This window comes from Pararhodobacter aggregans, from assembly GCF_003075525.1.
GTDB lineage: Bacteria > Pseudomonadota > Alphaproteobacteria > Rhodobacterales > Rhodobacteraceae > Pararhodobacter > Pararhodobacter aggregans.
Genome location: NZ_QDDR01000004.1, coordinates 56,246 through 111,661 on the forward strand (window position 1 = coordinate 56,246; position 55,416 = coordinate 111,661).

A 55,416-nucleotide genomic window follows, 5' to 3' on the forward strand; every position below is an offset into this window, starting at 1 on the left:
ATAGGGGATCATCGCGCCGCCCGGCGCGCAATGGTAGGTGAAGCAGCCGGGTTTCGTGGCCTTCCAGCGCAGGACCGCTTCCTCGCCCGGGAAGACATGGGTCAACGCCCCGCCCCCCAGCGCCCCGGTCGAGGCGTGGAAGTCGATGTTGTGCTCCATCATGCTGCTGACGGGGTTGCGGATGGTCAGTTCGACCATATCGCCCTCATGGACGACGATCAGGGGGCCCGGCACCCAGCCGTTATAGGTCAGCGCCCAGATCTCGGCGCCGGTATCCTCGTCGATGGTGAGCAGGCGTTCCTCGGTCTCCAGCGTGATCTCGACAATCTTCGGCCCGCCGGTCGCGACCTGCTCATGTTCGGGCGCGAAGGGGGGCGCCACCAGTTCCTGGCGCACACGGGTATAGCCGCTCAGATCCACCGCGGGGCTCGCGGCCTCGGGCACGGCCTCGCCGCTTTTTTGCAGCGAGGGGACGCGGGGCAGGGCGCCGCGTTTGGCTTGCGCGGGTCCGGCAAGGGCGGCACCGCCGGCCCAGGCGGCGGCTCCGGCCAGCATCGAGCCGCGCAGGATGCCACGGCGGCTGGTGGGAAGAAGGCCCGGGTTGATCTGCTTGGACATCATGTCCTCCTGGTTTGTAAGTCTTGGCATCAACGGGAAGATCGGAGAGGTCAGAGGTTGCCCAGCTGCGCCTCGAAGCGTTCGCGCGCCCGGGGCGGGATGCGCCCGGCCAGAAAATCCTCGGGCGCGGTGCTGGCCTCGCCCACGACGATGGTCATCACCATCCCCATGGCGTAATGCGGCGTGCAGCGGACGCCATAGAGGCCCTCGGTGTCCAGCGTGACCTCCAGCTCCTGGCCGACGCGGCTGGTAAAGGCCTCGGCCCCCGCGGGGATCATGCCGTCGACCGACTCGGCATTATGGCCGCGGTCGGTGGCCACGAAATGCACGGTGTCGCCGGGGGCAACGCGCAGAAAGGCGGGTTCGAAGACCATCGGCCCGGCCTCGCCCCGGTTCAGCATCTGCACCTGATGGGTCTCGGCGTAACCCGCGCCGGCAAGGCCCAGCATCAGCACGAGGGCGGTCGCGGTGGCGGTCATGGCGGTCCGTTTCATCTGTAACATCCTTTGGTTCGCGGTGTCGTCATGGCGGCTTGGTACTGCCGGGCCGCGCCTCAATCTTTGAGCAAGCGCAAAGTCCGACTGTTATTGTGGGCGATGCGAAATTTGACTCGGCCCCGCCGAACAGGGACAAGGGAAGGCCAGCACCGGAGCGGAGAAGCCCTTGCCACGCCTTGACGAATCCCTGCTGACCCATCTGCCGCCTTTTGACGGCCTGTCGCGCACCGATATCCGCCGGATCCTGGACGGCGCGGTGTCACGGCGGTTCGAGATTGGCGCCGATATCTTTCGCGAAGGTGAACCGGCGGACAGATTCTTCCTGCTGCTCGACGGCTATATCCGCGTTGTCCGCTCCACCGAGGCGGGCGAGCAGATCACCGTCCTGCACATCCCCGCCGGCCAGTTGTTCGGCATCGCCCGCGCCATCGGGCGCGAGACCTATCCCGGCCGCGCCGTGGCGGCGGCGGAATGCATCGTGCTGTGCTGGCCGACGGGGCTGTGGGACGATTTCACCCGGCAATACCCGGGGTTCAGCCTGAGCACGGCGCGCACGGTCGGCGTGCGTCTGGGCGAGATCCAGAGCCGGATGCAGGAACTGGCGACGCTGCATGTCGAGGCGCGGATCGCCACCGCGCTGTTGCGGCTGATTACCCAGACCGGCCGCCCGACCGAAGCCGGGGTCGAGATCGACTTTCCCCTGACCCGTCAGGACCTGTCGGAAATGACCGGCACCACGCTGCACACCGTGAGCCGCCTGCTCAGCGCCTGGCAGCGCGAGGGGGTGGTCCAGTCGCAGCACCGGCGGATCACGGTGCTGGACCGCGCGCGGCTCGAGGCCTGCGCGCAGCACCGGGGCTGAGCGCCCATCCTTCGCGTCAAAGTCGCCTTTCGCGCCAAAGCCCGCCTTTCACGCCAAAGTTTGCGTTTGCGCAAAACCTGCCCTGCGGACGCAGGTTAACCCGGGGGTCCTGAGTGACCATCCTGGAGACCCGAGCATGGCAGAGATCCTGACCAAGACACGGGCACGGAACATCTTTTACGGGGGATCCATATTCTTCGTGGCGGTGTTCGGCGTGCTCGCTGTCCAGAGCCACCGATACATCGTCAACACCTCCACCGCCCAGATGCCGCTGACCCCCGAGGTCGCGCTCGGCAAGGAGGTGTGGGAGCGCCATTCCTGCATCAACTGCCATAGCCTGCACGGCGAAGGTGCCTATTTCGCGCCCGAGGTCGGCAATGTCATGACCCGCTGGGGCGTGCTGGATGACCCCGAGGCCGCCTATGAGGTGCTGGACGCCTGGATGCAGGCCCAGCCCTCGGGGATCGAGGGCCGCCGCCAGATGCCGCAATTCCACCTGACGCCCGAGGAGACCCGCGCCCTGTCGGAATTCCTGCGGTGGGCCGATCAGATGGACACCCAGGGCTGGCCGCCCAACGACGCGGGCTGAGGAGAAAACCCATGAAATACCAAACCCAGAAAGTGGCCTATGCGTACTTCCTCGTCGCGCTGGCCCTCTTCGCGATCCAGGTGATGGGCGGGCTGCTCGCCGGCTGGATCTATGTCTCGCCCAATTTCCTGTCCGAGATCCTGCCCTTCAACATCGTCCGCATGATCCACACCAACGCGCTGGTGGTCTGGCTGCTGCTGGGCTTCTTCGGCGCGGCCTATTTCCTGGTGCCCGAGGAAGCCGAGCGCGAACTCTATTCGGCGAAACTGGCCTATCTGCAGCTGGCCATCCTGGTGATCGGCACGCTGGGCGCGGTGGGCAGTTACCTAGTCGGCATCCACGGCGGGCGGGAGTTTCTGGAACAGCCGCTGTGGGTCAAGTTCGGCATCCTCATTGCCGCGCTGATCTTCCTGTTCAACATCACCATGACCGCGCTGGCGGGCCGCAAGACGGCGATCACCAACGTCCTGCTCATGGGCCTCTGGCTGCTGTCGCTGCTCTGGGTCTTTGCCATCATCAACCCCGAGAACCTCGGGCTGGACAAGATGTACTGGTGGTTCGTCGTTCACCTCTGGGTCGAGGCGACCTGGGAACTGGTGATGGCTGCGATCCTCGCCTTCCTGATGCTGAAGCTGACCGGCGTCGACCGCGAGGTGGTGGAGAAATGGCTCTATATCATCGTCGCCACGGCGCTGATCTCGGGCATCCTGGGCACCGGACACCATTATTACTGGATCGGCACGCCGGGCTATTGGCAGTGGATCGGCTCGATCTTCTCGACCTTCGAAGTCGTGCCGTTCTTCCTGATGATGTCCTTCGCCTTCGTCATGGTCTGGAAGGGCCGTCGCAATCACCCGAACAAGGCGGCGCTGCTATGGTCGCTGGGGTCCTCCACCGTGGCCTTCTTCGGCGCCGGGGTCTGGGGCTTCCTGCACACGCTGCACGGGGTCAACTTCTACACCCACGGCACGCAGATCACCGCCGCGCACGGGCACCTCGCCTTCTATGGCGCCTATGTCGCGCTGAACCTGGCGATGTTCACCTATGCGATGCCGATCCTGCGCAACCGCGATCCCTATAATCAGGTCATCAACATGGGCGCCTTCTGGCTGATGACCGGCGGCATGGCCTTCATGACCTTCACGCTCACCTTCGCGGGGACGATCCAGACCCATATGCAGCGCGTGCTGGGCGATGACTTCATGAGCGTGCAGGACGGGCTGTCGCTGTTCTACCTGATGCGCTTCGGTTCGGGTGTGGCGGTGGTCACGGGTGCGCTGGTGCTGATCTATGCGCTGCTGGTCGCCCGCCGTCACGAGATCATCGCGCCGGGCCGCGCCCAGCCTTTGGCGGGGGAATGACCATGGGTATCCAGGACACCCCCCGGCTGCCGTTCTATCAGGAGACAGGGCGCGAATGCGCCCTGTTCGAGACCGCCCATGCCAAGGGCCTGCCCCTGCTGCTGAAAGGCCCGACCGGCTGCGGCAAGACCCGGTTTGTCGAGCATATGGCGGCGCGGCTGGGCAAGACGCTGCACACCGTCGCCTGCCACGACGACCTGTCCGCCGCCGACCTGATCGGGCGCTATCTGCTCAAGGGCGGCGAGACAATCTGGGTCGACGGCCCCCTGACCCGCGCCGTGCGGGAGGGGGGGATCTGCTACCTCGATGAGGTGGTCGAGGCCCGCAAGGACGTGACCGTGGTCCTGCACCCGCTGACCGACACCCGCCGCACGCTGGTCATCGACCGCACCGGCGAGGAACTGGTGGCGCCGCGCGAGTTCATGCTCGTGGCCAGCTACAACCCGGGCTACCAGAATGTGCTGAAGCGGCTGAAACCCTCGACCCGCCAGCGCTTCCTGTCGATCGGCTTCGACTTCCCGCAGCCCGAGGCGGAAATCGCCATCGTCGCGCGCGAAAGCGGGCTGGAGGCCGGGCGTGTGGCGCCGCTGGTCCGGCTGGGCGGCGCGATCCGGCGGCTGTCGGGTATGGATCTGGAGGAGGGGGTTTCGACCCGCCTTCTGATCTATGCCGCCACGCTGATGGCCTCCGGAATGGGGGTGATGCAGGCCATCGAGGCCGCGATCATCGAGCCGATGACCGACGAGGCGGATGTGCAGCGCGCGCTGCGCGATGTCGTCGCCACCATCTACGGGTGACGGGAATGCGCATACTCGACCTGATGGCGCCGGAAGAGACGGTGGGCGAGATCTGGCACGGGCTCGCGCAGGGTCTGGGCGCCACGCCGCATTACCCCGAGGCCGGGGTGACACTGGCCTCGGTCCGCCCCTCGCTGGCGCTGCTGTTTCGCGCGCTTGGTGGCGCGGCCTCGGTCGACCTGGTCGAGGCGCCGGAAACCGCGATCACCCATCGCCCCAGCCTGACCCGCAAGCTGGCGGCCGGGCGCGACACCCAGACCCGCGCGCGGTTTGACGGAGAGCGGCTCTCGCTGCCGCCCACCATCGACGCCTTCCCCGAGGTTGGGCTCAACCGCGCCTGCTATCTCTGGCTTACGGCGATGGCCGCGCTGGGTCAGGCGCCCGAAACGCTGCCCGACAGTGGCCCCGAGGCCGATTTCGCCCAGATCGCCACCAATACCGCCGCCACCCGCGCCGTGCTTGCCGCCTGTCCCGGCCTGCGCGAGTCGCATCGCCGGATGCTGCCGCTGGCTTTGGCGCAGCGCCCTCTTCCCGGCCCCGGCTCCGAACGCGCGGTCGAGGCCCTGCTGCAAGCGGCACTGAAGAACGAAGTCCCGGTCGCAGCGCCGCCGCCCAGTCGCGGGCACCTTGCTTTCGCGCCGGTCCCCCTCTGGCTGCACTGGGCACGTCCCTGCTCGGGCGATGCCGCGCCGGAACCCGAGGCCGAACCCGGCCCCGCCCCCTCGGCCGCTGTCACCAAGCGCAAGTTCGGTCAGCGCCGCGATCTGGATCAGGCGAACCGGCGCGACAGTTTCATCGTCCACCGCTTCGAGGCGATCCTCAGCTGGGTCGAGGCGCTGAACGTCAACCGCTCCGTCGATGACGACGACGACGAGAACGCGGCCAAGGCCGCCGACGATCAGGACCGTCTGACCCTCAGCCGCAACGACCGCAAGGCGGCGACGCGGCTCAGGCTGCATCTGGACCTCTCGCCCGCCGATGCCGATCACGAACGGCTTTCCGGCACCCATACCTATCCCGAATGGAACCACCGCGCGCGGGCCTATATGCCCGATCATGCCCGCGTCCTCGACGCCCCGGCCGAGGAAAACGCCGCCTATCACGGCAATCCCCGCCGCATCCGCGAGGTCCGGCGCCAGTTCGAGGCCCTGCGCCCGCGCCGCCTGCTGCAACCGCGGCAGGTGGAGGGTGCTGAGCTGGACCTCGACGCGCTGCTGACCGCACAGACCGACCTGCGCGCTACCGGGCGGGGGTCGGACCGCATCTGGCAGGCCGCGCGGCAGGTGGAACGTGACCTGAGCGTCGCTTTCCTGATCGACACCTCGCGCTCGACCGAGTCGGCGATCGGCGACACGTCCGTGATCGAAGTCGCACGCGAAGCCATGGCAGCGATGGCCGAGGGCATCGAGGCCGCGGGCGACCGGCTGGGGATCTGGGGTTTCTCCTCCTTGCGCCGGGACCGGGTGTTCCTGAGCCGCGTCAAGGATTTCGCCGATCCGGTCAGCCCACAGACCCGGGCCCGTATCGGTGGTCTGAGGCCCGGGCATTACACCCGCCTCGGGGCCGCGATCCGCCACGTCTCGGCCCAGTTGCAGCAGGAGAGCGCCACCCGCCGCCTGCTCATCGTTCTGACCGACGGCAAGCCCAACGACCTTGACCATTACGAGGGCCAGCACGGGATCGAGGACAGCCGCATGGCGGTGCGCGAGGCGCGGCGCGCGGGGCTTGCCCTGCATGGCGTGGTCATCGACGAGGACGGGCAGGACTGGTTCCCCCGCATCTTCGGCCGCGGCGGTTTCACTCTGCTGCCCGATCCCGGCCGCCTGACCCGCGCCCTTCCCGACATCTATCGCCACCTCACGCAGGAGACCTGACATGCGCGTCCTTCCCTTCATCCTGTCCCTGATCGCCACCCCGGTGGTGGCCGAGGCCTTCGACCGGCCGATCCCGCAGGCCCAGACCGCCGAGGCGGAAGTCTGGTATCTGGTGGCCTCGCTGGCCTTTGTCGCGGCGCTGGTGGGTGTGCAATGGCTGGTCCGCCGGTCATGAGCGCGCCGGGCTGGAGCGTGCCGCGCCTGACGCTGGCCTTGTTTCCCTTCGGCTGGGGGGCGATGGCGGTGAACGTGTTCTTCGCCTCGTTGATCGGCTCCTGGGTCGGGTTGCCGGTGCTGGGCACAGGGCCCTCGGCCGCGCTCGGCGCCCTGATCGCGCTGCCCGCCACCTGGGCCTTTGCCCGCCACATCCGCCAGCTGATCGACCGGGCCGAGGAGGGCAGGGCATGAGGACGATGGACCGGCACAGGGCCTGGACCGGGCCCGCGCTCTTCAGCTTCGGTTTCCGGCCGTTCTTTCTGGGCGCCGGGATCTGGGCGGCGCTGACCATGGCGCTGTGGATCGCCATGCTGTCGGGTCTTCTGGACCTGCCGACGCGCTTTGACCCCGTTGCCTGGCACGCGCATGAGTTCCTGTTCGGCTATCTCGGCGCGGTGTTGGCGGGCTTCCTGATGACCGCCGTGCCCAACTGGACCGGCCGCATGCCGCTGGTCGGCTGGCCGCTGGTGGTCCTGTTCACGCTGTGGCTCACGGGCCGGGTCGCCGTCACCATCTCTGCCCTGCTGCCGCCCCTTGCCGCGCCGGTCGCCGATCTCGCCTTCCCGCTGGCCCTGCTGGCGGCGATGGGGCGAGAGGTGGTGGCCGGGCGCAACTGGCGCAACCTTGTCGTGCTGGGCATGCTGGCACTCTTCACGCTCGGGAACGCGGCCTTCCATCTCGACGCCATGCGCGGCGGAACCCCGGCTCAGGGTGCAGGTCTGCGGCTGGGGCTGGGCGCGGCGATCCTGCTGGTGGCGCTGATCGGCGGGCGGATCATCCCCTCCTTCACCCGCAACTGGCTGGCCAAACGCGGCCCCGGCCGCCTGCCGACCCCGCCCGACCGGCGCTTCGACAAGGTGGCGCTTCTGGCCCTGCTGGGCGCCGTCCTGCTCTGGATCACGCTGCCCGAGGCGCCGCTGACCGCCGTGGCGCTGATCCTCGCCGGGGGGCTGCACGCCGTGCGGCTTGGCCGCTGGGCCGGGGGCCGTTGCCGGGCCGAGCCGCTGGTCTGGGTCCTGCACCTGGCCTATGGCTTCGTGCCGCTGGGGGCGCTGGCCCTGGGCGGGGCGATCCTGTTTCCCGCCCTGCTGGCGCCCGCGGTCGCGCAGCATCTGTGGATGGCGGGCGGGATCGGGCTGATGACGCTGGCGGTGATGACCCGCGCCACACTGGGCCATACCGGACAGGCGCTGACCGCGAGCCGGGGAACGACCGCACTGTATCTGGCGGTGGTGCTGGCGGTTCTGGCGCGGCTTGCCGCGGGGCTGGCGCCGGGCAGCGCCGATCTGCTGCTGAGGCTCTCGGCCCTGGGCTGGATCGCCGGGTTCGGCGGCTTCACCCTGCTTTACGGCGGGCTCCTGCTGCGCCCGCGCGCGCTGCGCTAGAGCCGCGCCCGCCAGAGGCGGAAACGCCCCTGGCCGGTGATCTCCTCGATCAGGCCGCGCTCGGTCAGCCGGTCCAGATTGCGCTGGACCGCGGCGCGCGACGCGCGGGTCTCCGCCTCGGCCAAGGGAGCGGCGACCAGCGGCCAGCCTTCGATCACATCGAGCAACAGCGCCGGAACCCGCCCCGAGAGGTCGCCGGTCGCCTCCTCGGCCCGCTGCCGCCAGGCCGTCAGCCGTTCGAGGTGCAAGAGCGCCGCCAGAACCGATTGCTCTGCCCCGGCGATCCAGGCGGCGAGTTTGCGGCGGGGCTCGCCCTGTCCCTGCAACCCGCCCGGCCCGCCGGTCGCCAGCGGCAGGAAGGGCGCACCCTGCCCGGGCAGGCGGCTCATCGCCGCGCCATGACGGGCGGCAAGGACCGCGGCCTCCAGATCGCGGGCGGTCTCGGGGCCGATGAGGCGCCAGGCCTGAAACAGGACCGCCGCCTGCGTCACCGGATGCAGGCCCGCCATGCTGCGCAGCAGAACCGCCAGATCCTCGATCGTCTCGCCCGGGCGGTCGAGGAAACCGCCGATGTCCTGCGCGGGTGCCGGGCCATGCGTCAGCCGTCGCGTCGCCCAACCGGCGCGGGCCAGGGCGGCCTCGCTCTCGGCCGTGCTGCCGACGCGGAGCGCCAGCCACAGGCCCAGCCGCTCGACCGGGAAGCGGGTTCCGGCCCACCAGGAGAGCGTCGCCACCTCCTGCAACGCCAGCCGCAGCCTGAGGCCGGGCGGACCCTGCCGCAGCCGCAGGTCCAGCTCGCCGAAAGCCAGGCTCAGCCCGGCCAGCGGTCCCGCCAGCGCCTGCTCGGCCGCGCGCCATTCGTCCGGCTCGAACAGCGCGCGGCGGTCGGCCCGGGGCAGGGGCTGGTCAAGCGGGTCGTCATCCTCGAAGGGGCCGGGCAGGAACCAGAGGTCCTCCTCGGGGATGCCCTGGGGATCGTCCGGCAGATCACCGGGGAAGTCGTCGTCTACCGGGCGCGGCATGGCTCAGCCCCGCGCCACATAGCCGCGGCGGTGCTTGGCGGCTTCCAGCGCGCGGAACGCCTGCAGCGCGTCACGGGCCGAGGGGAAGGAATCGATCTTCTGCCTGCCATAGGTGCCGTTCCGGCCCCAGCCGCGCGTCACGCACCATTGCCCGAAAAGATCCCGCCCGAGGTCGATCCGGTAGAAGCGGTCGATGTTCTCAGGGGCGTCGCGCCGCTCCAGCGATCTGTGCATGCCCTGCCCCCGGCTGATCCCCCTGATTCTGGGCGCGCAGCGCGCAAAAGGCAAGGATTTTGCGCATTGGGGCGGCGGGAACCCGCCTCAGGCAGCCTCGAGGCAGATCGCTACCCCCATACCCCCGCCAATGCAGAGGGACGCCAGACCCTTCTGCGCCCCGCTGCGCCGCATCTCGTGCACCAGGGTGGTGACGATGCGGTTGCCGCTCGCTGCCAGCGGATGGCCCAGGGCGATGGCCCCGCCGTTCACGTTGATCCGCGCGGGGTCCCAGTCCATGTGCCGGTTGACCGCCAGCGACTGGGCGGCGAAGGCCTCGTTGATCTCCAGCCTGTCCAGATCGGCGGCGTTCCACCCCGCCCGGACCAGCGCCGCGCGCGAGGCTTCGACCGGCCCCAGCCCCATGTCCATCGGGTCGAGCGCGGCGGCGGCGTAGCTGGCGATCCGGGCGAGCGGGGTCAGGTTCAGTTCCCGCATCCGCTGCTCGGACACGACCAGCACCGCCGAGGCGCCGTCGTTCAGGCCCGAGGCATTGCCGGCGGTGATCGTCCCCTCGGGGTCGAAGGCCGGCGCCATGGCGGCCAGACGCTCCAGCGTGGTGGCGCGGGGCGATTCATCCTCGGTCACCACGCGCTCGCCGCCCCGGACCGGCAGGGTGATCGGCACGATCTCATCGGCGAAGAGCCCGGCCTTCTGCGCCGCCGCCGCCCGCTGCTGCGAGGTCAGCGCGAAGGTATCCTGCGCCTCTCGCGTGATCTGGAAGCGGCGGGCCAGTTGCTCGACCGTGGTGCCCATGTGGATGTCGTTGAACACATCCCAGAGGCCGTCGACGACCATCATGTCCTCAAGCGCGAGGTCCCCCATGCGCGCGGGCGCCCGGCTCTGCCGCAGCAGGCGCGGGGCCTCGGTCATGCTGTCCTGCCCGCTGGCCAGCACGATCCCGGCGTCACCCGCCCGGATCGCCTGCGCGGCAAGATGGATGGATTTTTGCCCGGCGCCGCAGACCTTGTTGATGGTCATGGCGGGCACCCGGTCGGGGATGCCCGCCCAGATCGCCGCCTGCCGCGCCGGGTTCTGCCCGGCGCCGCCCTGCAGGACCTGCCCGGCGATCACCTCGTCGATCAGGGCGGGGTCGATCCCGGCATCGGCGATCACGCCGCGCATCACCGCGGCCCCCAGCCGCGCCGCCGGAACCCCGGCATAGGCGCCGCCCAGCTTGCCGATCGGTGCGCGGCGCGCAGCGACGATGAAGACACCTGTGGACATGTGATCCTCCCTGACGAATCTGGACCGAACGGTACAGTTTCGCGGAGGGCAGGTAAAGCCCGCTCTCAGCCCTTGCGGCAGGCGCGCAGCACCAGGCCCGCGAATTTCTCGGCCAGGGCCTCGATATCGCCCGCGCGTTGCGGCCCGACCCAGAGGAAGGCGTAGAAATACATGCCCAGCAGGGCCTTCAGCTCGTCGGGATCGACGGCGCGCAGGCGGGCGGTGTCGCGCGCCTCGTTCATCACCCGCTCCCACAGGCGGAAGTAATCGCCGTGCAGCCTGAGGACCGCGCGGCGGTATTCGGGCGAGAGCGCGTGCACCTCGCGGAAGCAGACGGTCATCTCGGCGTTGTCCTGCACCACGGCCTGCATCAGGCCCAGGGACAGCGCGCGGATCCGCTGTTCGGGATCGTCGCTTTGCGCGAGGATCGTCTCGGCCCCGGCCAGAAGATCGTGCAGATAGACGGTCATGATGTCGAAGAGCAGATCCTCTTTCGACCGGATATGATGATAGAGCGCGCCCTTGCCGTGGTTGGTGGCGCTGCTCAGCTCGGCGGTGCCGACGCTGCCATAGCCCTTCTCGGCGAAAAGCTGGGCGGCAGTCTTCATGATCGCACGCTTGGTGTCGCTGATCGGGCGCTTCTCGGCCGGGGTCTGCATGGGGGCTCTCTCGATTCTCTGCGCCATCCATATCAGTGAGTGACCGGTCGGACCAGTCTGCTCCGATGCCCGGAGGGCCGGGCATCGGAGACTTTCTGTCGCAGGGCCTAGAGAATGAGCGGCAACAGCGTCACGCCCGCGCCGAAGATGACCAGACCGAAGATCATCATCACGGCGGTATAGCCCAGGATGTCGCCGGCGCGCAGCTTGGTCACGCCCAGCAGCGGCAGCATCCACATCGGCTGCAAGCCGTTGGTCAGCTGGTCGCCATAGCCGAAGGCGATGATGGTCTGGCCCATGTCGGCGCCGATGTTGCGCGCGGCCTCGATCAGGACCGGCCCCTGCACCGCCCATTGGCCGCCGGCCGAGGGCACGAAGAGGTTGACGATGGCCGAGCTGAGCATGGCGAAGAAGGGGAAGGTGAATTCGGTCGAGATCGACACCAGACCGGCGGCAAAGATGGTGATCAGGCCCGAGCCCGACATGATCCCCATGATCCCGGCGTAGAACGGGAATTGCAGCGCCACCTGACCGCAGGCGCCGATCGCCTTGTCCACCGCCTGCACATAGGCAATCGGCGTGCCATGCGCGGCCATCCCGGCCAGCAGCAGGATGAAGTTCACCATGTTGAGGTTGAGGTCGAAGCCGTTGGTCATGAAATGCCAGACGACATAGCCCAGGCCCACCACGACCACCGCCCAGCTCATCAGATAGGAGCGTTCCATCCGCGCGGCGACGGTGCGGTCGCGGGCGTCGGTCAGGCTGGCGTCCCCGGCCAGCGCGTTCTCGGCCGCCGGGGTCGGCGGTTCGGGATCGACGGTGAGGCGCTCATGCTCCGGCGGCTGCATCGCGGCATAGACGAAGGGGATCACCAGCAGGAAGATCAGCAGCGTCACCAGATTGTAGCCGGTGAGGATGGTGTTCTCGAGGCCGATCAGCCCGATCTCGCTGGACAGGAAATGCCCGGGCGTGTTGACCAGCAGCGGCGCCGAGGCCGAGAAGCCGCAGTTGAAGACGATCAGGCCCGAGAAACCGGCCGCGGCGGCCAGCGGGTAATGCACCCGGATGCCGCGCTCCAGACAGTTCTGGCTGACCCTGCGGGCCGAGATGGCGCCGATAATCAGCCCGAGCCCCCAGCTGATGGCGCCGAAGATCACCGCCAGCGCGGTGATCATGACGATGGCCTGCGTCGCGGTCTTGGGGATCCGGGCCACCCGGTCGATGGCGCGTTCGACCGGCGGCGAGGAGGCCAGCACATAGCCGAACAGCAGGATCACCGTCATCTGCATGGCGAAGGTCAACAGGTTCCAGAACCCGCCGTACCACAGGCCCACCACCTCGGCCGGGCCGGTCGGGGTGAGCGTCATGGCCAGCACGGCGGTGAGGCCGGTCAGCACGATGGCGAAGATGAATGGATTGGGGATGAAGGCGCGCGTGAATGTCGAGCACGCAAGCCCGAGTCGGTATAGCATGATGGTTCCTCCCTTGGACCCCACGGACCTTGTGGACCGAACGGTCTGATGCACGATACGCGCGGTTTTCCGCCTGCGTCAATTTAAACTGATCGGTCCGGCGCGGTTTCTGAGCGGGTTTCCTGAAGGTTTCGTGCTGATGGCAGCCGAAGCAAGGCTGTAGGGAAGGGAATGGCTTGCCTGCGCCTCTGATGAATAATGTGCGATAAATCAATGGATTGGCTCTGGCTCTGGATGTTCCGTCATGGTTCAAGTCCCGCGGAACAGGCGGTGGTCGAAATTTTTTGCTTGCAGAGACGAGTCTGGACCGAATAGTCCATAGTCATCAGGTTGGGAGCCTCGATAGTCTCGGGAGGGGGATGAAATGGACAGATCGGTACTCTGGCGGCCAGACGCTGCGGCCCTGCGGGAAACCGCCCTGGCGCGCTTCGCGCAGGAGAACGGATTCGGGGTCGCGGAATACGAATCGCTGCATGCCTGGAGCATCGCCGATCCCGCCGCCTTCTGGTCGCGCCTGTGGGATTTCGCGGGCATCAAGGGCGAAAAGGGCAGCGTCGCGCTGCACCGCGACCCCGCCGCCTGGATGACTGGCGCGCGATTCTTCCCCGAGGCGCGGCTCAACATGGCGGAGAACCTGCTGGCCCGCGCCGACGCCGCGCAGGCGGTGATCGAGCTGGACGAATCGGGCAACCGCCGGGCTCTTTCGGCCGATCAGCTGCGGGCCGAAGTGGCGCGGGTCGCCCGCGGCCTGCGCGCGGCGGGCGTGGTCAAGGGCGACCGGGTGGCGGCGATCCTGCCGAACCGGATCGACTGTCTGGTCACGCTGCTGGCCTCGCTCGCCATCGGCGCGGTCTGGACCTCGTGCTCGCCCGATTTCGGCGCGGCGGCAATCCTCGACCGGATCGGGCAGGTGCAGCCGAAGGTCCTGTTCGCCCAGACCCGCGTGACCTATGGCGGCAAGAGCGTCGACCTCACCTCCCGCATCGCCGAGATCGCGGGGCAGATCCCCGAGCTGGGCGCGCTGGTGCTGGTCGGTTCCGGGGCCGAGGCGATGGACCGCCCCTCGATCCTCTGGGAGGCGTTCGGCAGCCCGGGCGCCTTGGACTTCGCGCCGCTCGCCTTCGATGACCCCTGCTATATCCTCTATACCTCGGGCACGACCGGGGCGCCCAAGGCCATCGTTCACCGCACCGGCGGCGTGCTGCTGCAGAAGCTGAAAGAGCATCTGCTGCACGGCGATGTGCGGCCGGGCGACCGCTTCCTGTGGTACACCAACACCGCGTGGATGATGTATCATTGGGTCGTCGCCAGCATGGGCTGCGGCGCCACGCTGGTGCTCTATGACGGCGCGCCGATCCTGAAGCGGGACGGCGGCTATGAGTGCGGGCCACTCTGGCGCGCGGTCGAGGCCGAGGGGATCACCCATCTGGGCATCAGCCCGAAATACCTGTCGACGCTGATGGAGCAGGGTTATCGCCCCGGCGCCGAGCACGACCTGTCGTCGCTGCGCTGGCTGATGTCGGCGGGCAGCCCGGTGTCGCCGGATCAATACGACTGGATCTATGACGCGGTCGGGAAGCACCCGGGCTTTGCCTCGATCTCGGGCGGGACCGAGATCATGGGCTGCTTCCTGCTGGGCTCGCCGCTGCATCCGGTCAAGCGCGGGCAGCTGACGGTCAAGGCCCTCGGCATGGCGGTCAATGTGCTGGACGAGCGCGGCGCCCCGGTGCGCGGCCGCCCGGGCGAGCTGGTCTGCACCGAGCCCTTCCCCTCGATGCCCGCGACTTTCTGGGGCGAGGGGGGTGCCGCGCGCTACCGCAAGAGCTATTTCGCCGACCGGCCCGAGATCTGGACCCATGGCGACCATGCGACGCTGAACATCGACGGCACGGCGGTGATCCATGGCCGCTCGGATTGCACGCTGAACCCGGGCGGGGTGCGGATCGGCACGGCCGATATCTACAACGTCTGCCAGAAATTCCCCGAACTGACCGACGCGCTGGTCTTCGGCCGCGCGGTGCCGGGGGATGAGGAAATCGTCCTCTGCGTCAAGCTGGCCGAAGCGGCCGACCTGACCCCGGATCTGGCGCAGGCGATCCGCTCGCGGGTCCGCGCCGAATGTTCGCCCCGCCATGTGCCGGGCGCGATCTATGCGGTGGCCGACATCCCGATGACGGTGAACGGCAAGCGGGTCGAGGGCGCGGCGCGGTCCATCGTCGCCGGGCAGGTGGTGGCCAACCTCGCCTCGCTCGCCAATGCGGATTGCCTGGCGGAATACGCCGCGCTTTCGGAAAGGACCGCGCTATGAGGCCGCAGGCCGCACTGATCGGCGTGGGCTCGCTGGCCCCGCAACGACGGACCGAGGGCGCCTCGACGCTGGGCATGCTGGCCCGGGCCGCGAAAGCCGCGCTGGACGATTCCGGGCTGGAGAAATCCGCCATCGACGGGCTGCTGGTCGGCCCGCAGGTCGGCGAGACGCCGCAGCATGTGCCGGCGACCGTGGCCGAATATCTGGGCCTGCAGCCGGTCATGGGCAATGTCGTCGATCTGGGCGGGGCCTCGGGCCCCGGGATGATCTGGCGGGCGGCGGCGGCGATTCAGGCGGGGATGTGCGAGACGGTGCTCTGCGTCATCGGCAACCACCGCAACCCCGAGGCACCGCGCAGCCCCAACCGCAACCCGATCCGCGAATTCGACGTGCCCTTCGGCGCCTCGGGCGCGAATATCTCCTACGCGCTGCTGAAACAGGCGCATATGGCGCGCTATGGCAGCACGGACGAGGATTTCGCCCTGATCGCCCATTGGGCGCGGGCCAATGCCCAGCGGATGCCGGAGGCGATCTTTCACGGCCAGCCCGCCAGCGTCGACGAGGTTCTGGCCTCGCCCCTGGTGGCAAGCCCGCTGCATCTGTTCGAGATCGTCATGCCGGTTGCGGGGGCCGAGGCGGTGATCGTCACCTCCGCCGCGCGGGCGAAGGGCAGGCGCGCGGCCTATCTGCTGGGCGCGGGCGAAAAGATCACCCACCGCGCGGTCAGCCAGGCGCCGGATCTGACCTCGGGGCCGCTGAAACCCTCGATGACGCGGGCCTTCGCGCAATCGGGGCTGGGCGTGGAGCGGATGTCGCTGCTCTCGCTCTATGATTGCTACACGATCATGGTGGCGACGACGCTGGAGGACAGCGGGCTCTGCCCGCCCGGCCAGTTCGGCGCCTTCATGCGGGCGCATGATTTCGGGCCCGAGGGCGATTGGCCGCTGAACACCCATGGCGGGCAGCTGGGCTATGGCCAGCCGGATCTGGCCGGTGGCATGACCCATGTGACCGAAGCCGTGCGCCAGCTGCGCGGCAGCGCCGAGGGGCGGCAGATCAAGGATGCGGAATTCGCGCTGGTGACGGGCAACGGGGCCACCATGTCCGAAGCCGTGGCGCTTGTCCTGGGAGCCGAGCCATGACCGACCTTTCCACCCTCAAGGTCCCCGGGCCGACCGAGATTGCGCTGACGCAACCCTTCTGGGACGCCGCCGCCGAGGGGCGTCTGGTGATCCCGCATTGCCGCGCCTGCGATCAGCCCTTCTTCTACCCGCGCGAGATCTGTCCGCATTGCTGGGCCGATGCCTGGGACTGGCGTCAGGCCAGCGGGCAGGGCCGGTTGAAGAGCTTCAGCATGGTCTGGAAACCGGGTCATCCCGGCTGGGCCCCCGCCGCGCCCTATGCCGTGGGGCTGGTCGCGCTGGCCGAGGGGCCGGTGATGCTGAGCCATATCCTGAGCCCTGCGCCGGTGGTCGGCATGGTCCTGACGCTGGCGCCCACCGACATTGGCGGGCGGGTGCTGCCCGCCTTCCGCCCCGCCTGAAACTCAATGCCAAGGAGCACGCAATGACCACGAAAAACGGCTGGACCGGCACGATCAACGGAATGCCCCGGGTGGGGCAGGCGGCCGAACGCAGCCGCACCACCTCGATGGCGGATATCGAGGCCTTCACCGCCATGACCGGCGACCGCAACCCGGTGCATTACGACGAGGCGCTGGCCAGCAAGACCGCTTTCGGCAAGCTGATCGTGCAGGGCGGCGTCACCACCGGCATTCTCAACGCCGTGGTGGCCGAGGATCTGCCGGGGCCGGGGACGGTGTTCCTGAACACCAACCTCAACTTCCGCAAGGCGGTGGGCGTCGGCGAGACGATCACGGGCCGGGTCGAGGTTCTGACCGTGCGCGAGGACAAGCCGCTTTGCACGCTCAAGGTCAGCGTCACCGACAGCACCGGCGCGATCTGCGTCGAGGGCGAGGCGACGACCTTCACCATGCCGCTCGAAGGGCTCTGACATGACCCCCGCCCCGCAGGCCGAGGGCCGCTGGCGCATGCTGGCCATCCTCTGTCTGGGGGTGGCGGGGGTGCTGGCGACCTGGTTCTCGGCCACGGCGATCCTGCCGGAACTGGTCACGCTCTGGGACCTGGACGCCGCGCGGACCTCGTGGCTGACCAATGCGGTGCAGCTGGGGTTCGTGGTGGGAGCGATCGGTGCCTCGCTGGTCAATCTGCCCGATATCGTGCCGATGCCGCGGCTGATGGCGGTGTCGGCGGTGCTGGCGGCGGCGTCGAACGCGGCGCTGCTGGTGGTGGGGCCGGACGGCGCCATCCTCGCGCGCTTCGTCACCGGCGTGGCGCTGGCCGGGGTCTATCCGCCCGCCATGAAGCTGATGGCGACCTGGTTCGTGCGGGGGCGGGGGCTGGCCTTGGGCCTTCTGATCGGGGCGCTGACCTTGGGCTCGTCGATGCCGCATCTGGTGCGCGCGCTGGCCGAGGGGATCGACTGGCGGCTGGTGGTCTGGGTGACCTCGGGTCTGGCGCTGGCCGCCGCACTGGTCTTCGCGAGCATGGTGCATGAAGGGCCCTCGCCCTTCGCCCGCGCCACCTTCGACCCGCGCCAATCGCTCAGCGTCTTCACCAACCGGCCGCTGTTTCTGGCGAACCTCGGCTATTTCGGCCATATGTGGGAACTCTACGCGCTCTGGGCCTGGATCCTCGCCTTCGCCGCCGCGGCCGAGGCCGGGATGCAGCCCTTTCCCTTCGGCTCGGCCTCGATGCTCAGCTTCGTTGTCGTGGCCTCGGGCGCGGTCGGCTGCCTTCTGGGCGGCTGGCTGTCGGACCGGATCGGGCGCTGCCTGACCTGCGCCGGGATGATGCTTATCTCGGGCGGCTGCGCGGCGCTGATCGGCTTCTTCTTCGACGGCCCGCCGCTGGTGCTGGCCCTGATCGCGCTGCTGTGGGGCATCACGGTGATCGGCGACAGCGCGCAATTCTCGGCCGCGGTCACCGAACTGGCCGAGGGCGCCTTTGTCGGCACGGCGCTGGCCCTGCAGATGGGGCTGGGCTTCGGCCTGACCGTGCTGGCGATCTGGGCCCTGCCGCATTTCGCCGAATGGATCGGCGGCTGGCGATGGGCCTTCCTGTTCCTCGTGCCCGGACCGCTGATCGGCGCCGCCGCCATGCTGGCCCTGCGCCGCCTGCCCGAGGCGACGCGGCTGGCCCAGGGCGCGCGCTGAGCGCCGCGCGCCCCTTGCCGGTCACTTCCGCGGCGGGGTGCGGTCGATCAGGCGCAGCGTGGCGGCCATGGCGTCAGCCGCCTGCGCGGTGGCTGGCGAGGCATCGAGCCATTGGCAGAGCTGACCCGCCGCCGTCTCCTGGCAGGGGCCGTTGGCCATCAGCCATTGATGCGGGTTGAGGTGCAGCGAGGCTCCGCCCGGCCCGTGGAAATCGACCCGCGGGAAATCGAGCGGATGGGCGCCCAGGGTGGCGCTGGTCCAGGCGGGGGGTTCCATCCACCAGCCCTGCCTCAGGGTCACCGCCAGCCCGTCCACGGCGACCGGGCACACGGCTGTCTCGCAGGCTGATCCGGCATCGAAGGTGGTCCGGGGCTCGGGCTCGGCCGTCACCGTCAGGGTGATGTCCGCCATCTGCCCCGGCGCCAGTGTCACGATGGTCGAGAAGGTCACCTCGCCCGGCACATGGGCGCTGATGCGCCAGCGCCCCGGTTCGAACATGCCGCGGATGGTCGGGCCGGTCTCCATCGGTGCCCAGGCCTCTGGGCTCATCGCAGGGTTAAGCGGCACGCCCTCCCATGAAACGGGCAGGTCCGGCGCGCCGGGGGGCAGGCGGAAGGTGGCGCTGGCCGCTGGCTGGTACTGCGCGGGATAGAGGCCGACGGCCGCGGGCGCCACGCCGCGGAGCGGCTCGGCCGCGGCGGAGAGGGGCAGCCATGCGACCAGCATCAGGCCGCTGGCCATGGGGGCAAGGGATCGGGTCATGAAAAATTCCTTCCGTCTCAAAAGCGCGCCCGCCGGGGGCGGGGGCGTGAGGAAGGAATAGGCGTTCCGCGTGGTGCCGGTCTTGACACCTGCGTGATCGGGGCGGGTGTGGCGGGCCGTCAGACACCCTCGCTTTCGGCGCGGGCCAGCGTCAGGACCATGACCTGACCGGCCTGATCGTCCTGCTCCCGGGCCAGCGCCCGGCGCAGATGGGGCAGGGCGGCGCGCCGGTCCAGCGCATCCAGCGCCATGGCGACATGGATCCGGGTGCGCCATTCGGGGCTTTTCAGCCCGGCGGCCACGGCCTCGAAATGGCAACCGGGCACCCGGCAGAGGATTGCGTGCAGCAGGTCCTGCACCCGGAGCAGCTCGTTCAGGGCGGTGCGGTCCCAGTCCTGCACCGCGCGCCGCTCGCAGGCGAGCTCGTCGAGCCAGGCGATGGCTGCCGCGATCTCTTCCTCGCCGCATTGCGCGCCGATGGCGGCGACCATTGCCTCGGGCACCCGGCTCAGGGGTTTGAGGTCGCACAGCGCCCGATGGACCAGCGCGGCAAGGGCAGAGACGGGTTGCGGGATCGGGCCCTCGGCCTGGTGGTGCATCTGTTGGATCATGCTCTGGCCCCCCGTCGGCCCCCCGGTACGCGCAACCGGCACCCGGTCGCGTGCCGTACGGGGCGCGAGACTACGCGCCCCGCGCGCCCGCGCACCCCCCCGTTCAGGGGGGCTGAGGACTTGGGATCTGGTGCGGAGACCGGACATATGGTCCAGTTCGCCAGTACCGGGCCGAACCGGCGCCCCTCTGTTCAGGGGGGCCACGGCAGGCCGGACGGGACCGAGATGTCGAGGGATGATGACGGCGATGCAAGACCGGCGCTCTGACCGAAGGATGCCGACCCCGGGCAGGCCTGCGGCCCTGACGCGTCGGCTGGCGCCCAGTCTGGCCCTCTTGGCTGCCGTCGCGCTGAGTGTCCTTTTCGCCGGGGTGATGCTGGGCCTCGCGACCAGCCGCCCCTGGCTTGGCCTGTCGCTGAGCCCGGTCCCGCCGGTCGCCAAGGCCGAAGAGGACGGCGCGCTCTGGCTGATCGAGGCCGAGGGGCCGGCGGCACGGGCAGGTGTTCCCTCCGCCGCGGCCCGGGTGCTGAGCGTCGCCGGTGCCGGGGGCGCGGTCACCCTGAACGGCGCCGACCTGATCGAGGAGCCCGACGCGCTGCCAAGCTATGCCGCGATGACCGAGTATTTCGCGCGTCAGGACCGGATCGCGGCGCTGATGGGCGGGCCGGTCGAACCCGGGCCGGTCGAACTCGGGCCGATCGAACTTGGGCTGGCCGAACCCGGTGAGGACGGAGCCGAGGCCGCCGCACCCCCGGCCCTCTACCGGATCACGCCCGAGGCGCGGCGCCCCCTGACCAGCCTGCCCGTCGCCTTCTGGATGCAGATCGGCGTCGGTCTGGCCGGGTTCTGGATCGGCGTCTGGATCTGGGCGCTGCGCCGGGGTGATTGGGCGGCGCGGTTTCTGGCGCTGGCGGGGGCGGGGCTGATGATCTCGGCCTTTCCCGCCGCGGTCTATTCGACGCGGGAACTGGCGCTGCCCGATCCGCTGTTCCGGGCCCTGTCGTCGCTCAACGCCACCGGGTCGCTGACCTTCGGCGTCGGCATGATCGGCCTTTTCCTGATCTATCCGCGCCGTCTGGTCCGGGATCGGTTTCTGCTGTTGCCGGCGCTCGTGCTGGGGCTGTGGCGGCTGGCCGATGCCCTGGAATGGGCGTCGGGGCCCGCCCTGGGCCGCCATCTGGCGATCCTGACCGCAATGCTGGTCATCGTCGTTCTGGTCGCCCTGCAATTCCGCGCCACCAAGGGCGATCCGCGCGACCGGGCCGCGCTGGCCTGGCTGGGCCTGGCGGTGATCGTCGGCGCGGGAACCTTCGTGGCGACGGTGATCCTGCCCGTCGCCCTCGGCATCGACGCGCTGCTGTCGCAGGGCCAGGCCTTCCTGTTCTTCCTGCTGATCTATGGCGGGGTGGCGCTGGGGGTTGCCCGCTACCGGCTGTTCCAGCTGGACGATTGGGCGTTCCGTATCCTGTTCTACGTGGTGGGCGTGCTGCTGCTGCTGGTGCTTGACGCCCTGCTGATCGTCACCGTCATCGACGAGCGCGCCCCGGCCTTTGCCCTGTCGCTGCTGGTGGTCGGGCTCGTCTGGCTGCCGCTGCGCGACATGCTGGCCCGGCTGGTGCTGCGGCGGACCGATCCGGTGCAGGGCGCGCTGTTCCGGCAGGTGATGGATGTGGCGCTGACCCCGCCCGGCCGCGACCAGCGCGCGCGCTGGGGCGCGCTGCTGGAGGGGCTGTTCCATCCCCTCACCCTGACCCCGCAGGAGGACGCCGTGCATTCGGCCCTCACCGACGAGGGGGGCGGGCTTGTGGTGGGCGGTGCGGGCGGCCTGCCCGGCTACCGGCTGGAATACGCGGGGCAGGGGCGCAAGCTTTTCGCGCCCGCCGATGTGACGCTGGTGGACGAATTGCGGGCGATGCTGACCAACGCGCTGGAAAGCCGCGCGGCCTATGAAAAGGGCGTGGCCGAGGAACGGCTGCGCATCGCCCGCGATATCCACGACAATATCGGCGTCCAGCTGATGGGCGCGCTGCACAGCCACGAGGTCCGGCGCAAGGACCAGCTGATCCGCGAGACGCTGACTGACCTTCGGGATATCGTGAACAATGCCAGCAACCCGGATCTGTCCTTCGAGGAATTGCTGGCCGATCTGCGTGCGCAGATCTCGGAGCATGTTTTCGCCGCCGGGGTGCGGATGGACTGGCGGGCCGAGGGGGGCGACGCGGTGATCCTGCCGCTGGCCAAGGCCCATACCCTGCGGTCGGTGGTGCGCGAAGCGGTGCAGAACGCGCTGAAACACGCCGACCCCGGGCTGGTCCGCATCGTCATCCGGCTGGGCGCGGACATGATCGACGTCAGGGTCGAGGACGACGGCAAGGGGTTCGACGTGGCAAATGAGCATCGCGGCAACGGGCTGGAGAACATGCGCGCCCGGATCACCAGCCTGGGCGGGCAATTCTCGCTGGTCAGCGGCGCGGCGGGCACGCGGATCGAGGCGCAGTTTCCCTATGAAGCCGGGCGGGTGCGATGATGACACGGGTCTTGATCGTCGAGGATCTGAGCGAGACGCGCCGCTGGCTGGCCGAGATCGTCACCACCGCCTTTCCCGGTTGCGAGATCCACGAGGCCGCCAGCATGCGCGCGGGCATCGGCCAGGTGGCGGCGCGGGATTTCGACGTGGCGCTGATCGACCTCGGCCTGCCGGATGGCTCGGGCCTCGATGTGATGCGCAACCTGCGCCTTCTGCGGCCGCAGACGATCTGCGTCGTGACCACGGTGATGGGGGACGATGCCTCGATCGTCGGGGCGCTGTCGGCCGGGGCGCAGGGGTATCTGTTGAAGGAACAGCCGCAGGACCTGCTGACCCGGCAGCTGCGGCAGATGGCCGAGGGGATCCCGGCGCTGTCGCCCTCGGTGGCGCGGCGGATCATGGAGCATTTCCGCCGCACCGGCCCCGCCGCCCCCGACGACGACCTGACCGCGCGTGAGCGCGAGGTGCTGGGCCTGATCGGCCGCGGCCTGCGCAACGGCGAAGTGGCGGCGCAGCTGACCATCGCCGAGACCACGGTCGCGGGCTACATCAAGTCGATCTACCGCAAACTGGGCATCTCCTCGCGCGCCGAGGCCTCGTGGCACGCCGCCCGGCTGGGGCTGAGCGACGATCTGACCGGGAACCGTCGGTAATCCCTCGCTGTGAACCGGGATGGTGCAGGGCAAACGCGCCTTGCGTCGCCTGCAGGACCGCGATGGCACGGTCGGCACCACCCGCGCCCTGCGCCCGGTCCGAAGCGTTCTGGCTATTCCCGACAGAGCCGGAGCGCGGTATCGACCAGCGACCGGCCCCTGTCGTCGAGGAGGAAGCTGCCTCCCAACCGGTTCATCGTATAGCCGAAGGCCAGCCCCCGCGCAGGATCGGCAAAGCCGACCGACCCCCCCATGCCGACATGCCCGAACGCCCCTTCCGGCAGGGGCAGCCCGCCGCCGTCCGGATGTTCGATGCCGAGCATGAAGCCCGGCCCGAACCGCATCGGCGCAAGCAGGGTCTGGCAGCGCGCCGTCTCGGCCGAGAGCCGGCCGAAGGTCCCGGTCTGGCCCGGCGCAAAGCCCAGGGGGTTGGCCGGGTCGATGAGCGCGGCGTATAGCCCGGCAAGGCCGCGGGCATGGGTGATGCCACCCGCTGCCGGAACCTCGACCTTGCGCCCGGCAGGGGTGTTGACCCCGCGCCAGCTCCAGTCGCCACAGTTCAGCAGCATCAGGTTGGTGGGGCTGCCGGGCGTGGTCAGCGCCTGCTGAAACGGCGTCGGGGCGGTGCCGCGCGGGGGCGCATAGGGCAGGACCGGCGCCACCCGTGCCTCCACCGCCGGGGTGGCGCCGATGGTGAAATCGAGGCCGAGGGGCTCGGCGATCAGCTGGCGGAACAGCGTGCCGAGGCTGTCCCCGGTAACCCGGCGCACCACCTCGCCCAGGATCAGCCCATAGGTTACCGCATGATAGCCCAGCCGGGTTCCCGGCTCCCAGAACGGCGGTTCGGCGGCAAGATGGCGGGCCATCGCCTGCGGATCGAGCAGGCAGTCGCGCGGCATCGGGGCGCGGATCGCGGGGATGCCGGCGGTGTGGTTCAGCACCATCCGCAGCGTGATCCCCGCCTTGCCGGCGGCGGCGAAGTCCGGCCAGAAGCTGGCGATGGTCTGGTCGAGGGCGATCAGACCCCGCGCCACCAGCAGATGGACGAGCGCGGCACTGGCGGCCTTGGTGCAGGAAAAGACAACCGAGACGGTGTCATCGCGCCAGGGGGCACCCGTTGCCGGGTCGGCGATGCCGCCGTGGAGATCGACGAGGAGCCTGCCCTCGTGCCGAAGGCAAAGCGAGGCGCCCAATTCGTCGCGGCTGCGGAAATTCTCGGCAAAGGCCGCGCGCAGCGGCTCGAAACCCGGTGCGCAATGCCCGGTGACCACGGTGTCGGCTCTGGCGGTGCTGGATTTCATGACTGGCCTCCCTGGCGGGGAGGATTGCAAAATCATTTGATTAATGCAAACGTTTTACTTAGATCCTGAAGGACCAAGGGAGAAGGGAAACGCGATGCAGCACCATGCGGAGGCAGGGGACGAATTGGCCGCGGGGGTCGGGATCGCCAACATCCCGACCCTGTTGATGGTCCTCTACCAGATGACCGGCGACGCGCGTTGGCTGGCGGCGCCTTACGCACCGAACCGACCCTATGGGATCGACGACAACGACAGCGGCCGCCTGCCCGAAGCGATCCAGGCCGAGATCCGGGCCGCCGCGCTGGCGGCGATCCGCGCGCATCTCGCCGGGCGCCCGCTTGCCGTGCCACGCCCTTCGGACGCCCAGCTGGTGCGGATGCTCTCGGTCTCGATGGCCGACGAGGTGCCGCCCAGCTATGGGCAGATCATCGCCCATGGCCTGGGACTGCCGCCGGAAAAAGCGCCCCAGCGCGTGCCGCTGCGCATCCCGTCCGGCTTCAAGGTCGTGGTGATCGGCGCCGGCGTCTCGGGGATCATCGCCGGGGTCGGCTTGCAGGATGCGGGTTTCGACTTCGAGATATTGGAGAAGAACGAGGATTTCGGCGGGACTTGGTACGGCAACCGCTATCCGGGGGCCGGTGTCGACACGCCAAACCATCTCTATTCGTTCTCTTTCTCCGACTACGACTGGCCGAAGTACTTTTCCCTGCGCGACGAGATCCACGATTATCTGCAATCCACCGCGCGCCGCTTCGGTCTGGATGAGCGGACCCGCTTTGGCACCAGGGTCGAGCGTCTGGCCTATGATCCCTCGTCCGCGGAATGGCGCATCTCCGGGATCGGGGCGAACGGTCAGCCCTTCGAGCAGCGGGCGAATGCCGTCATCTCGGCGGTGGGCGTGCTCGACATTCCGCTGGTGCCCGAGATCCCGGGCCTCGACAGCTTCCCGGGCGATTGCTTCCACACGGCGCAATGGCCCGCCGGGCTGGATCTGACCGGCCGACGGGTGGCGGTGATCGGCAATGGCGCCAGTTCCATGCAGGTGGTGCCGGCGATTGCCGATCAGGTCGCGGCGGTGACCATCTTCGCGCGGTCGAAGCAATGGGCGGCGCCCTTTCCCAAGTTCAAGGCCCCGGTGCCGGCCCCGATCCGGGCGCTGTTCCGCAGCGTGCCGCTTTATCAGCAATGGTATCGCCAGCGTCTGGCCTGGACCTTCAACGACCGCATCCATCCGACGATTCAGGTCGATCCCGACTGGCCCCATCCCGAGCGTTCGCTCAACGCCACCAACGAAGCGCACCGGCGTGCCTTCGAGGCCTATGTCCGGGACGAGTTGGGTGACCGTCAGGACCTTTTCGACGCGGTCGTGCCGGATTTCCCGCCCTTCGCCAAACGCATGCTGCTCGACAACGGCTGGTTCCGCACCGTTGCCCGCGATCACGTGACACTGGTTCCCGACCGTTTGGCACGGGTTGAGGGCAGCACCCTGATCGGCGCCGATGGCAGCCGTCACGAGGCCGACGTGCTGATCCTGGGCACCGGGTTCCGCGCCGCCGACTTCCTCGCCTCGCTCGAGGTTACGGGCGCCGAAGGACAGCGCCTGTCCGAGGTCTGGAACGGCGACGACGCCCGCGCCTATCTGGGGACGGCGATCCCCGGGTTCCCCAATCTCTTCACGCTGCTCGGGCCGAATGTGGGGCTTGGCCATGGCGGCAGCGTCATCGCGCCGATCGAGGCGCAGATGGGCTATCTGTGCGACCTGCTGGCGCGGATGTTCGACAGCGGGGCCGCGGCGGTCGAGGTAAAGCCCGAGGTTCACGACGCCTACAATGTCCGGGTGGATGCGGCGCATGAACGGATGGTCTTTGCCCACAAGGGAACCAGCAACTGGTATCGCAATTCCCGGGGACGGATCGTGGCGATCACGCCCTGGCGGCATGACGATTTCTGGCGGATGATGCACCAGGCCGATCTGTCGGATTATCGCCTGCTTGGCACCGGCTGAGCACAGGGAAAGGCCCGCTGTTTCAGCGGGCCTTTCCCTTGCCGGGGGGCGGCAGGTATCAGGCCGGGCCCTGCCCGACGACGAAGGCGGCGATGGTCGTGGCCGAGCCTCCGATATTGAGGATCCCGGCCCGCCGCGCGCCCTCGACCTGCATGTCGTCGGCGCGGCCGGTGACCTGGTTCGCGGCGTCCAGCATCATCCGCACCCCCGTCGCGCCCACCGGATGGCCAAGCCCGATCAGCCCGCCCGAAGGATTGACCGGCAAGCGTCCGTCGGCGGCGATCACCCCGTCCTCGACCGCCTTCCAGGCTTCCCCCGGGGCGGTGATGCCGAAGGCGTCGATAGCCATGTATTCGGTCATCGCAAAGCAATCATGGGTCTCGATCAGATCAAGCTCGAAAGCGTCGGCGATCCCGGCCCGGCCGAAGGCGTCGCGGATCGTTGCATGGACATGCGGCAGGACGAAGGGCGTCGATGCCCCCTCGCGCAGCTTGTCGGCAAAGCGCATCGGCGCCGTGCGGTGGCCCCAGCCGTCGATTAGGGCCAGATCCGACAGCGCCAATCCGCGCGCCGCGGCGTAGCGGGCGGCGCGCGCCTCGGAGGCCAGGAAGACCACCGCCGCGCCGTCGGTAACCTGCCCGCAATCGTTGCGTCGGACATTGCCCTCGATCACCGGGTTCTCGGCATCATCGGCCTGAAAGGACCGCGGCCCGAAGTGCCAGCCCCGGGTCTGCGCCTTGGGATTGCGGCGGGCGTTGGCGTAGTTGATGCGCGCAATCTCGCCCAGATGGCGATAATCGAGCGGACCGTAGCGCTCGCCATAGACCTCGGCGAGATCGGAGAAGGCGCGGGGCCAGAGATAGCGGGCGTCCTGCCATTCACAGCCTGCCAGCGCCGCGGCCCCCAGATGCCGGGCCGCTGTCTCGCCCGGCACATTGCGCATGAATTCCACCCCCAGTACCGCCACCAGATCCTGCCGACCGGCCTCGATATCGGCCATCGCCGCCATCAGCGCCATCGAGCCCGAGGCACAGGCGGCCTCGTGGCGGCTGGTCGGAATGCCCGAGAATTCAGGCGCGAGCCCAGCCAGGATCCCACCCAGCTGCCCCTGCCCGCAGAACAATTCCGCGACGAAATTGCCCAGATGAGCGGCCTCGACATCGCTGGGCTCCAGCCCCGCCGCGGCCAGTCCCTCGGTCATCACCTCGCGCATCATCGCCTCGATGCCCAGGCCCTCGCGGTGCCAGTTGCGGGCGAAATCGGTCTGAGCGCCGCCCAGGACATAGACGCGGGGGCGGTTCGGGCGATGGTCAGTCATCATTCGGTCCTTCGGAAGGGGTCTGGGTCAGTGGTCCGGCGGCCTGTGCCGAGGGGGGGGCACGGAAGATCGCCTCGCAGGCATCGGTGATGCGGGTGAGGGTCTGCTCGAAATCATTGGTGTCGCAGCGCCCGTCCGACAGCGCGGCCAGACGCGGGAGGCCGGTGATCGTGTAGTGCAATGCGCCCAGGGCGAAATGCATGCGCCACATGATGTCGATGTCATCGAGGTCCGGCAGCGCTGCCCGCAAATGCGGGAGGAAGCGCTGCAAATGCAGGACATCCTTGTGCAGGATGTCATGGCTGGACGAGGTAATCTCGGCCAGCCCGGCGGCGAGGAACTGGATGAACAGCGCCCTCCCGCCCTCGTCGTAGGACCAGCGCACCCCGGGACGCAGCAGAGCGTCGAGCAAGGCGCGCAGACTGGCGGGCCCCCCGGCCGTGGCGCGCTGCAGCAGGTCGTGCCGCTCGCGGTTCAGGATCCGCGCCCGGCGCAGGAAGGCCGCGCGGAACAATTCGTCCTTGCTGCCGAAATGGTAATTGGCGACCGACAGCGACACTTCCGCCGCCGCGGTGATCTCGCGCATCGAGACGGCGGCGAGCGGGTTTCGTACCAGCAGCCGTTCGGCGGCGTCCAGAAGCTTGGACTTGGTCTCGTCGCTGCGGGTCAGCCGGCGGTCGCGCGGGCGGGGCACCCTGGGCGCCGCGGGGTCCTCTGGGCTCATCGTGGCCTCACTCCCGAGAACCGCTCGGCGTCGCCTTTCAGCGCGAGCTTGAGCAGCTTGCCATTGGCATTGCGCGGCAAGGGCTCGGCACGGATCACGACGAAATCGGGTTGCTTGTAATCCGCGAGCCGGTCGGCCAGCGCGCGACGGATTGTCCCTTCGTCCAGCGTGTCGGTCGGGGCGTATAGGTACAGGCAGATCCGCTCTCCCAGCACCGGATCCGCCACCGCGACCGCCGCCGATTCGCTGACGCCCGGCAGGCTCTGGCAGACGTTTTCGATTTCGGCGCTGAAGACCTTGTAGCCCCCGCGATTGATGAGATCCTTCTTGCGGTCATGGATGAACAGAAAGCCCTCGGAGTCGATGGTGACGATATCGCCCGTCTTCCAATAGCCATCCTTGAAAGCCTCGGCCGTCTGCCCGGCCGCGTTCCAATAGCCCGGAATGACCATCGGACCGCGCACCCAGAGCTCTCCTGCGGTGCCCGGCGCGACCTCTCGTCCCTGGTCGTCCATCACCAGAAGCTCGGCGCATTGCACGGCGAGCCCGACCGAATCGGGCCGACCGGCGCTGGAATCGGCGGGCATGATCGACACGGGCGAGGTGGTTTCGGTGGCGCCATAGGCATTGATCAGGCGCAGGCCGGGCAACCGCTCCGCCAGATGCAGAACCGTCGAGGGCGGCATGATCCCACCGCCGAAGATCCCGGTCCGCCAGTGCGACAACCCGTCGGGGGCAAAGCCGGGTTCCATCAGCAGGCGGGTGTAGATCGCCGGCACGAAAACGGTGAAACTGATCGCCTGGGCCTTGAGAGCGGCGAGGATGGCGGCGGTGTCCGCACCGCGCAGGATCACCGTGGCGCTCTGTGATTGCAGCATGTTCACGAAGACCGCAAAAAAGCCCGAGATATGCGAGGCCGGAATTGCCAGCAGGCCGCGCTGGCCCGGTTGCAGGTCGATGCCATAGGCGTAATGGCGCGCCGAATTGGTCAGATTGACATGGGCGATGGCGGCGCCCTTGGGTTTGCCCGTGGTGCCCGAGGTGTAGAACAGGAGGGCGATCTCGTCCTCGTCTCCCGGGGCCTCGAAGGGTCCGGCAGGGGGGAAGAGAGCGGGCAGATTGCCCAGGTCGCCGCCGCCCGAGACCGCCCAGACATGGCGCAGCGCTGGACACTCGGCGAGGTCGGGCAGGCGGTCGGCCAACGCCTCGTCATGCAGCAGCGCCACGGCCTCGCATTGGCCGAGAATATGGGTCAGCTCGGGGCCGCGCTGGCGGGCGCCGATCGGTACGGCGATGGCGCCGCGCCGGACGATGCCCATCACGGTCAGAAAAAACGGCAGCCCGTTGTCGCAAAAGACCGCGACCCGCTCCCCCTGGCCGATGCCGGCCGCAGCAAGACCGGTGGCGATGCGGTCCGCCCAGAAGTCGAAAGAGGCGTAATCCAGCGTGCTGTCGGCAAACACCAGGGCAGGGGCCTGCGGGGCCCCCTGCGCCGCCTGCCGCAAAAGCGCGTCGAACCGCGGTGCGCGCCGGGTGAAGCAGCGAAACACCCGATCGTCGAAATGCAGCTCGGTGCGCGTCGGGTTGTCGGCGGGGTCGGCCTCGAACCGGTGGTTCCTGACCCTTGGGGCATACCGTTCCATGGAGGTGGGCATCGCGCGCTCCTATCGAGGGGGCATGCGCAGCCCACCGTCAAGGCGGATCACATGACCATTGAGGTAGTGCTGCGATACGATGGTCATCACCAGATCGGCGAATTCCTCGGGGCGTCCGATGCGGTCGGGATGCGGCGGGCGCATGGCGGTGACGATGTCACGTGACTTGCTGTTCATGCCGTTGACCATCGGGGTCGAGAAGACCCCGGGCGCAATCGCCATGACCCTGATGCCGAATTTCCCCAGTTCGCGCGCCAGCGGCAGGGTCATCGCCGCCACCGCCCCTTTTGATGCCGCATAGGCAGCCTGCCCGACCATGCCGTCGAACGCGGCGATGGAGCTGGTGTTGACGATCACCCCGCGCTCGCCATCGGCATCGGCAGGGGCGTCCTGCATGGCGCGGGCGACGAGGCGCAGGTAGTTGAAACTGCCCGCAACATTCACCTCCAGCACATGGCGGAACTCGTCCAGCGGCATCGGACCCTCCGGGCGCAGGGTGGCGCCGGGCGCGGCGATCCCGGCGCAGTTGACCAGCACGCGCGGGGGGCCCCAGCGGGCGACATGCGCATCGACGATCCGAGCCGCGCCCGCCTCGTCGGCGACATCCGCCGCAGCCTGATGCAGGCCCGGGTCGCTGTCGCCCCCGGCCGCGAAAGCCCGGTCTACCCCGGTCACCATGAACCCTTCGGCGCGCAGCCGCGCCGTGGTTGCCGCCCCGAGCCCGGACGCGGCTCCGGTGACGATTGCGCTGCGCATGATTGCTTCCGCCATCCCTGGTCTTCCTCCCTGCAACGGGCCGCGACCGCCTCGGATCATGGCCTTCCCAGAGGTTTCTTAGCGCAAAGAAAAGATGCAAGAAAGATCTTGATAAAACGTTCGACTTCTATAGCGTGAGCCCCCGGAGGAGGACCACACATGAATCGTAACCGCTTGATTGCGGCCGCTTTTGCGGCTGCCCTGATGCCTGCTGCCGTCGCGGCCCAGTCCGTTCGCGTGGCGCATATCGACCCGTTCTCGGGCGCCTTCGCGAATGTCGGTGCGCTCAATGGCATGCATGTGGAATACGGCGCCGCGCTGGTGAACCAGTCTGGCGGCGTGCTGGGCGGACGTCAGCTCGAGGTCATCCGCTTCGACAACAATGCCAATCCGCAGGATGCGGTGGTCGTCTTGCAGGAGGCCATCGACCAGGGCATCCGCATCATCACCCAGGCGACCAATTCCGGCATCGCCCTGGCGGTGCAGGAAGCCATCGTGCGCCACAACCGGCGCAACCCCGACGACCCGGTGCTCTATCTCAATTACGGCTCGGCCGATCCCTCGCTGACCCGCGACCACTGCGACTATTACTCGTTCCGCTTCGAGGTGCATTCGGGGATGAAGCAGCTGGCCATCGTCGATGCCATCGCCGCCAATCCCGAAATCGACAGCGTCTACATCATCGGCCAGGACTACAGCCACGGTCATGAGGTCAGCCGTTATACCCGCGCCTATCTGGCCGAGCGGCGCCCGGATATCGAGGTCGTCGGCGACGAATTCCACCCGGTTGGGCGGGTGCGCGATTTCACCCCCTATATCGCCCGGATCCAGGCCAGCGGCGCCGATGCGGTGATTACCGGCAATTTCGGCACCGACCTGTCGCTCTTGATCCGCGCCGCCAACGAGGGCGGGCTCACCTCGACGATCTACACCCAATACGCCAGCACCTTCGGCGCCCCGACCGCCATCGGGCCGGACGGGATCGGCAGGGTGATCGACACCGCGCACTGGACGCCCGATGTCTGGCTCACCCACAACACCGAGGCCGGGCGGCAGCTGGTCGAGGATTTCGAGCGGACCTACAACGCCGAGATCGGCAGCTACCAGATCCTGGTGCAGATGCAGATGCTGGGCGCGGCGATCAACGCCGCGGGGTCCGACAATCCGACCCAGATCGCCGCTGCGCTGTCCGGGGCGACCTTCGACGCGGTCACCGGCCCGGTGATGATGCGCGAAAGCGATCACCAGCTGCTGCATCCGCTCTTCGTTTCGGTCTTCACCGACGAGGGCATCACCAACGATTCCGAAGGGACCGGTATCGGCTGGCGGACCCTGCGCGAAATTCCGGCGTCCGAGCTGAGCGACGATTCGACCTGTCAGGTCAGCGTTCCGGGCTGAGGCCAAAGGCACCATTCCTGCGCCGCGACAGCGCGGCGCAGGAAACAGGGTTGGGAAGAACGGGAAGGCGACGTGGAGTATCTGGCATTCGCACTTGTGAACGGGCTGCTGTACGGCATGTTGCTGTTCATGCTGGCCAGCGGCCTCACGCTGATCTTCAGCATGATGGGCGTGTTGAACTTCGCCCATGGCAGTTTCTACATGCTGGGGGCCTATTTCGCCTATCAGATCGGCGCCATGGGATCATTCTGGGTGGCGCTCTTCGTGGCGCCGGTCCTGGTCGGCGTCATCGGCATGGCGGTCGAGCGCTACGGTCTGCGCGTGGTCCACAAGCATGGCCATGTCGCGGAACTGCTGTTCACCTTCGGGCTGGCCTATCTGATCGAGGAAGTCGTGCTGATGGTCTGGGGCCGCCAGCCGATGCCCTACCGGGTGCCCGAGGCGCTGAACTTCCCGCTGTTCACGCTGGGCGAGGTCAGCTTCTCGGCCTATCGCGGGTTCATGTTCCTGATCGCGCTGGCGATCTTCGTCGTGCTGATCGTCATCCTGCGCAAGACCCGGCTGGGGATGCTGGTGCAGGCCGCGCTGAGCCATCCGGATGTGCTCTGGTCACTCGGCCATGACGTGCCGCGGCTTTTCATGCTGGTCTTCGGTGGCGGCGTGGCGCTGGCGGGGCTGGCCGGGGTGATCGGCGGCAATTTCCTGATTACCGAACCGGGCATGGCGCATCACGTCGGCACCATTCTTTTCGTCATCGTGGTGATCGGCGGGCTGGGGTCGCTGGCCGGCGCCTTCATCGCCTCGGTCGGGATCGGCATCCTGCAAACCCTGATGGTCGCCTATGACCTGCGCCTGGCCGATGTGCTGGTGCCGGGCCTGGCCGAGAGCGGCTATCGCGGCCCGTTCCAGGAGATCACCACCATGACCCTCGCCAATCTGGGGCCAGTGATGCCCTATCTGCTGCTGGTGGTGCTGATGGCACTGCGTCCCCGCGGTCTGCTGGGCAAACGGGACCACTGACATGCCGAACGCCAATCTTCGTACGCTGATCGCAGCGCTGCTGCTGCTGGTGATCGCCGGGCTGTTCCTCGCGGCTCCGTGGCTGGGCAGCCGGGCGACCATCCTCATGGTCACCCAGGCGGTGATCCTGGCCTGTTTCGCCATGGCCTATAACGTGCTGCTGGGTCAGACCGGCCTCTTGTCCTTTGGTCCGGCGGTCTATTTCGGCATTGGCGCCTTCAGCGCCCTCTATGCGGTCAACGGCATCTCGTCGGGGCAATTGCCGCTGCCGCTGGAGCTGGTGCCGCTGCTCGCAGGGGGGGCGGGGCTGGTCGCGGCGCTGGTCTTCGGGCTGATCTCGCTGCGCAGCGGGCAGATCGCCTTCGCCATGATTACCATGGGCCTGGCCGAGCTGACCCATGTGTTCGCCATGGTCTTTCCCTCGGTTTTCGGTGGCGAGCGCGGGGTCTCCATCGACCGGATGGTGGAGAACACGCTCACCGGCTGGGGCTACGGACGCCCGGACGAGATCTATTGGCTGGTCCTCTTCTGGGCCGTCCTCAGCATCGCCACGCTGGCCTGGCTGACCCGTACGCCGCTCGGCCGCCTGGCCAATGCCGTGCGCGACAACGAGCAGCGCGTGGCCTTCCTCGGCTACAGCCCGGCCCGCATCCGATACCTGCAATTCGCCCTCTCGGGCCTGTTCTCGGGCCTCGCAGGCGGGCTCTTCGCGCTGACCTACGAGATTGCGAATGCCGATATCTTCGGGCTGCAGACCTCGGCCGGGGTGCTGATCGCCGCCTATGTCGGCGGGATCGGCAGCGTTTTCGGCCCGGCGCTCGGCGCCATCGTGGTGACGCTGCTGGAATTCAGGCTCGCCCGGGCGACCGAGGCTTGGCTCCTCTATTACGGATTGATCTTCATGGGCATCGTCATGTTTGCGCCGCAGGGGCTTTGGGGGTTGCTGACCGGCGTGCCGACGGCGATCGGTCGCGAGGGTTTCGCCGTCTGGCTGACGCAGAGGCTGAAGGGGCTGGCCCTGCTTCTGCCCGGCTTTGTCGGCGGCGTGCTGATCGTCGAGATGTCGAGCCACCGCGCCAATGCCTATGATCCGCATCTGCCGATGCATCTGCTGGGCCTCGACGCTTTCTCGCCGCTCAACTGGGTGCTGGCCCTGGGGCTGGTGGCGGTGAGCGCGGCCCTCCTTCTGGCCCGGCGCCGCCAGGCCGGGCGCCGCCGCCGCGACGGGCTGACGGCCGGTGCCGCCTTGGCCGGGGGGGCGGAATGATGGCCCGCGCCGACCGCCGCCCGCCCCTGGCCCTGGAATTGCGGGAGGTGAGCAAATCCTTCGGCGCCGCCCGGATCATTCCCGGCGTCTCGCTGACCGTGCCAGCGGGCGAGTTCCACGCCGTGATCGGTCCGAATGGCGCCGGGAAATCCACGCTTTTCAACCTGATCTCGGGTCGTTTCGCGCCGAGTTCCGGCCAGATCCTGCTGGGCGGCCAGCCGATCGAGGGGCGCTCGCCCAGCGTAATCAACCGGATGGGCCTGTCGCGCTCGTTCCAGATCACCAATATCTTCAAGAACATCAGCGTCTTCGAGAATATCCGCTGCGCCCTGCTGGGTCCGATGGGCGCGGCATACAGCTTCTGGCGTCGGGCCTCGGCCTGGCGCGAGATCACCCGCGAGACCGAACGCCTGATCGAGGAAATCGGCCTCACCGCCCGGCGCGACACGATCGCGGGCAGCCTGTCCTATGCCGAGCAGCGCCTGCTGGAAGTCGGCATGACCATTGCCGGGGATGCCAGCGTGCTGCTGCTCGACGAGCCGATGGCCGGCATGAACCATAACGAGATCGACCAGTTCTCGGACTTTCTGCGCCGGATCGGCGAGGGACGGACGGTGATGATGGTCGAGCATGACATGAACGTCGTCTTCACTCTGGCCGACCGGATTTCGGTGCTGGTCTATGGCGAGCTGATCGCCACCGGCACCCCGGCCGAGATCCGCCAGGACCAGCGTGTGCGCGACGCCTATCTGGGAGCCGAGGCATGATCCGCGATTCAGCTGCCCCGTTCCTGGCCCTCGAAGGGGTGCATGCCTGGTACGGGCTCAGCCATATCCTGCAGGGCGTGGACCTCGAGGTCTCGCGGGGCGAGGTCGTCGCCGTGCTGGGGCGCAACGGTGTCGGCCGGTCGACCATGTGCAAGGCGATCATGGGGATCGTCACGCGCAGCGGCTCGGTCCGGGTCGATGGCGTCGAGATGGGGGCGGCAAAGCCCCATCAGATCGCGCAGCGTGGCATCGGCTACGTGCCCGAGGAACGCGCGGTCTTTCCCGGGCTCAGCGTCGAGCAGAACCTCCTTCTGGGCATCAACCGCTCGGCTCCGCCGCCGGCCGAGCGGCGCTGGACGCTGGCCACGATCTACGAGATGTTTCCCAATCTGTTGCGCCGCCGCGATCAGGCGGCCGAGGTGCTGTCGGGCGGCGAACAGCAGATGCTGGCCATCGGCCGCGCACTGATGAGCGATCCCGCGCTGCTGGTGGTGGACGAGCCGACCGAGGGCCTCGCGCCGCTCATCGTCGAGCAGGTGGGCGACCTTCTGGCCGAGATCGCCGCGCGCGACGTGGCGGTGCTGCTGGTCGAACAGAAGCTGACCATCGCCATGCGCATCGCGCAGCGGGTCTATGTCATGGGGCAGGGGCGGGTCGTGTTCGGCGGCACGCCTGACGCCCTGCGCGCGGCGCCGGATGTACGCGGCGCCTGGCTCGAAGTCTGACAGGAAAACGAGGAGACCCATCATGACGGTATCCGAAACCCCGGGATCCGCATCCTTCGTCCCGCTTTACCGCGATCCCGTGCGCTTCCATGCCGAGCGCCGTCCACAGAAAATCGCCATCCGCGACCTCAGTTCCGGTCGCGCCTTCAGCTATGCCGGGCTCGACCAGCGCGTCGACCGTTTGGCGGCCCATCTGCGGCAGGTCGGGCTGGGCCCGGGCGACCGGGTGGCGGTCCTGTCGCAGAATGGCCCGCTGGTCTTCGAGGTGCAGTTCGGTGCCAACCGGATCGGCGCGGTTATGGTGCCGCTGAACATGCGCCTGGCGGTGCCGGAACTGGCCTATATCCTGGCGGATTCGGGCGCCGCCCTGCTGATCGCCGATGCGCCTTTCGCCGAGACCGCGCGCCAGCTTGCCAGCCTGCCGCAACTCGTCGGACTGCGCCTGCTGATCGCCGATCAGACGGGCGGGGCCGAAGCCTATGACCGGATCCTCGCGGCAGAGGCGGAGCGGGTCGCGCCCTATCCCGCCACCCATGATGACCCCTGCATGATCATCTACACCTCAGGCACGACCGGCCGACCGAAAGGCGCGGTCATCACCTTCGGCATCATGATCTGGCAATACGTGAACACCACGGCGATCTGCGCGGTGACCCACCGCACGGTCGAGCTGATCCTGCTGCCCCTCTTCCATATCGGCGGGCTCAACGCCAATGCCAACAATACCCTGCGCGCGGGAGGCACGATCCTGCTGTCGCGGGTCTTCGATCCGGCGGCGGCGCTGGCGCTGCTTGCCGATCCCGAAAGCGGCGTCAACAATGTCACCGGCGTTCCCGCGCAATACCAGTTCATGAGCTACGAGCCGGGCTTTGCCGAGGCCGATTTCAGCCATCTCGATTATGCCGGGATCGGCGGGGCGCCGACGCCGGTGCCGGTGATCGTGCAATACGCCGAGCGCAACGCGCCGATTTTCGAGGGTCTCGGCATGACCGAGGCCGGGCCAGCCATCGCCTCGATCGACGTAGAGAATGTGCTGCGCAAGCGCGGCTCGGTCGGCAAGCCGGTGATCTGCGTCGATCTGCGGATCGTCGGACCGGACGGGCGGGATGTGCCGACCGGCGCGGTGGGCGAGATGTGGCTCCGGGGGCCCAACCTGATCCGCAGCTACTGGAACAACCCGCCGGGCAGCGAAAACGCCTTCGTCGATGGCTGGTTCCGCAGCGGCGACATGGCGCGGCTCGACGACGAGGGTTTCCTGTTCATCGTCGACCGGCTCAAGGACATGTACATCTCGGGCGGCGAGAACGTCTATCCGGCCGAGGTCGAGCGCGTCCTGCAACAGGTCGAGGGGATCCGCGAGGTCGCGGTCTTCGGCGTACCGCATCCGCGCTGGGGCGAGACGGGGCATGCCGCGGTGGTCCTTGCGCCCGGCAGCACGCTGGACGAGGACCGGATCATCGCCATCTGCCGCGAGGCGCTGGCGCGCTACAAGCTGCCTTCGGGCGTCACCTTCCTGGAGGCGCTGCCGCGCAACGCCACCGGCAAGATCCAGAAAAACGTGCTGCGCGAGCGGTTCTCACCGGCGGAGGCCCAGGAATGATCGAACGGCTGGACAGGGTGGCGCTCGCCGTCGGGGATCTGGAGGGCGCCACCGGGTTCTTCGAACGGCTCCTCGGTATCCGTTTCGACCCGCCCCTTTCGGACGAGACGATGGGGCTCGATGCGCGCTACTCGCCCGAGGGGGTGGAACTGGTGGCAGGCAAGCCCGGCTCCTTCATGGAGAAGCTGGTGCAGGACCGTGGCGAGGGGGTCTTCTGCCTGGTGTTCAAGGTGCGCGATATGGAGGCCGCGGTGGCCCATTTTCGCCAGATGGGTCTTGAGCCACAGAACGACGTGCATTTCGGTGCGCTGCGCGAGGTGGCGTTTCATCCGCGCGATGCCCATGGTCTGCGGATTGTCCTTGCCGCCTATCCCGAGGCGCATCCGGCCTCGGTGGCGGTTCTGGGCGGTTGATTGCGTTCGGGCCCTCGCCTTGGGGGTTCGGCCGCGCTATTCTGCCCGGATGAAGGCCAGGACCCAGCGCCGCCAGGGCGCCAACGCGACGACAGAACCGCCCGGGCAAGCCCCGGCACGGCCCACCGAGGAATCCTCACGCGAGCGGCTGAAGCTGACCGCGTTGCAATTGTTCTCGCAATCGGGCGTCGACGGCGTGTCGGTGCGCGACATCGTCTCGGCGGCGCAGATGCGCAACGGCGCTTCGGTGCATTACTATTTCGGCTCCAAGGAAAACCTGGTCCGTGAACTGGTGCTCGAATCCGCGGTCAAGAGCGATGCCAGGCGCCGCGAACAGCTTGACCGCTACGAGCGCGAGGGCGGCGTCCGGGGCCTTGAGGATGTCGTGCGGATGCTGATCGCCGGCGAGGTCGAGCCGGACGAAAGCCGCGGCGTCGTCGGTCGGCACGGTCTGGGGCATATGCGCTTCATCCTGTCCCTGCAGATCAACAACCGTGCCCTGATGATGCAGGCCATCGTCGGCACGGATGTGCGCCAGGCCTACCGGCAGTGCATTCACCTGGCGCGACGCTTCCTGCCCGACCTCTCGGATACCGCCTTTCGCAACCGGATCGGGCTGCTTTACACCTATATCGCCGCTGCGCTGGCCTCACGCGAAGCGGCGCTGAGCGGCCCGGCCGAGGCCTGGGGCATGTGGGGCGACGAGGATTTCGTCGATCAGCTGGTCAGGACGAGCTGCGCTTTGCTGCAAGCCTGAAACGGCGCCTCGGGGCTGCGTCACCCCATCCCCGCCAGCACCCCCCTCAGATAGGCCAGCGACCGGGTCACCGCCGCCTCCTCCGTGCCATGGCCGGGGGCGAGGTAGTCGATCTCGACCGCGAGGATGCCGTGATAGCCCGCCTTGCGCAGCTCCTCCAGGATCAGGGGCATCTTCAGCAGGCCGTCGCCCACCGGGACCGAGGGCCAGAAGGCGATCGTCTCGGGGTCGCCACCCAAAGGCCGGACGTCCTTGATATGGGTGGCGCGGGCGTAGGGGGCGAGTTTGCGGGCGACCGCGTGCGGATCCTCGTACAGGCGCAGATTGTTGGCGGTGTCGAAGCACAGGCCGAGGTGGTCGGAGCCGATGCTTTCGATCAGGTCGATCACCTCATCGGCGTAAAGGTCGATGTGGTTCTCCACCGCCAGGGTGATGCCGAGCGCCCGTGCCTCGGCCTCGAAACGGGCGAGGAGCGGCAGCAGCGCCTCGCGCTGGTCGGCCCAGGTGCCGAAGCGCGTGCCCCGTCCGCCGGTGCAGATCCGCATGACACGCGCGCCCACGGCGGCCGCGTCCTGAAGGCTGGCGATCCCCTCGGCCAGCGCCTCGGGCGCCTGACCGGAATGCAGGCCGCGCGGATGGCCCCAGGCCCAGACCCTGTCGATCGCGCCCTGATCGAGGCGGGCAGCCAGCGCCCGGGTCAGATCGCGGTCGCCGACCGGCAGGAAGCAGCTTTCGAGCGACACCGCCTCGGCCGCCAGCCGCTGGGCTGTGTCGAGGAAGTCCCAGACGCTCCAGCGGGCTGCGGGCAGCGTCTCCAGCCCGGGATAGGCCTCGCCGAAATAGCGGTGGAAGGAATAGGAATCGATACCGAGTTTCAAGGGAATTGCCCCGATTTCAACGATGTGGAATGTTCGGATTGCTCAGGCGGCGCTTGCGGAATATACTGGTTCGTATATTTTGATCGGCGCCACGACCGGCCTGCCAGGATGGACAATGCGATGTCGGAAGCCGCCGCGACCGCCAAGAAGAGCGCGCGCGCCAAGCGCAAGAACGACCCCGAAGCGGTGCGGCAGGACCTGTTGCAGGTGGCGATCCAGGAATTCGCCGAGCATGGCCTGGCCGGGGCGCGCGTCGACCGCATCGCCGCCAACAGCCGCGCCAGCAAGATGATGCTGTACTATTACTTCGACAACAAGGAAGGGCTCTACATCGCGGCGCTCGAGCAGAGCTACATCCAGATCCGCGAGGCCGAGCGCGACCTCGATGTCGACAGCCTGCCGCCGCTCGCGGCGCTGCGCAGCTTCATCCGCTTCACCTTCGAGCGCCACCAGAAGAACCCGGAATACGTCCGCCTCGTGGTGAACGAGAACCTCGCCTTCGGCGAGCACATCCGCAAATCCGAGAAACTGCGCAACCTCAATGCCTTCGCCATGGAGAAGGTGAGGTCGATCTTCGCGCGCGGCGTGGCCGATGGCACGCTGCGGCCCGGTATCGACCCCACGCATTTCTTCATGACGGTGGGCGCGCTCAGCTTCTATCAGGTGTCGAACAAATACACCTTCGCCTCGGTGTTCGAGGTCGACATGGACACCAAGGCCGCGCTGGACGAGCGGCTGCACCAGATCACCGAGCTTCTGGTTCACGGGGTCAGCCGGCGGCCGGAAGACTGACATCCTCACGGCCCCGGCGCCTCGTCCACGAAATCGAGGATGGTGCGCAGCTGGGCCTGATACATCGCATGGCCATCGACGGTGATGAGCCCCGCGGCCCGGCCCATGCCGATCATCATGCTGGTGTCCCGGGGCGTGGTCACGTCCGCGAGGCAGCGCGCGCTCAGGATCTCGGCCTCGGTGGCGGGCAGGGGATCCTGCGGGTCGAGGCCGAGGGGCGTGGCATTCACCACCAGATCGGCGGAGCCCGCGGGATCCAGCGCCGGGAAATGCTGGCGCAGCAGCCGGGTCAGGTCGGCGGCACGCCGGGGGTCGGTGTCGCGGACCCTGAGCCCTGCCACCCCCGCCGCCGCCAGCGACAGGGCGATGGGCTTGCCGACGCCCCCCGCGCCGACCAGCAGGACGCGGGCGCCGCGCAGGTCGAAGCCCGCGGCACGGATCGCCTGCACCATCGCCTCGCCGTCGAAATTGTCACCGTACCAGCCGCCCTCGGGCAGGCGCCGCAGCACATTGACGGCGCCGCAGCGACGCGCGGCGTCGCTCAGTTCGCGGGCGATCTCCCGCGCTTCGATCTTGTGGGGCACGGTGACGATCAGCCCGCCGAGGTTCTCGACCGGCCAGAGCGCCGGGGCGAGCGTCCCCAGCGCTCCGGGCGGCACCGAGAGCGGCAGGACCATGGCATCCAGGCCGCGCTCGGCGTAGAGCCGGGTCATGGCGGTGGGCGATTTCGCCTGTACGGTCGGCTGGCCGATCAGGAAATGCACGCGGGTTGCGCCGGTGGGGAAGGCGGCGTTCATCGCATCGCTCCGACCAGACCCATGGCCACCTGCGGGAAGGCGATGACCAGCCCCAGCACGACCAGCATGGAGACGATGAAGGGCAGGACGCCGATGACGATATCGGTCATCTTCCCGGCCTCGGCGCCATAGAGCCTGTGGCGCACGCCCTGCAGCACGAAGAGGTTCATGCCGATGGGCGGGGTGATGAGCCCCAGCTCGATCAGGATGACGACGATGATCCCGAACCACACCAGGTCGATGCCCTGCGCCTGCAACAGCGGCAGGAAGATCGGCACCACGGCCACGACGATCGGCAGCCCGTCCATGACCATGCCCAGCAGGATGAAGATCACGCAGATCACCAGGATCAGCTCGGTGCTGCTGAGGCCGAAGGACAGGATCGATTGCGACAGCGCCCGCGGCACGCCGATGAACGACAGGACGAACTGCAGAAGGAAGGCCGCGTTCACCACGAAGAGGATCATGCCCGTGGTCATCGCCGTGCTGAGCAGCGCCTCTTTCAGCATCGGCCAGCTCAACCGGCGCTTGGCCAGCGCCACGACCAGCGCCCCGGTCGCGCCATAGGCGGCGGCCTCGGTCGCGGTGGCGACGCCCAGATAGATCGTGCCGATCACCAGCCCGATCAGCAGGGCGATGGGGACGATGTTGACGAGGCCCGCCAGCTTCTCGCGCAGGGAATAGCGGGTAATGGTCCGCTCGCCCTTCTCGCCGAACAGCGACAGCACGAGGATCGCGGCGATGAAGCCGACCATCATCAGGATCCCCGGCACGATCCCCGCGATATAGAGGTCGCCGATCGAGACCTGCGCCACGAGGCCGTAGACGATCATGATCAGCGAGGGCGGGATCAGGATGCCCAGCGTGCCCCCGGCGGCGATCGAGCCGAGGGTGATCCGCTCATTGTAGCCGTGCTGCTTCAAGGTTGGCAGGGCGACGGCGCCGATGGTGGTGGCCGTGGCGAGCGACGAGCCCGAGACCGCCGCGAAGACCCCGCTGGCAAGGATGTTGCTGTGCAGAAGACCCCCGGGCAGGCGCCCGACCAGCCGCGACAGGGCCGCGTAAAGGTCGTCGGTCAGACCGCTGCGCAGCAGCAGCTCGCCCATCAGCACGAAGAGCGGCACGACGGTCATCGTTACGCTGGAATTGGTGGTCCAGGGGATCTGGCCGAAGAAATCCCAGACCGGGCCGATGTAGATCAGGCCGGCGATCAGCGCCATCAGGCCGAGCGTGGTGCCGACATGCAGGCTGGCGGCAAAGCCGAGGCCCAGCAGCAGCAGGATCAGAAGGACGGGACCGATCATGCGGTTTCCTCCGGGCGCGGGGCGACCAGCGCCAGGGCAAGGGCGGCCACGCCGTAGAGCACCAGCGCGCTGTAGCCGATCGCGGTGACGCCCTGCGGCCAGGCCAGGCGCAGTGTCACCAGTGATTGCGGCACATAGGCGCCGATGGACCAGCTTTCGAGCGTGACGAGCCAGGCCCGCCAGCAGAGCACGCCGGAAAAGACGGTGGTGGTCAGCAGCGCAAGGAAGGCGGACAGCCGGGTCATGCCTCGGCCATAGAGGCTTTGCAGCACGTCGATGCGGACATGCGCCCCACCGGCGAGGGCCTGCGCCAGGCTCCAGGTCGCGCCGAAGGCCATGACGAAGGCGGCGAGCGTGTCGGTGATGCCGCTGAACGGCCCGCCCAGCTTGCGGCTGGTCACGTCGAGGGTGGTGAAGATGGCCAGCAGCAGGAAAGCCAGCCCGCTGGCGATGGCCATGCCCTCGCTCAGTCGGCGGAGCGCGCGTTCGGTCGCCTGGATCATGATATGCCTTGGTTCGGGGTGACAGCGGGGGGCGACGAGCTGGCCGCCGCCCCGCCTGGCGGATCAGTCGATGGTCACACCGCTGATCGGACCGATGACAGAGTTGAAGGCGGCGACGGCGTCCGGGCCGACGCGCGAGCTCCACATCGGCACCACATGCTCGCGCGCGGCGGCGGCGAGTTCGGGTTGCCATTCGGCCGGGGCCGGGATGGTCAGCGACATGCCATGGTCGCGCGCGGCATTCAGGCCGACCTGGTTGTTGGCGTCACCCAGGCGCCAGCCCTCGTCCGTCAGGTCCTGCGACAGGCCGTCGACAATCTCCTTCAGGTCGTCCGGCAGCGCGTTGTAGCTGCGCTGGCCGACGATCACATAGGCGCCGAACGGGGCGAGGTTGATGTCGGTCAGCGCCGGGGTCACCTCCCACAGCTGCAGGGCCGAGATCTGGTCCGAGCCGGTCAGCAGCCCGTCCATCACCCCGCGTTGCAGCGCGGAATAGACCTCGGAGATCGGCATCGAGATCGGCTCGGCGCCGAAAGCCTCGACATAGGCGGCGAGGCCCGGCGAATAGACGCGGATCTTCTGGCCGCGCAGATCCGAGAGCGAGGCCAGCGGCTCGCGGGTGAACAGATAGGCCGAGTTCCAGGCGAAATTGGCCAGCACCTTGCCGCCGATCTGCGGCTCCAGCGGGCGGACCACGTCATTCATCCAGGCGCTCAGCAGGTCCTTGCCATTGTCGAAGCTGCTGGCCAGGCCGGGGATCTCGGTTGCTTCGAGGATCGGCAGGTCGCTGGCGACGTAGCTGACATTCGCCTCGGCGATATCGACGAGCCCGGTGCGCAGCACGCGCAGCACCTCGGTCCCGGTCAGGCCGAGTTCCTGCACCGTGGTCAGTTCCAGCCGGATACGCCCGCCGGTGCGCTGGTCCAGCTGCTCGGCCAGCCAGGCCCATTTGCGATAGCTTTCGCCGTTGGTGTGCATGGCCATCGCCTTCCAGGTGATGACCTCCTGGGCACGGGCGCGGGCGCCGCCAAGGCCGAGCCCAGCGGTGCCGGCGGCAAGCTGCATGAAAGTGCGACGATCCATGATGTCCCTCCTGAGGTTCGCGACAGCCCCTCCCGGCTGCGTGGGCGTTTTTATACTAACTAGTATGTTTGTAAAGTGCCGCCGTGGTGCCGCCGGGAAAAACCTCGGTCCAGCTTGGCCTGGGCGGCTCCTTGCCTTGATCCGGGGGGCTGAATCGTCCGGGGCGGGGCCAGGCAGGCAGACCGGAACGCGGCTTGCCAGGAAGGGGATTTACAAATCCGACTATTTTGATAAGAATTAAGTGACCCCAGTGACGCGCCCCTCCGGCGGCGCACGCCCGGCCGCCCTCGTCCCGCAGAACGGAGCTGACCGTGCGTCTCGATCCCCCGCCCTCCCTTTACCGCGATCTCCTCGCCTCCGGCATGGCCGCGCCCGAACGGATCGCGCCCGATCCCTGGTATCTCGAAAGCCTTGCCGACCGGGCCGAAGCCGAGGATCGCCGGACCTTGCCGCGCGAGCCGAAAGGGATCCGTCATGGGCGCGGCTGAGCGGCACCCCCTGAGGCCCGATCCGGTCCGCCGCCCCGGCCGGCCCGAGGAATGGCGGCTCGACGACCTGGGCCTGACCCCGTTCCAGCACCTGACGCTGCAACTCTGCCGCTGGCATTTCCACGCCTTCAACGCCCCGGAATCGCAGGGCTGGCTGAGGGCATTGCAGCTTGCGACCGGCGAGGTCGGCGCGGCGCAGGCGGGTGCGCTTTGCTACGATGTGGTGGCGCTGGTCGAGGCCTTGCGGGCGGTCCGCCGTTCGACCTTCCGCTTCAACCCCGAAGCCTGCGCCGGGTGCCGGTGCTGGGCAACCGCGGACGAGCGCCGCCTGCTGGCGCTGCTGGGCGCGGTGGCCCGGGGGCAGGAGGGGCGGGCACAGACAGAGGCGCAACTGCTGTCGGACGGCACCCCGAACCCCGACCTTGTTGCGGCCGCGCGCAGTTACACGGCGCGGCACGCCATGGGCCTGTCGGCGCTGCCGCTGGCCTGACCCTCCCTCAGCGACCCGCCCTTGCAGGTGGGGCCGCTCTTGCCGCGCCAGCTTCCCCTGGCGCGGTCTTTTCTGTCGATATTCCAGTCCCTTGCATCAGTGATGCGCTTTCGCCACAGGATCGACGCGATCACGGTGGGGAAAGCGATATCTGCCTTGTATAATATGACAAAAATTGTCAGGAATCCGCCATCCAGCGACCCCCCGTGTCACCGAGGCGTGACTCGGGACGACGTCGGCCAGATCCCCCGAACAACAGTATGACCGTCCCGCCCTGCCATGGAGCGGGCTCGGGCGCTTGTTGCAAGGGCCGCGCCCCCCCGGCGCGAACCCCGCAATGCCAGCATCCAGCCAGCACCGAGATGCCGCCGCCCGGCGGCCCGATGGAGTGATCGCGATGCGATATGAAACGACCGCCCCGGGGCGGATGATGGCGCGTGCCGGAACGCAGGCGGCGCTCTGGCTCTGCCTGCCCGCCGCCCTGCTGGCCCAGGTCCCCGAAGACAGCCAGACCTTGCGCGAAGAAAGCGCGCGACCTGCCACCCAAAGCGAGGCACCGGCCGACCCGGCGCCGGGCCTTTTCGAGATGCTGGGCCGGATCACCTATTTCACCGGCCGCCTGCCGCGCCCGGTGCTGGAAGTGCCCGCAAGCGTGACGGTGGTCGATGGCCAGGACCTGCAGGATCAGGCCGTCACCGACATGCAGCAGCTGACCCGCTACGTGCCGGGCCTGTCGGTCAACCGGCAGATCAACGCAGCGCAACCCTTCAACGATTTCGACGGATTCAGCATGCGCGGCGTCGGCGGCAACCGGGTGCTGATGCTGGTCGACGGCTCGCGCGTGGCCGAGCGGATCACCGACGGCACCCGCGATTACCTCGATTTCTCGTTCGTCCGGCAGGCCGAGGTCGTGGGTGGCCCGGCCTCGGTGGTCTGGGGCGCCGATGCCCTGGGCGGCGTGGTGGCGCTGCGCACCGTCACGCCCGACGACATCCTGCAAGGGCGCGAGCGCGGCGCCGAACTGCGCTCCAGCTACGACAGTTTCACCAATACCTATACGGTGACCGGTACGTTCGCGCAGCAGCTGTCAGAGCGGCTGTCGATGCTGATCGGCTATTCGCATCTCAGGGCGAACGAGCCCCGTCTCAGCAATGCCGCGCCGAATGGCGGGCTTTACAGCGACATTCACGGTGGCTGTCCGCGTGACCTCGCGGCCGGGGCCACGCCCTGCAACGAATTCGACCCGACCGATATCGAGATGCATCACGGCCTGGTGCGGTTTGACTTCCGGCCCAATGACGAACACCGCTTCGGCTTCACCGCCGACCTCATGCGGCGCGTGACCGCGCTCGATTTCAACCAGAACCTTGGCAATACCGGCTCGGCCAGCACCTATGTCATGTCGGACCAGCGGGTGCAGACCCTCTCGCGCCAGCGCTTCGCCCTCGAGCATGAATGGACCCCCGGCGGCGGCTTCCTCGATCAGCTGACCACGACGCTGGCCTTTGTGCCGCACAGCTACGAGCGCAGCGGCGAGCGGCGCTCGATCACCGGCGGCGAGACCTCGGTGCAATACGACACGCTCAACCTGTACGAAGACTTCTTCGAACTGGACATCCAGGGCGTCCGGCGCTTCGCGGTCGGGGGGACGCGGCACGAGCTGACCTTCGGCTTCGACGGCGACCACACGACGACCGATTACCAGCGCCTCACGCGGGTGGTGAACCTGACCACCGGCTCGGATGTCACGACCCGGGCGGGCGGATTCAACTTTGCCAATGCCACCACCCGGCGGGCGGATATCTACCTTCAGGACCGCATCACCTGGGCCGATGGCCGGTTCGAACTGACCCCGGGCCTGCGCTATGCGACCTATGTGATCGACCCGCGGCCCGATCCCGATTACGTCGCCGTGCCGGGCTCCGAACCCCAGCGGCGGCAGGACCAGGCGCTGCTGGGCAGCCTTGGCGCGCGCTGGCGGGTCAGCGACCAGTGGACCATCTGGGGCAATGTCGGGCAGGGCTTCAAGATGCCGACCGCCGAACAGCTCTATACCTCGCTGGACGGCAACGGCTTCGACCTGATCCCGGCGCCGAACCTGCGGCCCGAGTTCGTCACCAGCCTTGAAATCGGCGCGCGCGGTGAATTCGCCGATGGCTATGTCTCGGTCAGCGCCTATCGGGCCAATTACACCGACTTCATCCAGAGCTTCTACAACCCGCCCGGGACCGACGATTACACCTATCGCAACATCGAGGAGCGCGAGGTCTGGGGCATCGAACTGGCCGGCGAATACCAGATCAGCCCTGACCTGACCCTCACCGGCTCGCTGGCCTGGCAGCGCGGGCGCCAGCGCGTCGATCCCGCCTCGGCCGAGACCGCGGCCAATCTGCGCCCCTTGCGCGGCGTGCTGGGGCTGAGCTGGGAAGTGCCGAACTCGCGGCTCACGCTCGACGCCTATTCGCGCTTCGCCAGCGGCGTCCGGGAAACGGCGAGCGCGGATGGCTTCCGTCCGGCGGGCTATGCCCTTCTCGACCTTTATGCGCGCTATGCGCTGACCGATCAGGCCGCGATCACCTTCGGCATCACCAACCTGTTCGACACCGCCTATTACGAGGATTCGGCGATCGGCGCGACCACCAGCCCCTCGCTCGCTGTGGCCCGCCAGAACCCGCTGGATCTGCGCATGGGCGCGGGGCGCGTGTTCACGCTGGCGCTTGAGACGCGGTTCTGAGCGGATGCGGGTGATCCTCAACCGGATGGGGCGGCTGGCCTGGCTGGCCGCCTCGGGTCCCGGGGCCTGGAAGGGCCTGTGGCTCTTTGCGCTGATCCTGGCGCTGGAGTTCGTCGGAGTCTGGCTCAGCGTCCAGATGATCAACTGGTCGCGCGCGTTCTATGACGCGCTCGAACAACTCGACGCGGCCGAGGCGCTGCGGCAGATCGGGGTCTTCGGCCTGATCGTCGCCGTCCTGTCGGCCAGCACGCTCTCGGGCGCCTGGTTGCGCAAATGGCTGCAGATCGGCTGGCGCCAGCGCCTGACCGACCGGGCGCTGACCCTCTGGCTGGACGGCGGCGCCTATTGGCACCTGCGGCCCGGCCTCAGTCCGCAGCCGGTCGAGAACCCGGACCAGCGCATCGCCCAGGACTGCGCGCAATTCATCAGCTACCTGCTGGAATTCACCCTGGACCTGATTACGCGGGTGGTGTCGCTTATCACTTATCTGGCGGTCCTCTGGTCGCTGTCCAACTTCCCGCTGTCGCTGGGCTTTCTGGGGATCGAGGCCGAGATCCCGCGCTATATGGTCTGGGCCTCGTTCCTTTATGTCTTCGGTTCCAGCCTGATTACCCATTGGCTGGGCCGACCGATCAAGCGGCTGGCCTATGACCAGGAACGCTACGAAGCCGATTTCCGCCACGCGCTGGTGCAGGTGCGCGACGGGGCCGATCAGATTGCCCAGGCCGGGGGCGAGGGGGCCGAACGGCGGCGGCTGGACCGGCGCTTCGACAGCCTGCGCGCCAATTGGAAGCGGCTCATCGGGCAGGAGTTCATCCTGGGCCTCTTCGTCACCCCCTATTACCGGACCGTGCTGCGCATTCCGACCTTTCTGGCGCTTCCGGCCTATTTCGGCGGGGCGGTGACGCTGGGCGGGCTGATGCAGCTGGCCTCGGCCTTTTCGAACGTCACCACGACGCTGAGCTGGTTCATCTTCGACTACTCGAAGCTCGCGCGGTTCGTTGCGGTTTCCGAGCGGCTCGAGGGGCTGTTCAGCGCCGCATCGGCACCGCAGCCAGCGCCGGATGTACCCCGCGCACTGGAGGTTGTTTCGGGCGGTGACGGGCTGCTGCGTCTGCGCGACCTGCACCTCTATACGCCCAGCGGGCAGGCGCTGGATCCGGTCCCCGACACGACGATCCGTCCGGGGCAGCGGGTCTGGATCCATGGTGCCTCGGGCCGCGGCAAGACGACGCTCTTGTCGGCGCTGCGCGGTGTCTGGCCCTATGGCACCGGCCGCGTGAGCCTGCCCGAGGCGCCGATCCTGGCCCTGCCGCAGCAACCGCTGGCCTTTGCCGAGGGGTTGTTGCCGACGCTGACCTATCCGCATGATCCGGCCAGCTTCGACTCCGCCCTGCTGGAGGGCATCCTGCGCAAGGTGGGGCTCGAGCGCCGCATCGGCGGCCCGGATGGTCCCGAGGCATTGCAGGGCCTGTCGATGGGCGAACGCCAGCGGCTGGCGCTGGCACGGGTATTGCTGCTCAAACCTGCCTGGGTGCTGCTGGACGAGGCGACGAGCGCCCTCGACCCGGCGTCCGAAGCCCGGCTTCTGGCGCTCTTGCGCAACGACCTGCCGCGCAGCACGATCCTGTGCGTGGCGCATCGCGTACCGGCCGGGCTGGACCACGATTCCGAACTCTGGATCGGACCTGACGACGAAAGGATGACCGCATGATCCCCGAACCCGGCCAATGGCTGCGCCCCGATACCGGCGACATACCCTCCCATCCCGCCTTGATGGCCGAAATGGCCGAAGCGCCCGTTGTCCTGCTGGGCGAGCGCCATGACCGCGCCGACAACCACCGCTGGCAGATGCAGGTCGCGGCCGGGCTGCTGGCCCGTCGCGACAGGCTGGTCCTGGGGTTCGAGATGTTCCCCGCCCGGCTGGACCCGGTGCTGGCCGACTGGGTGGCGGGCGTGCTGGACGAGGCCGCGTTCCTCGAGCGGGCCGAATGGGGCAGCGTCTGGGGCTTCCCGCCCGACCTCTATCTGCCGCTCTTCCATTTCTGCCGCCTGCACCGGGTGCCGATGATCGGCCTCAACTGCCGCCGCGATCTGGTGCGCGAGGTCGGCGCAGGCGGCTGGGACAGCGTCCCCGAGGCGGCGCGTGAGGGCCTGACCCCCGCCGCCCCTGCCAGCCCCGCCTATCGCCGCTACCTGTTCGAGGTGACCGGCGGCCCGCGCCCCGACCGGGCCGCGCAAAGCCCCGAAGATCCCGCCTTCGACCGTTTCGTGCGCGCCCAGCAGACCTGGGACCGTGCCTTCGCCTGCCGCATCGCCGACGCGCGGGCGCGCGATCCCGGGGCGCTGGTCGTCGGCATCATCGGCCGCGGGCATCTGGAATACCGCGGCGGCACCCCGGCACAGCTGGCCGATCTGGGCATCCCGGAGGCCCGCGTCCTGCTGCCCTGGGAGGGCGCCCGCCCGGTCCCCGCGGGCATCGGCTGCGCGGTCTTCGGCTTGCAGGAAACCGCGGGTCAGGCCTGACCCGCGGCCCTTGCGCCTGTCGCCAGCCCCGCCGCGCAGAACCGCACCAGATGGTCGATCTGCGCGGCCTCCGCCACCCGCCCGTCGCCCAGCGTGCCGATGCGTTCCTGCGAGGTCAGCAGCGCCAGCATGGCCGAAACGGAGAAAACGAAGCCCTCGGCGACGCCCTGTTCCGAGGCGCCGGGCAGCAGCGCCCGGATCTCGGCCAGAAAGACCCGCGCCGTGGGGTCGAAGAACCGGGCCGAAAGCGCCCGCCAGCGATCATCGGCCGAGACAAAGGCCACCAGCCGCGCGTAATGGCGCCAGCGCGGTTCCTTTTGCGACAGATCGAAGAACGGCCGCATGAAGGCGCCCAGCACGGCGGGCAGATCGGCCGCGCCCCCGGCCTGCGCCCGGGCCAGCGCCTCCAGCCGGGCCCCTGACAGCGCCTCGGCCCGGCGTGCCACCACCTGCTGGAACAGGACCTCCTTGCCGCCGCCGTGGTGATGGATCGTGCCCAGCGGCTCGCCCGATTCCGCCACGATGTCGCGAATCGTCGCCCCGTCGAATCCACGCAGCGCAAAGACCGCCTCGGCCGCGTCCAGCACCCGTTCCCGGGTTTCCAGCGAGCGTTTCGACGGCGCTCTTTGTCGTTTTTTCTCAGAGGTTTGAGCAATAGGCATAAGTTTAACTTGCCTTATTTCGAACATCTGTTCAAGTTAAACCCGTACGTGGGAGGACGTCATGAGTATTGCGCGCGGGAGGCTCGCCCTGATCGGGGCGGGGCCGATGGGGCTGGCGGCGGCCAAGCTGCTCAAGGAACACGGGCTGGAGTTTCAGGGGTTCGAGCTGAACAGCGGCGTGGGCGGGCTTTGGGATATCGAGGGCCCGCGCTCGACCATGTACGAGACGGCGCATCTGATTTCTTCGAAGCGGATGACCGAATTCACCGATTTCCCGATGCGGGCCGAGGTCGCCGATTACCCCTCGCACCGCGAGATGAAGCGCTATTTCCGGGACTTCGCCGAGCATTTCGACCTGCTGCCGCATTACCGCTTCGGGGCGGAAGTCCTGCGCACCGAACCCCTGGGCGGGCCGGGCGAGGGCTGGCGCGTCACCTGGCGCGATGCCGAGGGGGAACATGCCGAGGATTTCGCCGGGCTCCTCATCGCCAACGGCACGCTCAGCACCCCCAACATGCCCGCCTTCAAGGGGCAGTTCGACGGCGCGCTGATCCATTCCTCGGCCTACAAATCCGCCCGGCAATTCGACGACAAGCGCGTGCTGATCGTCGGCGCCGGGAATTCCGGCTGCGACATCGCGGTCGATGCCATCCACCACGGGGTGGCCTGCGACCTGTCGATGCGGCGGGGCTATTACTTCGTGCCGAAATACGTCTTCGGCAAACCGGCCGACACGCTGGGCGGCGCGGTCAAGCTGCCGATGCCGATCAAGCGGGTGATCGACGGGACGATCCTGAAATGGTTCGTCGGCGACCCGCAGCGCTATGGCTTCCCCAAGCCCGATTACAAGCTCTACGAAAGCCATCCGGTGGTGAATTCGCTGGTCCTTTACCACGCGGGCCATGGCGATCTGACGATCCGCCCCGATATCGCGCGACTTGACGGCAAGACCGTGCATTTCAAGGACGGCAGCCATGCTGACTATGACCTGATCCTCGCCGCCACCGGCTACAAGCTGGATTACCCCTTCATCGACAAGGCGCTGCTGAACTGGCAGGGCGATGCGCCGCATCTTTACCTCAACTGCCTGCACCCCGGGCGCGACGACCTCTTCCTTCTCGGCATGGTCGAGGCCTCGGGTCTGGGCTGGCAGGGGCGCCACGAACAGGCCGAGATGGTGGTGCGCTACATCAAGGGGCTGCGCGAAGGCTCGCCGGGGGCTGCGGCGTTGAAGAAGACCAAGGAACAGGGGTTCGAGAGGGCCACGGGCGGGGTCAATTACATCAACCTGCCGCGCATGGCCTATTACGTCAACAAGGCGACCTATCGCAAAGCCGTCACCGGCTGGGTCCGTCGCATGGCCGGGGGGAAGTGATGATCGACGACGCGGTACTCGATTTCTCGGCGGGCTCGCTGACGCTGTTGAACGCGATCCTCGCGGTGGTGATGTTCTCCATCGCCATCGACCTGAAACTCTCGGATTTCAAGGTCCTGGCCCGGTCGCCGAAACCTGTGCTGGTGGGCCTCGCCTCGCAATTCCTGCTGCTGCCCGCGCTCACCTATCTGCTGGTGATCGTCGCCCAGCCGCGCCCCTCGGTGGCGCTGGGGCTGATGCTGGTGGCGGCCTGCCCGGGCGGCAATATCTCGAATTTCATCACCCACCGGGCGGGGGGCAATGCCGCGCTCTCGGTGTCGATGACCGCCATCGCCACGGTCGGCGCCATCCTGCTGACGCCCCTGAACATCGCCTTCTGGGGCAGCCTCTATGCGCCGACGGCCGAGATCCTGCGCGCCACCTCCATTGATCCCGTCAGCATTGCCGTGACCGTCGGCCTGATGCTGGTGCTGCCCTTGGTGCTGGGCATCCTGCTGAACGCCCGGCGCCCGGATCTGACGGCGCGGATCCGGCCGCCGCTGCAATATCTCTCGATGGGCATTTTCCTGGCCTTCATCGCCATCGCGCTGGTCAGCAACTGGGGCCTGTTCCTGACCTTCGGCCCTGCCATTGCCGGGCTGGTCATCGTCCACAACGCGCTGGGGCTGGGCGGGGGCTATGCGCTGGCGACACTGGCGGGGCTGTCGCCCTTTGACCGCCGGGCGGTGACGATCGAGACGGGGATCCAGAATTCGGGCCTGGGCCTTGTGCTGATCTTCAGCTTCTTCGGGGGTTTGGGCGGCATGGCCATCGTCGCGGGCTTCTGGGGCATCTGGCACGCGATCTCGGGCCTCGCGCTCGCCAGCCTGATGCGCCGGACCGAGGCCGCGCGATGACCCGCATCCTGATTACCGGCGCCGCCGGGATGGTCGGGCGCTCGCTGGTCCGGGCGCTGCCCCCGGACGAGGTTCTGGCCACCGACCTCGCCCCGGGAAAGCTGCCCGATACCACGCGCTTTCGCCGCATGGACGTGACCGGAGGCGACCCCGAAACGATCATCGCCGAGGAAAGGCCCGAAGTCGTCGTCCACCTCGCCTCCATCGTCACGCCGCCGCCGGGGATGAGCCGCGCGGCGGCCGAGGCGGTCGATGTCACCGGCACCCGCAACGTGCTGGGGGCCTGCCTGCGCCATGGGGTGCGGCGGCTGGTGGTGACGAGTTCCGGCGCCGCCTATGGCTATCACGCCGACAACCCGGTGCCCCTGACCGAAGACGCGCCCTGCCGCGGCAATCCCGAATTCGCCTATGCCGACCACAAGCGCCGGGTCGAGGAGATGCTGGCCGAGGCACGCCGCGACGCGCCGGGGCTGGAGCAGGTGGTGCTCAGGGTCGGCACCGTGCTGGGGCAGGGGACCGACAACCAGATCACCGCGCTCTTCCACCGCAGGCGGCTGCTGGCGGTGCGGGGCTGCGATTCCCCCTTCGTCTTCATCTGGACCGAGGATCTGGCCCGCATCGTCCAGCGCGCCGCGACCGAGGCGCCGCCCGGCATCTACAATGTGGCGGGCGACGGCTGGATGACTGTGGACGATCTGGCCCGCGCCCTCGGCAAGCCGGTGCTCAGGCTGCCCGCCTGGGCGCTGAAGGCGGCGCTGGCATTGGCGCGTCCGCTGGGCCTGTCACGCTATGGGCCCGAGCAGGTGCGCTTCCTGCAATACCGCCCGGTCCTGTCCAACGAGCGGCTCAAATCCGTCTTCGGCTATACCCCGACGCTGTCCTCGGCCGAGGTCTTCGCCCTCTGGCAGAAGGAGGCGGGGCTGTGAAGACAGCTGTGATCTCGGGCGGGAACGGCGGGCTGGGCCGTGCGCTGGCCGCAGGGCTGGAGGCGCAGGGCTGGCACAGCGTCCTGATGGACCGCACCACCGCGGGGCTGGAGGCGACGGCCAGCCGCACCCCCGTCACGGTGGACCTGACGGATACCGACGCGCTGCACCGGGCGGCGGCGCAGGTGATCGCGACGCGGCCCTCCATCGACCTCGTGATCTATAACGCGGGCGTGTCACAGATCGGCCCTTTCGCCGACAGCGACCTCGCCAGTCACCGCCGGGTGTTCGAAATCAACTATTTCGCCGCGGTCGAGATGGCGCGGGCCTTCCTGCTGCCCCTGCGACAAAGCCGGGGCACCCATCTGGCGATTTCCTCGGTCGCGGGTTTCGCGCCCTTGCACCACCGCACCGCCTATGCCGGGTCGAAACACGCGCTGCAGGGGTTCTTCGCCTCGCTCAGGTCCGAGGAGGCCGCGCATGGGGTGCGCTGCCAGATCGCCGCGCCGAGTTTCGTCGCCACCAATATCGGGCAGGCCGAAAGGGGCGCCGACGGGATCGTCCGGCCGGGTTCGGCGCCTGACGGGATCGACTACATGACGCCCGAGGACGCGGCGGCGGTCATCCTGAAGGGCCTGGCCCGGGGGCGCGATTTCATTCCGGTCGGCCGGGTCGCGGCACTGGCGGCGTTGGTGATGCGCGCCTCGCCCGGCCTCTACCAGCGCCTGATGCGCCGCAAGATCGCGACGGCCGGGACCGACGGGTGATGGCCGTTCATGGTCTGCAGGCCCGCCCTGTCCGCCCGGTCAGCGGCGGGTGAAATCCGGGCGGCGCTTCTCGCGGAAGGCGCGCAGCCCTTCCCCTGCGTCGGGACCCTGCATCATCGCCTCCTCCAGCCGCCGGACCGCGTAGTGCTGCTGCGACGGCGTTTCGCCCAGCACGTCGAGCGTCAGGCGCTTGAGGTTCCCCACCACATCCCGCGAATTCGCCGCCAGAGCCCGGGCCATCGCCTTGCCCGCCTCCAGCTGCGCGCCGGGTGGCACCAGATCGTTGACAAAGCCGATGTCATAGGCCCGCCGGGCCGGGATCGGCCGGCCCAGCAGCAGGAGTTCCATCGCCATCCGAGGCGGCAGCCGGTTCGTCGCGGCGCTGACTGCGGCCAGCGAGAAGCCCAGTTTCGCTTCGGGGAAATGGAACTCGGTATCTTCGGCCGCGACGCAGAGGTCGCACATCGCCGACAGCATGAAGCCGAGCCCGATCACCTTGCCCCCCAGCGCCGCGACGATGGGCTTGTCGGTGCGAAAGCCG

General features: G+C 68.4%; 55 protein-coding genes (2 of these 55 only partly in view). 34 read left to right on the top strand and 21 right to left on the bottom strand.

The window, feature by feature from the left end:
- Both nirK and DDE23_RS09270 read right to left on the bottom strand, forming a co-directional pair.
- Positions 1–618, bottom strand: partial view of a copper-containing nitrite reductase gene (gene nirK / locus DDE23_RS09265; RefSeq protein WP_107750998.1) — the 5' portion only. Its footprint begins 588 nt before the window's first position; the window shows 618 of its 1,206 coding nt (coding positions 1–618); it begins with the start codon at positions 616–618; its stop codon lies beyond the left edge, outside the window.
- A gap of 50 nt (positions 619–668) precedes the next feature.
- Positions 669–1,112 (bottom strand): pseudoazurin, encoded by a 444-nt coding sequence (locus DDE23_RS09270; protein WP_107750999.1) that lies wholly within the window; start codon positions 1,110–1,112, stop codon positions 669–671.
- A 169-nt stretch (positions 1,113–1,281) separates the two neighbouring features.
- Here DDE23_RS09270 and DDE23_RS09275 point away from each other — a divergent pair, with 169 nt between their 5' ends.
- The 8 genes from DDE23_RS09275 (at position 1,282) to DDE23_RS09305 (ending at position 8,199) form a co-directional block, all read left to right on the top strand.
- Complete coding sequence (locus DDE23_RS09275) at positions 1,282–1,977, top strand: Crp/Fnr family transcriptional regulator (protein ID WP_107751000.1); 696 nt, start codon at positions 1,282–1,284, stop codon at positions 1,975–1,977.
- A gap of 136 nt (positions 1,978–2,113) precedes the next feature.
- On the top strand, positions 2,114–2,566 hold the full coding sequence (locus DDE23_RS09280; RefSeq protein ID WP_107751001.1) for a c-type cytochrome: 453 nt from the start codon (positions 2,114–2,116) through the stop codon (positions 2,564–2,566).
- Between the two features lie 11 nt (positions 2,567–2,577).
- Positions 2,578–3,927, top strand: coding sequence for a cbb3-type cytochrome c oxidase subunit I (locus DDE23_RS09285; RefSeq protein WP_107751002.1), 1,350 nt, complete (start codon positions 2,578–2,580; stop codon positions 3,925–3,927).
- 2 nt (positions 3,928–3,929) lie between these two features.
- Complete coding sequence (locus tag DDE23_RS09290; RefSeq protein ID WP_107751003.1) at positions 3,930–4,724, top strand: CbbQ/NirQ/NorQ/GpvN family protein; 795 nt, start codon at positions 3,930–3,932, stop codon at positions 4,722–4,724.
- Positions 4,725–4,729: 5 nt separating this feature from the next.
- Positions 4,730–6,598: a nitric oxide reductase activation protein NorD gene (locus tag DDE23_RS09295; protein ID WP_107751004.1), complete on the top strand. Its 1,869-nt coding sequence runs from the start codon at positions 4,730–4,732 to the stop codon at positions 6,596–6,598.
- A gap of 1 nt (position 6,599) precedes the next feature.
- On the top strand, positions 6,600–6,773 hold the full coding sequence (locus DDE23_RS25310) for a hypothetical protein (RefSeq protein WP_170121802.1): 174 nt from the start codon (positions 6,600–6,602) through the stop codon (positions 6,771–6,773).
- Entirely contained in the window at positions 6,752–7,006 is a 255-nt protein-coding gene (locus tag DDE23_RS09300; protein ID WP_238149943.1) for an NnrT protein, read from the top strand. The genes DDE23_RS25310 and DDE23_RS09300 overlap by 22 nt, the downstream gene beginning before the upstream one ends.
- Complete coding sequence (locus tag DDE23_RS09305; RefSeq protein WP_107751006.1) at positions 7,003–8,199, top strand: NnrS family protein; 1,197 nt, start codon at positions 7,003–7,005, stop codon at positions 8,197–8,199. Before DDE23_RS09300 ends, DDE23_RS09305 begins: the two co-directional genes overlap by 4 nt.
- Here the strand turns inward: DDE23_RS09305 and DDE23_RS09310 are convergent.
- The 5 genes from DDE23_RS09310 to DDE23_RS09330 form a co-directional block, all read right to left on the bottom strand.
- Entirely contained in the window at positions 8,196–9,221 is a 1,026-nt protein-coding gene (locus DDE23_RS09310) for a hypothetical protein (RefSeq protein WP_107751007.1), read from the bottom strand. The genes DDE23_RS09305 and DDE23_RS09310 overlap by 4 nt on opposite strands.
- Positions 9,222–9,224: 3 nt before the next feature.
- A complete protein-coding gene (locus tag DDE23_RS09315) occupies positions 9,225–9,455 on the bottom strand; it encodes a WGR domain-containing protein (protein ID WP_107751008.1) in 231 nt (76 codons plus the stop codon).
- A gap of 87 nt (positions 9,456–9,542) precedes the next feature.
- Positions 9,543–10,721: an acetyl-CoA C-acetyltransferase gene (locus DDE23_RS09320; protein ID WP_107751009.1), complete on the bottom strand. Its 1,179-nt coding sequence runs from the start codon at positions 10,719–10,721 to the stop codon at positions 9,543–9,545.
- Between the two features lie 65 nt (positions 10,722–10,786).
- The gene (locus tag DDE23_RS09325; RefSeq protein WP_170121803.1) at positions 10,787–11,380 is read right to left on the bottom strand and encodes a TetR/AcrR family transcriptional regulator; all 594 of its coding nucleotides are present in this window, start codon (positions 11,378–11,380) and stop codon (positions 10,787–10,789) included.
- A gap of 107 nt (positions 11,381–11,487) precedes the next feature.
- Positions 11,488–12,852, bottom strand: coding sequence for a short-chain fatty acid transporter (locus DDE23_RS09330; RefSeq protein ID WP_107751011.1), 1,365 nt, complete (start codon positions 12,850–12,852; stop codon positions 11,488–11,490).
- 364 nt (positions 12,853–13,216) lie between these two features.
- On the opposite strand from DDE23_RS09330, the gene DDE23_RS09335 reads away from it, so the two are divergent.
- Genes DDE23_RS09335 through DDE23_RS09355 form a run of 5 tightly spaced genes read left to right on the top strand, consistent with a single transcriptional unit; the run spans position 13,217 to position 18,395 of the window.
- Positions 13,217–15,160 carry an acetoacetate--CoA ligase gene (locus DDE23_RS09335; RefSeq protein ID WP_107751012.1) on the top strand — a complete coding sequence of 648 codons (1,944 nt, stop codon included), beginning with the start codon at positions 13,217–13,219 and terminating at the stop codon, positions 15,158–15,160.
- Positions 15,157–16,302, top strand: coding sequence for a thiolase family protein (locus DDE23_RS09340; RefSeq protein WP_107751013.1), 1,146 nt, complete (start codon positions 15,157–15,159; stop codon positions 16,300–16,302). Before DDE23_RS09335 ends, DDE23_RS09340 begins: the two co-directional genes overlap by 4 nt.
- Positions 16,299–16,703: a Zn-ribbon domain-containing OB-fold protein gene (locus tag DDE23_RS09345; protein WP_107751014.1), complete on the top strand. Its 405-nt coding sequence runs from the start codon at positions 16,299–16,301 to the stop codon at positions 16,701–16,703. The genes DDE23_RS09340 and DDE23_RS09345 overlap by 4 nt, the downstream gene beginning before the upstream one ends.
- 23 nt (positions 16,704–16,726) lie before the next feature.
- A complete protein-coding gene (locus DDE23_RS09350; protein ID WP_107751015.1) occupies positions 16,727–17,173 on the top strand; it encodes a MaoC family dehydratase in 447 nt (148 codons plus the stop codon).
- 1 nt (position 17,174) lies between these two features.
- Positions 17,175–18,395, top strand: coding sequence for an MFS transporter (locus DDE23_RS09355; protein WP_107751016.1), 1,221 nt, complete (start codon positions 17,175–17,177; stop codon positions 18,393–18,395).
- Positions 18,396–18,416: 21 nt separating this feature from the next.
- On the opposite strand, the gene DDE23_RS09360 is transcribed toward DDE23_RS09355, so the two are convergent.
- Both DDE23_RS09360 and DDE23_RS09365 read right to left on the bottom strand, forming a co-directional pair.
- A complete protein-coding gene (locus DDE23_RS09360; protein ID WP_133239536.1) occupies positions 18,417–19,157 on the bottom strand; it encodes a hypothetical protein in 741 nt (246 codons plus the stop codon).
- A gap of 119 nt (positions 19,158–19,276) precedes the next feature.
- Positions 19,277–19,768: a hypothetical protein gene (locus tag DDE23_RS09365; RefSeq protein ID WP_107751018.1), complete on the bottom strand. Its 492-nt coding sequence runs from the start codon at positions 19,766–19,768 to the stop codon at positions 19,277–19,279.
- Between the two features lie 274 nt (positions 19,769–20,042).
- Here DDE23_RS09365 and DDE23_RS09370 point away from each other — a divergent pair, with 274 nt between their 5' ends.
- Together DDE23_RS09370 and DDE23_RS09375 are read left to right on the top strand one after the other, a co-directional pair.
- Positions 20,043–22,295 (top strand): sensor histidine kinase, encoded by a 2,253-nt coding sequence (locus DDE23_RS09370; RefSeq protein WP_107751019.1) that lies wholly within the window; start codon positions 20,043–20,045, stop codon positions 22,293–22,295.
- Positions 22,295–22,948 (top strand): response regulator, encoded by a 654-nt coding sequence (locus DDE23_RS09375; protein ID WP_107751235.1) that lies wholly within the window; start codon positions 22,295–22,297, stop codon positions 22,946–22,948. The genes DDE23_RS09370 and DDE23_RS09375 overlap by 1 nt, the downstream gene beginning before the upstream one ends.
- A 113-nt stretch (positions 22,949–23,061) precedes the next feature.
- Here DDE23_RS09375 and DDE23_RS09380 read toward each other — a convergent pair whose 3' ends face one another.
- On the bottom strand, positions 23,062–24,249 hold the full coding sequence (locus DDE23_RS09380; RefSeq protein ID WP_107751020.1) for a serine hydrolase domain-containing protein: 1,188 nt from the start codon (positions 24,247–24,249) through the stop codon (positions 23,062–23,064).
- Positions 24,250–24,343: 94 nt separating this feature from the next.
- On the opposite strand from DDE23_RS09380, the gene DDE23_RS09385 reads away from it, so the two are divergent.
- Positions 24,344–26,254 (top strand): flavin-containing monooxygenase, encoded by a 1,911-nt coding sequence (locus tag DDE23_RS09385; RefSeq protein ID WP_107751021.1) that lies wholly within the window; start codon positions 24,344–24,346, stop codon positions 26,252–26,254.
- 58 nt (positions 26,255–26,312) lie between these two features.
- On the opposite strand, the gene DDE23_RS09390 is transcribed toward DDE23_RS09385, so the two are convergent.
- From DDE23_RS09390 to DDE23_RS09405, 4 genes are read right to left on the bottom strand one after another with little or no spacing between them, the layout of a single operon-like run.
- Entirely contained in the window at positions 26,313–27,572 is a 1,260-nt protein-coding gene (locus DDE23_RS09390; RefSeq protein WP_107751022.1) for an acetyl-CoA acetyltransferase, read from the bottom strand.
- Positions 27,565–28,296, bottom strand: a complete 732-nt coding sequence (locus DDE23_RS09395; RefSeq protein WP_107751023.1) for a TetR/AcrR family transcriptional regulator — start codon at positions 28,294–28,296, stop codon at positions 27,565–27,567. Before DDE23_RS09395 ends, DDE23_RS09390 begins: the two co-directional genes overlap by 8 nt.
- On the bottom strand, positions 28,293–29,951 hold the full coding sequence (locus tag DDE23_RS09400) for a class I adenylate-forming enzyme family protein (RefSeq protein WP_107751024.1): 1,659 nt from the start codon (positions 29,949–29,951) through the stop codon (positions 28,293–28,295). The genes DDE23_RS09395 and DDE23_RS09400 overlap by 4 nt, the downstream gene beginning before the upstream one ends.
- Positions 29,952–29,960: 9 nt before the next feature.
- Positions 29,961–30,707, bottom strand: coding sequence for an SDR family NAD(P)-dependent oxidoreductase (locus DDE23_RS09405; protein WP_107751236.1), 747 nt, complete (start codon positions 30,705–30,707; stop codon positions 29,961–29,963).
- A gap of 204 nt (positions 30,708–30,911) precedes the next feature.
- Between DDE23_RS09405 and DDE23_RS09410 the strand changes: the two genes are divergently transcribed.
- From DDE23_RS09410 to DDE23_RS09445, 8 genes are all read left to right on the top strand, one after another.
- Positions 30,912–32,105, top strand: a complete 1,194-nt coding sequence (locus DDE23_RS09410) for a branched-chain amino acid ABC transporter substrate-binding protein (RefSeq protein ID WP_157957996.1) — start codon at positions 30,912–30,914, stop codon at positions 32,103–32,105.
- Positions 32,106–32,177: 72 nt separating this feature from the next.
- The gene (locus tag DDE23_RS09415; protein ID WP_107751026.1) at positions 32,178–33,125 is read left to right on the top strand and encodes a branched-chain amino acid ABC transporter permease; all 948 of its coding nucleotides are present in this window, start codon (positions 32,178–32,180) and stop codon (positions 33,123–33,125) included.
- Position 33,126: 1 nt separating this feature from the next.
- Entirely contained in the window at positions 33,127–34,392 is a 1,266-nt protein-coding gene (locus tag DDE23_RS09420) for a branched-chain amino acid ABC transporter permease (RefSeq protein ID WP_107751027.1), read from the top strand.
- Positions 34,389–35,159 carry an ABC transporter ATP-binding protein gene (locus DDE23_RS09425; RefSeq protein WP_238149944.1) on the top strand — a complete coding sequence of 257 codons (771 nt, stop codon included), beginning with the start codon at positions 34,389–34,391 and terminating at the stop codon, positions 35,157–35,159. The genes DDE23_RS09420 and DDE23_RS09425 overlap by 4 nt, the downstream gene beginning before the upstream one ends.
- The gene (locus DDE23_RS09430) at positions 35,156–35,884 is read left to right on the top strand and encodes an ABC transporter ATP-binding protein (RefSeq protein WP_107751028.1); all 729 of its coding nucleotides are present in this window, start codon (positions 35,156–35,158) and stop codon (positions 35,882–35,884) included. The genes DDE23_RS09425 and DDE23_RS09430 overlap by 4 nt, the downstream gene beginning before the upstream one ends.
- A 22-nt stretch (positions 35,885–35,906) precedes the next feature.
- Positions 35,907–37,484, top strand: coding sequence for an acyl-CoA synthetase (locus DDE23_RS09435; RefSeq protein WP_107751029.1), 1,578 nt, complete (start codon positions 35,907–35,909; stop codon positions 37,482–37,484).
- Entirely contained in the window at positions 37,481–37,897 is a 417-nt protein-coding gene (locus DDE23_RS09440) for a VOC family protein (RefSeq protein ID WP_107751030.1), read from the top strand. Before DDE23_RS09435 ends, DDE23_RS09440 begins: the two co-directional genes overlap by 4 nt.
- 49 nt (positions 37,898–37,946) lie before the next feature.
- Positions 37,947–38,654: a TetR/AcrR family transcriptional regulator gene (locus DDE23_RS09445; RefSeq protein WP_157957997.1), complete on the top strand. Its 708-nt coding sequence runs from the start codon at positions 37,947–37,949 to the stop codon at positions 38,652–38,654.
- A gap of 20 nt (positions 38,655–38,674) precedes the next feature.
- Here the strand turns inward: DDE23_RS09445 and DDE23_RS09450 are convergent, their stop codons facing one another.
- Positions 38,675–39,532 (bottom strand): sugar phosphate isomerase/epimerase family protein, encoded by an 858-nt coding sequence (locus DDE23_RS09450; protein ID WP_107751032.1) that lies wholly within the window; start codon positions 39,530–39,532, stop codon positions 38,675–38,677.
- A gap of 120 nt (positions 39,533–39,652) precedes the next feature.
- Between DDE23_RS09450 and DDE23_RS09455 the strand changes: the two genes are divergently transcribed.
- Positions 39,653–40,324 (top strand): TetR family transcriptional regulator, encoded by a 672-nt coding sequence (locus DDE23_RS09455; RefSeq protein WP_170121805.1) that lies wholly within the window; start codon positions 39,653–39,655, stop codon positions 40,322–40,324.
- Positions 40,325–40,329: 5 nt separating this feature from the next.
- Here the strand turns inward: DDE23_RS09455 and DDE23_RS09460 are convergent, their stop codons facing one another.
- The 4 genes from DDE23_RS09460 to dctP all read right to left on the bottom strand — a co-directional run bounded on the left by DDE23_RS09460 (position 40,330) and on the right by dctP (position 44,011).
- Positions 40,330–41,121, bottom strand: coding sequence for a shikimate dehydrogenase family protein (locus tag DDE23_RS09460; RefSeq protein WP_107751034.1), 792 nt, complete (start codon positions 41,119–41,121; stop codon positions 40,330–40,332).
- Positions 41,118–42,425: a TRAP transporter large permease gene (locus DDE23_RS09465; protein ID WP_107751035.1), complete on the bottom strand. Its 1,308-nt coding sequence runs from the start codon at positions 42,423–42,425 to the stop codon at positions 41,118–41,120. Before DDE23_RS09465 ends, DDE23_RS09460 begins: the two co-directional genes overlap by 4 nt.
- Complete coding sequence (locus DDE23_RS09470; RefSeq protein ID WP_107751036.1) at positions 42,422–42,928, bottom strand: TRAP transporter small permease subunit; 507 nt, start codon at positions 42,926–42,928, stop codon at positions 42,422–42,424. Before DDE23_RS09470 ends, DDE23_RS09465 begins: the two co-directional genes overlap by 4 nt.
- A gap of 63 nt (positions 42,929–42,991) precedes the next feature.
- Entirely contained in the window at positions 42,992–44,011 is a 1,020-nt protein-coding gene (gene dctP / locus DDE23_RS09475) for a TRAP transporter substrate-binding protein DctP (RefSeq protein ID WP_107751037.1), read from the bottom strand.
- 311 nt (positions 44,012–44,322) lie between these two features.
- Here dctP and DDE23_RS25040 point away from each other — a divergent pair, with 311 nt between their 5' ends.
- The 5 genes from DDE23_RS25040 to DDE23_RS09495 all read left to right on the top strand — a co-directional run bounded on the left by DDE23_RS25040 (position 44,323) and on the right by DDE23_RS09495 (position 50,249).
- Positions 44,323–44,499: a hypothetical protein gene (locus tag DDE23_RS25040; protein WP_157957998.1), complete on the top strand. Its 177-nt coding sequence runs from the start codon at positions 44,323–44,325 to the stop codon at positions 44,497–44,499.
- Positions 44,486–44,989: a hypothetical protein gene (locus DDE23_RS09480; RefSeq protein ID WP_107751038.1), complete on the top strand. Its 504-nt coding sequence runs from the start codon at positions 44,486–44,488 to the stop codon at positions 44,987–44,989. The genes DDE23_RS25040 and DDE23_RS09480 overlap by 14 nt, the downstream gene beginning before the upstream one ends.
- Positions 44,990–45,386: 397 nt before the next feature.
- Positions 45,387–47,723, top strand: a complete 2,337-nt coding sequence (locus DDE23_RS09485; RefSeq protein WP_157957999.1) for a TonB-dependent hemoglobin/transferrin/lactoferrin family receptor — start codon at positions 45,387–45,389, stop codon at positions 47,721–47,723.
- Positions 47,707–49,437: an ABC transporter ATP-binding protein/permease gene (locus tag DDE23_RS09490; RefSeq protein WP_238149945.1), complete on the top strand. Its 1,731-nt coding sequence runs from the start codon at positions 47,707–47,709 to the stop codon at positions 49,435–49,437. Before DDE23_RS09485 ends, DDE23_RS09490 begins: the two co-directional genes overlap by 17 nt.
- A complete protein-coding gene (locus DDE23_RS09495; protein WP_107751041.1) occupies positions 49,434–50,249 on the top strand; it encodes a ChaN family lipoprotein in 816 nt (271 codons plus the stop codon). Before DDE23_RS09490 ends, DDE23_RS09495 begins: the two co-directional genes overlap by 4 nt.
- On the opposite strand, the gene DDE23_RS09500 is transcribed toward DDE23_RS09495, so the two are convergent.
- Positions 50,240–50,836, bottom strand: a complete 597-nt coding sequence (locus DDE23_RS09500; protein ID WP_238149946.1) for a TetR/AcrR family transcriptional regulator — start codon at positions 50,834–50,836, stop codon at positions 50,240–50,242. The genes DDE23_RS09495 and DDE23_RS09500 overlap by 10 nt on opposite strands.
- Positions 50,837–50,972: 136 nt before the next feature.
- On the opposite strand from DDE23_RS09500, the gene DDE23_RS09505 reads away from it, so the two are divergent.
- The 4 genes from DDE23_RS09505 to DDE23_RS09520 are packed head-to-tail and all read left to right on the top strand — an operon-like array spanning position 50,973 to position 54,875.
- Positions 50,973–52,286: a flavin-containing monooxygenase gene (locus tag DDE23_RS09505; RefSeq protein ID WP_107751043.1), complete on the top strand. Its 1,314-nt coding sequence runs from the start codon at positions 50,973–50,975 to the stop codon at positions 52,284–52,286.
- Positions 52,286–53,182, top strand: coding sequence for a bile acid:sodium symporter family protein (locus DDE23_RS09510; RefSeq protein ID WP_107751044.1), 897 nt, complete (start codon positions 52,286–52,288; stop codon positions 53,180–53,182). The genes DDE23_RS09505 and DDE23_RS09510 overlap by 1 nt, the downstream gene beginning before the upstream one ends.
- Complete coding sequence (locus DDE23_RS09515) at positions 53,179–54,108, top strand: SDR family oxidoreductase (protein WP_107751045.1); 930 nt, start codon at positions 53,179–53,181, stop codon at positions 54,106–54,108. Before DDE23_RS09510 ends, DDE23_RS09515 begins: the two co-directional genes overlap by 4 nt.
- Positions 54,105–54,875: an SDR family NAD(P)-dependent oxidoreductase gene (locus DDE23_RS09520; protein WP_107751046.1), complete on the top strand. Its 771-nt coding sequence runs from the start codon at positions 54,105–54,107 to the stop codon at positions 54,873–54,875. Before DDE23_RS09515 ends, DDE23_RS09520 begins: the two co-directional genes overlap by 4 nt.
- A 39-nt stretch (positions 54,876–54,914) precedes the next feature.
- Here DDE23_RS09520 and DDE23_RS09525 read toward each other — a convergent pair whose 3' ends face one another.
- Positions 54,915–55,416, bottom strand: partial view of an enoyl-CoA hydratase/isomerase family protein gene (locus DDE23_RS09525; RefSeq protein ID WP_107751047.1) — the 3' portion only. 242 nt of this gene lie beyond the right edge of the window; the window shows 502 of its 744 coding nt (coding positions 243–744); the start codon falls outside the window, past its right edge — the gene reads right to left on this strand; it ends in the stop codon at positions 54,915–54,917.

Coding starts and splice junctions, on each gene's coding strand:
- DDE23_RS09270 (WP_107750999.1), bottom strand. CDS start 1,112: ATGAAACGGACCGCCATGACCGCCACCGCGACCGCCCTCGTGCTGATG.
- DDE23_RS09280 (WP_107751001.1), top strand. CDS start 2,114: ATGGCAGAGATCCTGACCAAGACACGGGCACGGAACATCTTTTACGGG.
- DDE23_RS09285 (WP_107751002.1), top strand. CDS start 2,578: ATGAAATACCAAACCCAGAAAGTGGCCTATGCGTACTTCCTCGTCGCG.
- DDE23_RS09290 (WP_107751003.1), top strand. CDS start 3,930: ATGGGTATCCAGGACACCCCCCGGCTGCCGTTCTATCAGGAGACAGGG.
- DDE23_RS09295 (WP_107751004.1), top strand. CDS start 4,730: ATGCGCATACTCGACCTGATGGCGCCGGAAGAGACGGTGGGCGAGATC.
- DDE23_RS25310 (WP_170121802.1), top strand. CDS start 6,600: ATGCGCGTCCTTCCCTTCATCCTGTCCCTGATCGCCACCCCGGTGGTG.
- DDE23_RS09300 (WP_238149943.1), top strand. CDS start 6,752: ATGGCTGGTCCGCCGGTCATGAGCGCGCCGGGCTGGAGCGTGCCGCGC.
- DDE23_RS09305 (WP_107751006.1), top strand. CDS start 7,003: ATGAGGACGATGGACCGGCACAGGGCCTGGACCGGGCCCGCGCTCTTC.
- DDE23_RS09310 (WP_107751007.1), bottom strand. CDS start 9,221: ATGCCGCGCCCGGTAGACGACGACTTCCCCGGTGATCTGCCGGACGAT.
- DDE23_RS09315 (WP_107751008.1), bottom strand. CDS start 9,455: ATGCACAGATCGCTGGAGCGGCGCGACGCCCCTGAGAACATCGACCGC.
- DDE23_RS09320 (WP_107751009.1), bottom strand. CDS start 10,721: ATGTCCACAGGTGTCTTCATCGTCGCTGCGCGCCGCGCACCGATCGGC.
- DDE23_RS09325 (WP_170121803.1), bottom strand. CDS start 11,380: ATGCAGACCCCGGCCGAGAAGCGCCCGATCAGCGACACCAAGCGTGCG.
- DDE23_RS09330 (WP_107751011.1), bottom strand. CDS start 12,852: ATGCTATACCGACTCGGGCTTGCGTGCTCGACATTCACGCGCGCCTTC.
- DDE23_RS09335 (WP_107751012.1), top strand. CDS start 13,217: ATGGACAGATCGGTACTCTGGCGGCCAGACGCTGCGGCCCTGCGGGAA.
- DDE23_RS09340 (WP_107751013.1), top strand. CDS start 15,157: ATGAGGCCGCAGGCCGCACTGATCGGCGTGGGCTCGCTGGCCCCGCAA.
- DDE23_RS09345 (WP_107751014.1), top strand. CDS start 16,299: ATGACCGACCTTTCCACCCTCAAGGTCCCCGGGCCGACCGAGATTGCG.
- DDE23_RS09350 (WP_107751015.1), top strand. CDS start 16,727: ATGACCACGAAAAACGGCTGGACCGGCACGATCAACGGAATGCCCCGG.
- DDE23_RS09355 (WP_107751016.1), top strand. CDS start 17,175: ATGACCCCCGCCCCGCAGGCCGAGGGCCGCTGGCGCATGCTGGCCATC.
- DDE23_RS09360 (WP_133239536.1), bottom strand. CDS start 19,157: ATGACCCGATCCCTTGCCCCCATGGCCAGCGGCCTGATGCTGGTCGCA.
- DDE23_RS09365 (WP_107751018.1), bottom strand. CDS start 19,768: ATGATCCAACAGATGCACCACCAGGCCGAGGGCCCGATCCCGCAACCC.
- DDE23_RS09370 (WP_107751019.1), top strand. CDS start 20,043: ATGCCGACCCCGGGCAGGCCTGCGGCCCTGACGCGTCGGCTGGCGCCC.
- DDE23_RS09375 (WP_107751235.1), top strand. CDS start 22,295: ATGACACGGGTCTTGATCGTCGAGGATCTGAGCGAGACGCGCCGCTGG.
- DDE23_RS09380 (WP_107751020.1), bottom strand. CDS start 24,249: ATGAAATCCAGCACCGCCAGAGCCGACACCGTGGTCACCGGGCATTGC.
- DDE23_RS09385 (WP_107751021.1), top strand. CDS start 24,344: ATGCAGCACCATGCGGAGGCAGGGGACGAATTGGCCGCGGGGGTCGGG.
- DDE23_RS09390 (WP_107751022.1), bottom strand. CDS start 27,572: ATGACTGACCATCGCCCGAACCGCCCCCGCGTCTATGTCCTGGGCGGC.
- DDE23_RS09395 (WP_107751023.1), bottom strand. CDS start 28,296: ATGAGCCCAGAGGACCCCGCGGCGCCCAGGGTGCCCCGCCCGCGCGAC.
- DDE23_RS09400 (WP_107751024.1), bottom strand. CDS start 29,951: ATGCCCACCTCCATGGAACGGTATGCCCCAAGGGTCAGGAACCACCGG.
- DDE23_RS09405 (WP_107751236.1), bottom strand. CDS start 30,707: ATGCGCAGCGCAATCGTCACCGGAGCCGCGTCCGGGCTCGGGGCGGCA.
- DDE23_RS09410 (WP_157957996.1), top strand. CDS start 30,912: ATGCCTGCTGCCGTCGCGGCCCAGTCCGTTCGCGTGGCGCATATCGAC.
- DDE23_RS09420 (WP_107751027.1), top strand. CDS start 33,127: ATGCCGAACGCCAATCTTCGTACGCTGATCGCAGCGCTGCTGCTGCTG.
- DDE23_RS09425 (WP_238149944.1), top strand. CDS start 34,389: ATGATGGCCCGCGCCGACCGCCGCCCGCCCCTGGCCCTGGAATTGCGG.
- DDE23_RS09430 (WP_107751028.1), top strand. CDS start 35,156: ATGATCCGCGATTCAGCTGCCCCGTTCCTGGCCCTCGAAGGGGTGCAT.
- DDE23_RS09435 (WP_107751029.1), top strand. CDS start 35,907: ATGACGGTATCCGAAACCCCGGGATCCGCATCCTTCGTCCCGCTTTAC.
- DDE23_RS09440 (WP_107751030.1), top strand. CDS start 37,481: ATGATCGAACGGCTGGACAGGGTGGCGCTCGCCGTCGGGGATCTGGAG.
- DDE23_RS09445 (WP_157957997.1), top strand. CDS start 37,947: ATGAAGGCCAGGACCCAGCGCCGCCAGGGCGCCAACGCGACGACAGAA.
- DDE23_RS09455 (WP_170121805.1), top strand. CDS start 39,653: ATGTCGGAAGCCGCCGCGACCGCCAAGAAGAGCGCGCGCGCCAAGCGC.
- DDE23_RS09460 (WP_107751034.1), bottom strand. CDS start 41,121: ATGAACGCCGCCTTCCCCACCGGCGCAACCCGCGTGCATTTCCTGATC.
- DDE23_RS09465 (WP_107751035.1), bottom strand. CDS start 42,425: ATGATCGGTCCCGTCCTTCTGATCCTGCTGCTGCTGGGCCTCGGCTTT.
- DDE23_RS09470 (WP_107751036.1), bottom strand. CDS start 42,928: ATGATCCAGGCGACCGAACGCGCGCTCCGCCGACTGAGCGAGGGCATG.
- dctP (WP_107751037.1), bottom strand. CDS start 44,011: ATGGATCGTCGCACTTTCATGCAGCTTGCCGCCGGCACCGCTGGGCTC.
- DDE23_RS09480 (WP_107751038.1), top strand. CDS start 44,486: ATGGGCGCGGCTGAGCGGCACCCCCTGAGGCCCGATCCGGTCCGCCGC.
- DDE23_RS09485 (WP_157957999.1), top strand. CDS start 45,387: ATGCGATATGAAACGACCGCCCCGGGGCGGATGATGGCGCGTGCCGGA.
- DDE23_RS09495 (WP_107751041.1), top strand. CDS start 49,434: ATGATCCCCGAACCCGGCCAATGGCTGCGCCCCGATACCGGCGACATA.
- DDE23_RS09505 (WP_107751043.1), top strand. CDS start 50,973: ATGAGTATTGCGCGCGGGAGGCTCGCCCTGATCGGGGCGGGGCCGATG.
- DDE23_RS09510 (WP_107751044.1), top strand. CDS start 52,286: ATGATCGACGACGCGGTACTCGATTTCTCGGCGGGCTCGCTGACGCTG.
- DDE23_RS09515 (WP_107751045.1), top strand. CDS start 53,179: ATGACCCGCATCCTGATTACCGGCGCCGCCGGGATGGTCGGGCGCTCG.